Source organism: Mesorhizobium sp. L-8-3, assembly GCF_016756615.1.
Classification (GTDB): domain Bacteria; phylum Pseudomonadota; class Alphaproteobacteria; order Rhizobiales; family Rhizobiaceae.
On sequence record NZ_AP023262.1, the window covers coordinates 7,599,015 to 7,656,685 of the forward strand.

At 65.8% G+C, this 57,671-nt stretch carries 46 protein-coding genes, 1 tRNA gene and 1 other annotated feature (2 of these 48 cut by a window edge); of the genes, 30 read left to right on the forward strand and 17 right to left on the reverse strand.

Features of this window, described 5'->3' with window-relative positions; genetic code table 11:
- Positions 1-376 carry the final stretch of an ABC transporter substrate-binding protein gene (locus JN302_RS35120; protein ID WP_202330648.1) on the forward strand. It extends 1,124 nt beyond the left edge of the window, so the window shows 376 of its 1,500 coding nt (coding positions 1,125-1,500); the start codon falls outside the window, past its left edge; it ends in the stop codon at positions 374-376.
- Between the two features lie 56 nt (positions 377-432).
- On the opposite strand, the gene JN302_RS35125 is transcribed toward JN302_RS35120, so the two are convergent.
- On the reverse strand, positions 433-1,398 hold the full coding sequence (locus tag JN302_RS35125) for a LysR family transcriptional regulator (protein ID WP_244846101.1): 966 nt from the start codon (positions 1,396-1,398) through the stop codon (positions 433-435).
- Between the two features lie 102 nt (positions 1,399-1,500).
- Between JN302_RS35125 and JN302_RS35130 the strand changes: the two genes are divergently transcribed.
- The 5 genes from JN302_RS35130 to JN302_RS35150 all read left to right on the forward strand — a co-directional run bounded on the left by JN302_RS35130 (position 1,501) and on the right by JN302_RS35150 (position 9,523).
- Positions 1,501-2,442, forward strand: a complete 942-nt coding sequence (locus JN302_RS35130) for an ABC transporter permease (RefSeq protein WP_202330649.1) — start codon at positions 1,501-1,503, stop codon at positions 2,440-2,442.
- On the forward strand, positions 2,439-4,211 hold the full coding sequence (locus tag JN302_RS35135) for a dipeptide/oligopeptide/nickel ABC transporter permease/ATP-binding protein (RefSeq protein ID WP_202330650.1): 1,773 nt from the start codon (positions 2,439-2,441) through the stop codon (positions 4,209-4,211). Before JN302_RS35130 ends, JN302_RS35135 begins: the two co-directional genes overlap by 4 nt.
- On the forward strand, positions 4,208-5,023 hold the full coding sequence (locus JN302_RS35140; protein WP_202330651.1) for an ABC transporter ATP-binding protein: 816 nt from the start codon (positions 4,208-4,210) through the stop codon (positions 5,021-5,023). Before JN302_RS35135 ends, JN302_RS35140 begins: the two co-directional genes overlap by 4 nt.
- Complete coding sequence (locus tag JN302_RS35145; protein ID WP_244846102.1) at positions 5,024-6,784, forward strand: sulfatase; 1,761 nt, start codon at positions 5,024-5,026, stop codon at positions 6,782-6,784. It abuts the gene before it with no gap.
- A gap of 249 nt (positions 6,785-7,033) precedes the next feature.
- Positions 7,034-9,523: a beta-glucosidase H gene (locus JN302_RS35150; protein ID WP_446720698.1), complete on the forward strand. Its 2,490-nt coding sequence runs from the start codon at positions 7,034-7,036 to the stop codon at positions 9,521-9,523.
- A 259-nt stretch (positions 9,524-9,782) separates the two neighbouring features.
- Here the strand turns inward: JN302_RS35150 and JN302_RS35155 are convergent, their stop codons facing one another.
- Positions 9,783-10,466 (reverse strand): glutathione S-transferase family protein, encoded by a 684-nt coding sequence (locus tag JN302_RS35155; RefSeq protein ID WP_202308928.1) that lies wholly within the window; start codon positions 10,464-10,466, stop codon positions 9,783-9,785.
- 24 nt (positions 10,467-10,490) lie between these two features.
- Positions 10,491-10,901, reverse strand: coding sequence for a DoxX family protein (locus JN302_RS35160; protein ID WP_202308929.1), 411 nt, complete (start codon positions 10,899-10,901; stop codon positions 10,491-10,493).
- An 81-nt stretch (positions 10,902-10,982) separates the two neighbouring features.
- Between JN302_RS35160 and JN302_RS35165 the strand changes: the two genes are divergently transcribed.
- Positions 10,983-11,447 (forward strand): MarR family winged helix-turn-helix transcriptional regulator, encoded by a 465-nt coding sequence (locus tag JN302_RS35165; protein ID WP_202330652.1) that lies wholly within the window; start codon positions 10,983-10,985, stop codon positions 11,445-11,447.
- Between the two features lie 68 nt (positions 11,448-11,515).
- Positions 11,516-12,055: a tyrosine-type recombinase/integrase gene (locus tag JN302_RS39485; protein WP_244846103.1), complete on the forward strand. Its 540-nt coding sequence runs from the start codon at positions 11,516-11,518 to the stop codon at positions 12,053-12,055.
- A 366-nt stretch (positions 12,056-12,421) separates the two neighbouring features.
- Here JN302_RS39485 and JN302_RS35175 read toward each other — a convergent pair whose 3' ends face one another.
- Complete coding sequence (locus tag JN302_RS35175) at positions 12,422-14,152, reverse strand: IS1634 family transposase (protein WP_202330653.1); 1,731 nt, start codon at positions 14,150-14,152, stop codon at positions 12,422-12,424.
- Positions 14,153-14,313: 161 nt separating this feature from the next.
- On the opposite strand from JN302_RS35175, the gene JN302_RS35180 reads away from it, so the two are divergent.
- The 3 genes from JN302_RS35180 (at position 14,314) to JN302_RS35190 (ending at position 16,596) form a co-directional block, all read left to right on the forward strand.
- Positions 14,314-14,631, forward strand: coding sequence for a YdhR family protein (locus JN302_RS35180; protein WP_202330654.1), 318 nt, complete (start codon positions 14,314-14,316; stop codon positions 14,629-14,631).
- Positions 14,585-15,031 carry an ATP-binding protein gene (locus JN302_RS35185; protein ID WP_274609243.1) on the forward strand — a complete coding sequence of 149 codons (447 nt, stop codon included), beginning with the start codon at positions 14,585-14,587 and terminating at the stop codon, positions 15,029-15,031. Before JN302_RS35180 ends, JN302_RS35185 begins: the two co-directional genes overlap by 47 nt.
- A 236-nt stretch (positions 15,032-15,267) precedes the next feature.
- Positions 15,268-16,596: a winged helix-turn-helix domain-containing protein gene (locus JN302_RS35190; protein ID WP_202330656.1), complete on the forward strand. Its 1,329-nt coding sequence runs from the start codon at positions 15,268-15,270 to the stop codon at positions 16,594-16,596.
- Positions 16,597-16,874: 278 nt separating this feature from the next.
- Here the strand turns inward: JN302_RS35190 and JN302_RS35195 are convergent, their stop codons facing one another.
- Together JN302_RS35195 and JN302_RS35200 are read right to left on the reverse strand one after the other, a co-directional pair.
- Positions 16,875-17,888, reverse strand: a complete 1,014-nt coding sequence (locus tag JN302_RS35195; RefSeq protein WP_244846104.1) for a COG3904 family protein — start codon at positions 17,886-17,888, stop codon at positions 16,875-16,877.
- Between the two features lie 346 nt (positions 17,889-18,234).
- Positions 18,235-18,693, reverse strand: coding sequence for a MerR family transcriptional regulator (locus JN302_RS35200; RefSeq protein WP_202334557.1), 459 nt, complete (start codon positions 18,691-18,693; stop codon positions 18,235-18,237).
- Between the two features lie 858 nt (positions 18,694-19,551).
- Between JN302_RS35200 and JN302_RS35205 the strand changes: the two genes are divergently transcribed.
- The 3 genes from JN302_RS35205 (at position 19,552) to JN302_RS35215 (ending at position 25,420) form a co-directional block, all read left to right on the forward strand.
- A complete protein-coding gene (locus tag JN302_RS35205) occupies positions 19,552-23,400 on the forward strand; it encodes a peptidoglycan-binding protein (RefSeq protein ID WP_202330657.1) in 3,849 nt (1,282 codons plus the stop codon).
- Between the two features lie 271 nt (positions 23,401-23,671).
- Complete coding sequence (locus tag JN302_RS35210; RefSeq protein ID WP_202308933.1) at positions 23,672-24,595, forward strand: sulfite exporter TauE/SafE family protein; 924 nt, start codon at positions 23,672-23,674, stop codon at positions 24,593-24,595.
- A gap of 3 nt (positions 24,596-24,598) precedes the next feature.
- The gene (locus tag JN302_RS35215) at positions 24,599-25,420 is read left to right on the forward strand and encodes a TIGR02186 family protein (RefSeq protein ID WP_202308934.1); all 822 of its coding nucleotides are present in this window, start codon (positions 24,599-24,601) and stop codon (positions 25,418-25,420) included.
- A 198-nt stretch (positions 25,421-25,618) separates the two neighbouring features.
- On the opposite strand, the gene JN302_RS35220 is transcribed toward JN302_RS35215, so the two are convergent.
- The 6 genes from JN302_RS35220 to JN302_RS35245 form a co-directional block, all read right to left on the reverse strand.
- A complete protein-coding gene (locus JN302_RS35220; protein ID WP_202330658.1) occupies positions 25,619-27,031 on the reverse strand; it encodes an FAD-binding oxidoreductase in 1,413 nt (470 codons plus the stop codon).
- A 49-nt stretch (positions 27,032-27,080) separates the two neighbouring features.
- Positions 27,081-28,523 carry an NAD-dependent succinate-semialdehyde dehydrogenase gene (locus tag JN302_RS35225; protein WP_202330659.1) on the reverse strand — a complete coding sequence of 481 codons (1,443 nt, stop codon included), beginning with the start codon at positions 28,521-28,523 and terminating at the stop codon, positions 27,081-27,083.
- A gap of 50 nt (positions 28,524-28,573) precedes the next feature.
- Entirely contained in the window at positions 28,574-29,329 is a 756-nt protein-coding gene (locus tag JN302_RS35230; RefSeq protein WP_202308937.1) for an IclR family transcriptional regulator, read from the reverse strand.
- A 123-nt stretch (positions 29,330-29,452) separates the two neighbouring features.
- The gene (locus tag JN302_RS35235; RefSeq protein WP_202308938.1) at positions 29,453-30,544 is read right to left on the reverse strand and encodes an extracellular solute-binding protein; all 1,092 of its coding nucleotides are present in this window, start codon (positions 30,542-30,544) and stop codon (positions 29,453-29,455) included.
- A 32-nt stretch (positions 30,545-30,576) separates the two neighbouring features.
- Positions 30,577-32,367 carry an ABC transporter permease subunit gene (locus tag JN302_RS35240; RefSeq protein WP_202330660.1) on the reverse strand — a complete coding sequence of 597 codons (1,791 nt, stop codon included), beginning with the start codon at positions 32,365-32,367 and terminating at the stop codon, positions 30,577-30,579.
- Positions 32,364-33,518: an ABC transporter ATP-binding protein gene (locus tag JN302_RS35245; RefSeq protein WP_202330661.1), complete on the reverse strand. Its 1,155-nt coding sequence runs from the start codon at positions 33,516-33,518 to the stop codon at positions 32,364-32,366. Before JN302_RS35245 ends, JN302_RS35240 begins: the two co-directional genes overlap by 4 nt.
- A gap of 274 nt (positions 33,519-33,792) precedes the next feature.
- Between JN302_RS35245 and JN302_RS35250 the strand changes: the two genes are divergently transcribed.
- The 10 genes from JN302_RS35250 to JN302_RS35295 are packed head-to-tail and all read left to right on the forward strand — an operon-like array spanning position 33,793 to position 44,737.
- The gene (locus JN302_RS35250; RefSeq protein WP_202330662.1) at positions 33,793-34,602 is read left to right on the forward strand and encodes a CoA transferase subunit A; all 810 of its coding nucleotides are present in this window, start codon (positions 33,793-33,795) and stop codon (positions 34,600-34,602) included.
- Positions 34,599-35,360, forward strand: coding sequence for a CoA transferase (locus JN302_RS35255; RefSeq protein WP_202330663.1), 762 nt, complete (start codon positions 34,599-34,601; stop codon positions 35,358-35,360). Before JN302_RS35250 ends, JN302_RS35255 begins: the two co-directional genes overlap by 4 nt.
- Positions 35,361-35,387: 27 nt before the next feature.
- A complete protein-coding gene (locus tag JN302_RS35260) occupies positions 35,388-36,587 on the forward strand; it encodes a CaiB/BaiF CoA transferase family protein (RefSeq protein WP_202330664.1) in 1,200 nt (399 codons plus the stop codon).
- A gap of 7 nt (positions 36,588-36,594) precedes the next feature.
- A complete protein-coding gene (locus JN302_RS35265; protein WP_202330665.1) occupies positions 36,595-37,656 on the forward strand; it encodes a 2-hydroxyacid dehydrogenase in 1,062 nt (353 codons plus the stop codon).
- Positions 37,657-37,674: 18 nt separating this feature from the next.
- Positions 37,675-38,352, forward strand: coding sequence for an L-fuculose-phosphate aldolase (locus JN302_RS35270; RefSeq protein WP_202330666.1), 678 nt, complete (start codon positions 37,675-37,677; stop codon positions 38,350-38,352).
- A gap of 9 nt (positions 38,353-38,361) precedes the next feature.
- The gene (locus JN302_RS35275) at positions 38,362-39,876 is read left to right on the forward strand and encodes an FGGY family carbohydrate kinase (RefSeq protein ID WP_202330667.1); all 1,515 of its coding nucleotides are present in this window, start codon (positions 38,362-38,364) and stop codon (positions 39,874-39,876) included.
- Complete coding sequence (locus tag JN302_RS35280) at positions 39,873-41,423, forward strand: acetolactate synthase large subunit (RefSeq protein WP_202308947.1); 1,551 nt, start codon at positions 39,873-39,875, stop codon at positions 41,421-41,423. The genes JN302_RS35275 and JN302_RS35280 overlap by 4 nt, the downstream gene beginning before the upstream one ends.
- A gap of 19 nt (positions 41,424-41,442) precedes the next feature.
- Positions 41,443-43,755, forward strand: a complete 2,313-nt coding sequence (locus JN302_RS35285) for a molybdopterin guanine dinucleotide-containing S/N-oxide reductase (RefSeq protein ID WP_202330668.1) — start codon at positions 41,443-41,445, stop codon at positions 43,753-43,755.
- 13 nt (positions 43,756-43,768) lie between these two features.
- A complete protein-coding gene (locus tag JN302_RS35290; protein WP_202330669.1) occupies positions 43,769-44,338 on the forward strand; it encodes a peroxidase-related enzyme in 570 nt (189 codons plus the stop codon).
- Between the two features lie 3 nt (positions 44,339-44,341).
- Positions 44,342-44,737, forward strand: a complete 396-nt coding sequence (locus JN302_RS35295) for a rhodanese-like domain-containing protein (RefSeq protein WP_202308950.1) — start codon at positions 44,342-44,344, stop codon at positions 44,735-44,737.
- A 25-nt stretch (positions 44,738-44,762) separates the two neighbouring features.
- Here JN302_RS35295 and pdeM read toward each other — a convergent pair whose 3' ends face one another.
- The 3 genes from pdeM to JN302_RS35310 all read right to left on the reverse strand — a co-directional run bounded on the left by pdeM (position 44,763) and on the right by JN302_RS35310 (position 49,066).
- Positions 44,763-45,470: a ligase-associated DNA damage response endonuclease PdeM gene (gene pdeM / locus JN302_RS35300; protein ID WP_202330670.1), complete on the reverse strand. Its 708-nt coding sequence runs from the start codon at positions 45,468-45,470 to the stop codon at positions 44,763-44,765.
- A complete protein-coding gene (locus tag JN302_RS35305; protein ID WP_244846105.1) occupies positions 45,467-47,989 on the reverse strand; it encodes a ligase-associated DNA damage response DEXH box helicase in 2,523 nt (840 codons plus the stop codon). Before JN302_RS35305 ends, pdeM begins: the two co-directional genes overlap by 4 nt.
- 168 nt (positions 47,990-48,157) lie before the next feature.
- Positions 48,158-49,066, reverse strand: a complete 909-nt coding sequence (locus JN302_RS35310) for a class I SAM-dependent DNA methyltransferase (RefSeq protein ID WP_202330672.1) — start codon at positions 49,064-49,066, stop codon at positions 48,158-48,160.
- A 207-nt stretch (positions 49,067-49,273) separates the two neighbouring features.
- Between JN302_RS35310 and JN302_RS35315 the strand changes: the two genes are divergently transcribed.
- Positions 49,274-50,284 (forward strand): ligase-associated DNA damage response exonuclease, encoded by a 1,011-nt coding sequence (locus JN302_RS35315; protein ID WP_202315262.1) that lies wholly within the window; start codon positions 49,274-49,276, stop codon positions 50,282-50,284.
- Positions 50,284-51,885: a cisplatin damage response ATP-dependent DNA ligase gene (locus JN302_RS35320; protein WP_202330673.1), complete on the forward strand. Its 1,602-nt coding sequence runs from the start codon at positions 50,284-50,286 to the stop codon at positions 51,883-51,885. The genes JN302_RS35315 and JN302_RS35320 overlap by 1 nt, the downstream gene beginning before the upstream one ends.
- Positions 51,886-51,970: 85 nt before the next feature.
- Here JN302_RS35320 and JN302_RS35325 read toward each other — a convergent pair whose 3' ends face one another.
- Entirely contained in the window at positions 51,971-53,149 is a 1,179-nt protein-coding gene (locus JN302_RS35325; protein WP_244846755.1) for a hypothetical protein, read from the reverse strand.
- A gap of 407 nt (positions 53,150-53,556) precedes the next feature.
- Between JN302_RS35325 and JN302_RS35330 the strand changes: the two genes are divergently transcribed.
- From JN302_RS35330 to JN302_RS35340, 3 genes are all read left to right on the forward strand, one after another.
- Positions 53,557-54,507 carry an NAD(P)H-dependent flavin oxidoreductase gene (locus tag JN302_RS35330; protein WP_202330675.1) on the forward strand — a complete coding sequence of 317 codons (951 nt, stop codon included), beginning with the start codon at positions 53,557-53,559 and terminating at the stop codon, positions 54,505-54,507.
- A gap of 123 nt (positions 54,508-54,630) precedes the next feature.
- A tRNA-Thr gene (locus JN302_RS35335) sits at positions 54,631-54,706 on the forward strand.
- A gap of 209 nt (positions 54,707-54,915) precedes the next feature.
- Positions 54,916-55,440, forward strand: coding sequence for a hypothetical protein (locus JN302_RS35340; protein ID WP_202330676.1), 525 nt, complete (start codon positions 54,916-54,918; stop codon positions 55,438-55,440).
- 191 nt (positions 55,441-55,631) lie between these two features.
- Here the strand turns inward: JN302_RS35340 and JN302_RS35345 are convergent, their stop codons facing one another.
- A complete protein-coding gene (locus JN302_RS35345) occupies positions 55,632-57,116 on the reverse strand; it encodes a SulP family inorganic anion transporter (protein WP_202330677.1) in 1,485 nt (494 codons plus the stop codon).
- A gap of 64 nt (positions 57,117-57,180) precedes the next feature.
- Positions 57,181-57,236, reverse strand: a sequence feature (sul1 is cis-regulatory element that is thought to sense ions involved in sulfur or methionine metabolism; They are found in Alphaproteobacteria).
- A gap of 288 nt (positions 57,237-57,524) precedes the next feature.
- On the opposite strand from JN302_RS35345, the gene JN302_RS35350 reads away from it, so the two are divergent.
- Positions 57,525-57,671 carry the 5' end (the start) of a PQQ-dependent sugar dehydrogenase gene (locus JN302_RS35350; RefSeq protein WP_202330678.1) on the forward strand. The gene runs 2,223 nt beyond the window's last position, so only the first 147 of its 2,370 coding nucleotides appear in the window; its start codon is at positions 57,525-57,527; its stop codon lies off the right edge, out of view.

A 57,671-nucleotide genomic window follows, 5' to 3' on the forward strand; every position in this document is an offset into this window, starting at 1 on the left:
CGTCGAGTGGGTCAAGGTCGCACCCGACGCTCTCATCAGCGACATCACCGCCGGCAAGTTCGGCGTGTTCTTCTTCCGGCTCGGCAACCAGTCGGACTGGGGCGACCTGCTGAAGCTCGCCTTCCCGTCGTCCGCCTGGAATCCGCTGCGCCCGGAGGACGCCAAGATGGCGGCCCTGCTCGAGACAGCCAAACGCGCCAGTGCGAAGGATCAGCCGGCGGCATTCCAGGCCATCAACCGCTACATGGTCGAGAACGCCTGGTATGCGCCATGGTACCGCCCCGACGCGATCAACCTGACCAGTCAGGAAGTGATCGAGCAGCCCATCCCGGGCAATGTGGTGACGTTCCCGCAGTTCTATCGCCCGGCCGAATAGCCTCCCTTCGACCGGACGAGCGACGGCCCGCGCTCTCGGCGCGGGCCGTTGCCGTTTCACAGGTCACGCAGCCTTACGATCGCATCCGCGCAGGCAATTTCCAGCTCGCGCACGGGTTCGGAGGCCTCGAGTTCTTCGCGGACGATCATGCCGATGCTCACCTCGCGCGGCACCAGATCGACCGGCACCGGAACAAGCCGGGGCGAACTCGCCGCCTGCGTGATCGGTTCGGGCAGCAGCGACAGGTAGTCGCTGCGCTGGAGCGTGGCGAGCGTCGTGTTGAGGCTGTCGCAGACCAGCCCGATATCGGGCGAATGGCCGAGCCGCTCATGCACCGCGTGAATGGTCAGTTCCCGGTAGACCGAATACTCCGTATAGACCAGCCAGGGATACTCCAGCGCCGTCTCGGAGCGTATCCGTCCTTCGGCGTTGGTGCGCGCGAAGATCGGGTGGCCCTCGCGCGCCACGACGAGGTTGTTCACGACCCCCAGCGGTTTCTGGATCAGGCGCGGGTGCCGCGTTTCCTGACCCGTTCCAGACAGGATCACGTCCAGCCTTCCCTCGCTGAGATCCCGGTAGGAATCGGTCGGATGCGCACGGTGGATTTCGAACACCACATGCGGAAAGCGCTTTTGCATGTCCAGCATGACGACAGGCAGGATCACCGACCGCCAGACGGGCCCGGCTCCGATCCGCAGGTTGATCGTCGTCGCGTTCGCCTCTGTGCGGAGTTCCTGGTCGGTCAGCTCCCACTGTCGCATAAGGCGCAGGGACGCCGACAGGACCTTCTGCCCGAACAGCGTTGGCCGCACGCCTCTTGCGTGGCGCTCGACCAGCGATTGTCCGAAATACTGCTCGAGCTGGATCAGTGAGCGCGACAGGGCCGGCTGGGTCACGTGCAGCCGCTCGGCGGCGCGCCGCAGGCTGCCCTCCTCGATGATGGCTTGCAGGCGGAACAGGTGGGTGATCTGGTCGAGCATCGAGCGATAAGGCCAGCGTATTGCTGAAAGTTCTATTTGCATTATTCGCGCATGGCAACGTCGGCTAGATTGGGTTCGACGGGTGAGCGGGAGGAACGGTTGCCCGTACGATGGGAACGTCATGTTCCCGGCAGGAGGAGACCGATGCTTCGCTATCTGAGCCGCCGGATCGCATCAGGCGTGTTCCTGCTCTTCGCAATCTCGCTGCTGACCTTCGCGCTGATGTTCGGCTCGACCGACAACGTCGCCCGCAATCTGCTCGGCGAAAGCGCGACCGCCGAGCAGGTCGCCGCCCTCAACAGCGAACTCGGGCTCGACCGTCCGCTGTCGACCCAATATCTCGACTGGCTGCGCAACGCCGTACGCGGCGACCTCGGCAAGTCCTGGACGTCCAACTCCAGGGTGAGCGAGGAACTGCAGCGTCGGATGCCGGTGACGCTGTCGATCGTCTTCGTCACCGTGACTGTGATGGCCCTGCTTTCGGCGGTCCTGGGCATCACCGCCGCCGTGCGCGGCGGCTGGGCCGACCGCCTGATCCAGGTCGGCAGCGTCGTCGGTTTCGCGATGCCGAATTTCTGGCTGGCGCTGATCCTCGTCATCTTCTTCGCCATCAACCTGAGATGGCTGCCGGCGACCGGATACGTCTCCTTCAGTTCCTCGCCGGCGTCATGGGCGGCATCGCTGGTCCTGCCCGTTGCGGCGCTTGCCTTTTCCGGCATCGCCTCGTCGTCGCAGCAGGTGCGCGGCGCCGTGATCGACGCGCTCCGGCAGGATTACGTGCGCACCTTGCGCGCCCGCGGCGTCAGCGCCGGCTCGATCCTCTTCCGCCATGCTTTGAGAAACGCCATGCCGGCCGCGCTGACCGTGCTTTCGGTGCAGTTCATCGCCTTGCTCGGCGGCGCGGCGATCATCGAGCGCGTCTTCGCCATCCCGGGACTCGGCTCGCTGACGGTTGCCTCGGCCTTGGCTGGCGACGTGCCGGTGCTGATGGGGATCGTTGTCAACCTCATCGTCATGGTCATCATCGTCAACATCCTGATCGACGTCATCAACGCGTGGGTCAATCCGAAGGTGCGCATGTCATGACCGACGTCAACTCAGTCCAGGCGCCGGTCCTGGCCGCGCCGGTCCGCGAGCATTTCCTCCGCTCGGTGCTGAAGAACCCGCTCGGCCTGCTAGCTCTCGTTCTGCTGGCGATCGTCATCCTCGCCGCGACCTTCGCGCCGCTGATCGCGCCCAACGACCCCACGGCGGTGAAAATCTTCAAGGTCAACGCCCCGCCCGGCGACGGTTACCTGCTCGGCGGAGACGGCTCGGGCCGCGACATCTTCAGCCGCCTGATCTTCGGCGCCCGCAACACGCTGATCGGGGCTATCATCGCCGTTATCGTATCCTGCGCGATCGGCGTCACGACCGGGCTGTTCGCCGGATACTACGGCCGCCGCCTCGATCTCGTCGCGAGCTGGATCTTCGATGCGTTGATGGCACTGCCGGCCATCATCGTGCTGCTCGCCCTCTACCAGTCGCTCGGTTCTTCGATGCATCTGTCGATGGTCGTCTTCGGCGTGCTGCTTTCGCCCGGCTTCTTCCGCTTGACGCGCAACCTCGTGCAGGGCGTCAGGAACGAGCTCTACATCGATGCCGCGCGCGTTTCGGGATTGAGCGACCTCAGGATCATCGTCCGCCACATCCTGCTGGTGGTGCGGGCCCCGGTGATCATCCAGATTTCCATCGTCTCCGGCGTCGCCATCGTGATCCAGGCCGGCCTGGAGTTCCTTGGGCTCGGCGACCCTTCGGTGCCGACCTGGGGCGGCATGCTGCAGGATGCCTTCGCCAACATGTATCTGGCCCCGCTGTCGCTGATGTGGCCGGGCGTGGCGATCGGCGTGACCGTGGCGTCCTTCGTGCTGCTCGCCAACGCGATCCGCGATCGTCTTCAATCGGGCGGAACCACGCCCTCGCGCGCCCCGCGTCCCGATGGTCCTTCCGCCGCAGCGGACCGGGCAAGGCCGCCGACTGACGCCGACATCGTGCTCGACGTGCGCGACCTCGCTGTCGGCTATCCCGACGGCGGCGCCTGGCGCGAGGTCGTCAGCGGCGTCTCTCTCGAGGTCCGCAGGGGCGAGGTGCTCGGCCTCGTCGGCGAATCCGGCTCGGGCAAGACCCAGACCGCGTTCGCCATACTGGGCCTCTTGTCGGCCGGCGGCCGTATCCTGCGGGGATCCATCTTTTTCGACGGCAAGGACCTGGCCCGACTGCCCGAGTCGGAGCTGCGCATATTGCGCGGCCGCCGGATCGCCTACGTACCGCAGGAGCCGATGTCGAACCTCGATCCCTCGTTCCGGATCGGTTTCCAGCTCGTAGAGCCGATGATGACCGTGCTCGGCATTTCCCGCGCCGAAGCGAAGCGGCGGGCGCTCGACCTCCTGGCTCGCGTCGGCCTGCCCAACCCTCAGCGCACCTTCCGCTCCTACCCGCACGAGATTTCGGGCGGCATGGCGCAGCGCGTGCTGATCGCAGGCGCGATCTCGTGCAACCCGGACCTGCTGATCGCCGACGAACCGACCACCGCGCTCGACGTGACGGTCCAGGCCGAGGTGCTGGAGCTGCTGCGCAGCCTCAAGGACGAGTTCAACATGTCGATGATCCTGGTCACTCACAATTTCGGTGTCGTCGCCGACAGCTGCGACCGCGTCGCGGTGATGAAGGACGGCAAGGTGGTGGAAACCAACGACGTCCGCGACCTCTTCGCCAGCCCGAGGCACGACTACACCCGGATGCTGCTCGGTTCGGTGCTGGAGGACGGGACGACGCGCGTCTATCGCGAACCGGCCATGGAAGGGGTGCCGGCATGACCGGCCCGATCCTTGTCGACTGCCGTGGCGTGAACGTCCGCTTCGGCACCCATCATGTGCTCAAGGACGTCAACCTGACGGTACGCCACGGCGAGACGGTGGGGCTGGTGGGAGAGAGCGGCTCGGGGAAGACGACGCTGGGCCGCGCGATCCTCGGCATCGGCCCGGTCAGTTCGGGCAGCATCCGTTTTGCGGGCGAGGAGATCGCCGGCGTCGCGCCGCGTGACCGCAAGACGGCGGGGGCGCAGATCCAGGCCGTTTTCCAGGACCCCTATACCTCGCTCAATCCGGCCATGACGATCGAGGACATCCTGATCGAGCCGATCGTCGCCCGCGGACAGGCCTCCCGCGAGGAGGCGCGGCGACGGGTGCGCGGCCTGCTCGACCAGGTTGCGCTCCCGGCCGACGCAGCCCACCGCTTCCCGCGCGAATTCTCCGGCGGCCAGCGCCAGCGGGTGGCGATCGCCCGCGCGCTCGCGCTGTCGCCGCGCCTCATCGTCTGCGACGAGCCGGTCTCGGCGCTCGACCTGTCGACCCAGGCGCGGGTGATGCAGCTCTTCATCGAGATCCAGGAGCGCACCGGCGTCGCCTATCTGTTCGTCTCGCACGACCTCGCGGTCGTCCGCCACATCTCGCACCGCGTCGCGGTGATGCGGAACGGCGAAATCGTCGAGTTCGGCGAGTGCGACCAGGTCACCGCGCGGCCCGGCCACGACTACACGCGGCGTCTCCTGCTCGCGGCGCCCGTCGCCGACCCCGTCCGGCAGGCGGCTCGCCGCGCCGAATTCCTTGCACTGGCAGCAGAGGCCTGAATGATGCGCGCCATCGTCCTGATGTTCGACAGCCTTAACCGGCGAATGCTGCCGCCCTATGGCGACACGACGACCCATGCCCCCAATTTCGCCCGCCTCGCCGAGCGCACCGCCGTCTTCGACAACTGCTACGCCGGCTCGATGCCGTGCATGCCGGCGCGCCGCGAACTGCACACCGGCCGCTACAACTTCCTCCACCGCTCGTGGAGCCCGCTGGAGCCGTTCGACGACAGCGTGCCGGAAATGCTGCGCAAGGCCGGCGTCTATACGCATCTGGCGACGGACCACCAGCACTACTGGGAGGACGGCGGCGCGACCTACCACAACCGCTTCTCCTCCTACGAATTCTTCCGCGGCCAGGAGGGCGATCTCTGGAAGGGTGAGGTCGAGGGCGTCGACCGTCGCAATCTCGCCAACTTCGCCTACCGGATGCTCCATCAGGACGAAGTGAACCGGAAACACCTTTCCGACGAGGCCGATCACCCGCAGACCAGGACGTTCGACGCCGGGCTGGAATTCGTCTCGACCAATGCGGATCAGGACAAGTGGATGATCCAGATCGAGACCTTCGATCCGCACGAACCCTTCTTCAGCTACGCACGCTGGCACGCGCTCTATCCCGATACAGGCGAGGACTTCGACTGGCCGCCCTACGCCCGCGTCACCGAGGACGAGGCCAAGGTCGGACAGGCGCGCAACCGCTATCTGGCGCTCTTATCGATGTGCGACGCCAATCTCGGCCGGCTGCTCGACCTGATGGATGAGAAGGACATGTGGAAGGACACGATGCTGATCGTGTGCACCGACCACGGCTACATGCTGGGAGAGAAGGGCTGGTGGGCCAAATCGGTCATGCCCTGGTACGACGAGACGATCCACACGCCACTCTTCGTCTGGGATCCGCGCAGCAGGGTTCGGGGAAAGCGGCGCAAGGCGCTGGTCCAGACCATCGACATCGGCCCCACCTTGCTCGACCTGTTCGGCCTGTCTCCGACCCGGGACATGCAGGGCCGGCCGCTGGCCGGCACGGTGGCCGAAGACAGCCCGGTGCGCCAGGCGGGCATGTTCGGCATCTTCGGCAGCCATGTCAGCGTCACCGATGGCCGCTACGTCTATATGCGCGGTTCGGTTCGGCCCGACAACACGCCGCTGTTCGAACACACGCTGATGCCGGCGCACATGCGCGCGCTGTTCTCGCCGCTGGAATTGGCCCGCGCCGAACTCGCTCCGCCCTTCTCCTTCACCAAGGGAGCTCCGGTCCTGAAGATACCGGCATGGGCGATGGGCACGCCGTGGAGCTACGGCACCCTGCTCTATGACCTGGAGACCGATCCCGCGCAGGAGCGGCCGCTCAATGATCCCGAGCTCGAGCTGCGCATGGCCTCGATGCTGGTCGCACTGATGCGCGGCAACGACGCGCCGCCGGAACAATACGAGCGGCTCGGCCTGCCCGTCGACGGCGAGGTCGGCCGGGAGCATTTACTGATCGAGAGCCAGTGGGCGCAGGTGCAGGAGGGGCAGCGGCCGGCGCTGAGGGCGAGCGATTTTCCCGACGGCGCCCGCGTGGCGACCATGACCGTCGCCGAGCTGATGAAGACGCCGGTGCGCGAACTGGTCGAGGGCGCCCTGCCCCGGCCGGCGAATGACCTGTTCGCCTTCATGCTCGCCGGCAAGACGCTGGTCGAGATCGCTGCCAACCACCCGGACCTTACCAGGGAGCGCCTGGAGCAGATCGAGCGCGAACTTGCGGAGATCGAATGACAATGACGCAGACACGAGACCCAGTCGCAACCGACAGGACTGAACGCAAGGCACAACCCGATCCGTCCGGAAACCGGGTCGCGTCGATCGTCCGCCGTTTGCTTCAGCTTCCCGACCGGTATGATCCGGCCCGGCATTATATGCGCGGGCCCGGTCCCGCATCCCGACGAAAGAGCGACGCCGAACGGACTGTCGAGCGTCAGGCCGGCGCGCCTGCCGCCAACGCCGCGAAGAGAGCCCGAGAATATCATGAAGACTGAAGGACGGCCGCACGGCCGCGATGACATGCAGAAGAAACCGACCGAGGCCGAGAAACTCGTCAACCAACTGACGCTCGAGGAGCAGGTGTCGCTCCTGTCGGGCGAGGACTTCTGGTCGCTGCCGGCCATTCCGCGCCTCGGCGTCGGCAAGCTGCGGGTCACCGACGGGCCGAACGGAGCGCGCGGCGGCGGATCGCTGGTCGGGGGCGTCAAGTCGGCGGCCTTTCCGGTCGGCATCGCGTTGGGCGCGACATGGGACGCCGCGCTCGTCGAAGAGGTCGGCGCGTCGCTCGCCGAAGAGGTCAAGTCGAAGGGTGCGCACGTCCTGCTCGCACCGACGGTGAACATTCACCGTTCGGTGACCAACGGACGCAACTTCGAGTGCTATTCGGAGGATCCCGAACTCTCCGCAGCGCTGGCCGTCGCCTATATTCGCGGCCTGCAGGGCAAGGGCGTCGCGGCCACGATCAAGCACTTCGCCGGCAACGAGTCCGAGATCGAGCGGACCACCATGGACTCGGTCATCGACGAGCGTTCCCTGCGCGAGGTCTACCTGCGGCCGTTCGAGGCCGCCGTGAAGGAAGGCGGAACATGGGCGGTGATGTCGTCCTATAACCGGCTCAACGGCACCTACACCGCCGAGAACGGCTGGCTGCTGACCGACGTGTTGCGCGGCGACTGGGGCTTCGACGGCGCGGTGATGTCGGACTGGTTCGGCTCGCACTCGACCGCGCCGACGGTCAATGCCGGGCTCGACATCGAGATGCCGGGACCGCCCCGCGACCGGGGCGCGGCGCTGGTCGCCGCCGTCGAGGTGGGCGAGGTTGGTCGCGACACGGTGCGCAAACGGGCCCTGAACGTGCTGGGGCTGATGGAGCGGACCGGTGCCCTGCATGACCAGCGTCCACACCAGGAGCGCGCCGACGATCGGCCCGAGACGCGCGAACTGATCCGCCGCGCCGGCGCGGCCGGCATGGTGCTGCTCAAGAACGACGGCATGCTGCCGCTGTCCGAGCCCAGGGGCACCATCGCGGTCATTGGTCCCAATGCGCAGGTCGCGCAGATCATGGGCGGCGGCTCGGCGCAGCTCAATCCTCACTACGCCGTCAGCCCCTGGGACGGGCTGGTCGCGCGCCTCGGCGGCGAGCGGCTGGTCCACGAACAGGGATGCACCAACCACCGCTGGGAGCCGCTGTGGACGGGCGATCTCACCGTCGAGTTCTTCGCCGGCCGGGACTTCGGCGCTGCACCCGCGCATGTCGAACCGATGAATGCGGCGACCGCCTTCTGGATCCCTCCGATCGCCGGCGGCAAGGTGCAGGCCGACAGTTTCGCGGCGCGCATTTCCGGCGCCTACACGCCGGAACAGTCGGGCACCCACCGCTTCGGCGTGACGGCGGCCGGTTACGCGCGGCTCTACGTCGACGGCGGGCTCGTCGCGGATGCCTGGGAAGGCTGGACGAAGGGACGGACCTTCTTCGAGGAGGGTTGCGACGAGGTCGTGGGCGAGGCCGTGCTCGAAGCGGGCCGCCCGGTCGAAGTCGTGGTCGAGTTCGCCTCGAAGCGTGCGGACAACCTGCGCTTCTCGGCACTGCGCGTCGGCGTCGGCCGTCCGCTCGGCGACGCCGACATCGCGCGGGCGGCCGAGGCGGCGGCGCAGGCCGAGACCGCGCTGGTCTTCGTCGGCCGCTCCGGCGAATGGGACACCGAAGGCAGCGACCTGGAAGGCATCGCGCTGCCGGGCCGGCAGGACGAACTTGTCGCTGCGGTGCTGAAGGCCAATCCCCGCACGGTCGTGGTCCTCCAGACAGGCGGGCCTGTGGAACTGCCGTGGATGGTCGACGCGCCGGCGATCCTGCAGGCATGGTATCCGGGTCAGGAATGCGGCAACGCGATCGCCGACGTCCTGTTCGGCGATGCGGAGCCGGGCGGCCGCCTGCCGCAGACCTTCCCGAGGCGATGGAGCGACAATCCGACCTGGAGCCAGGATCCGGAAGTCTATCCCGGATCCGGCGGCAAGGTGCGGTACGAGGAAGGCGTCTTCATCGGCTACCGCCACTACGATCGGTTCGGTCTGGAGCCGTTGTTCCCCTTCGGCCACGGCCTCGGCTACACGAGCTTTGCCCTCTCGGACCTGGATGTCATCGAGCGCCGCGGCGGTGCGCGCGCGACGGTCAAGGTGATCAACACCGGCAAGAGGCGCGGCAGCACAGTCGTTCAGCTCTACGTCGGCGACCTCGAAGCTTCGGTGCCGCGGCCGATGAAAGAACTCAAGGCATTCGCGAAAATTGCGCTGGACCCGGGCGAGACACGAGAGTTGGCGTTCGATCTTCCGCCGCGCGCATTCGCCTTTTTCGACCAGGGGGCGGGCTGCTGGCGCATCGAGGAAGGCACGTTCGAACTGCACGCCGGCTTCTCGGCGACCGATTTGCGACAGTCCGTGGCGATTTCCAAGCCGCCGGATACGCTTCCACTTTAGCACGACGCTCCGTCGGCCTCGCGCTCGCCTGGCGGATCGAAGTTCAACTCCGGACCGAGGGATTTGCGGTCCGACGTTCCTTCGTGATCCGGGCGCGTTGCCGGATCAAAGGACCAGAGCGGATCGCGGCAGAATCCGAAGCGCAAACGGCCGGCGCCTTCACAGGGGCCGGCCGCCTTCCGGATGAACTCAAACGAAACGGTCAGGGCGCCGAGCGGGCCGGATGGCAGAAGGGCGATTCAGCCCCTCTCGGAAAGAGTCAGGCGGCGGTTTTAAGCAGCCATGCGTCATGGTTCTTGAGGAACGCCTTGAGCCGGTCGGCATAGTCATCAGTGACGGCCTCGCGCACGCTCTCGCGCGCAGCCAGAGTGTTTCGCCATGCAGTCACGCGCGGCAGTGCGTCGAACACGCCGGTCGGTGCGATGGTGTCGAACACGTCGAAATAGCGAAAGATCGGCGCGAAAACCGCATCGACCAGACTGAATGCAGCGCCGGCAAAGAAAGGGCCATTCCCTAGTTCGGCTTCGACGCGGCCAAACTTGTCCATGAACGCCTGGCGCTTTGCCTCATAGCCGGCGGCGTCCCTGGCTGTCTCAAATCCCCACAAGTCGGACAGGATCGAGGAGCCGAACTCGATCCAGCCGCGATGCCGGGCGCGCGCCAGCGGATCGGCCGGATGGAGGGGCGCGCCCGGCTGCGTTTCTTCGAGATATTCGCAGATGACGGCGCTCTCGAACAACACTGCATCCGTGCCATCGTCCTGTTTGACGATCAGCAGGGGCACCTTGCCGAGCGGGGATATGGCCAGAAACCAGTCCGGCTTCGCGGACAAATCGACATAGCGGCGCTCGAACAGAACGTCCTTCTCCGCCAGTGCGATCGCAGCCCGCTGGACGTAGGGGCAAAGGTGGTGGCTGATCAGGATCAGGCTTGCGTTGGACACGATATTACTTCCTGGTGCGGGATTTCAACGAAGGGCGATGGAGGGGCGGAGCGCATACCGGCCGTCGCCAAGCAGGAATTGCGCGACGGACAGGACGATGAGGTAGAGTGGATATTCCCAACCGCCGTTCGGCGCATTGAACACCCAGCCGTTGCCGCCGTGCGCCCAGATGATTGCGCCCAGAAGCGCCGGGATCAGCGCCACAGCCACCCAACGGGCATAAATGCCGAGAATGAGCATGACGCCGCCGCCGGCTTCGGCGGCAAAGGTGAGGTATGCCAGCCAGCCCGGCAGACCGATGGCTTCGAAATAGCCGGCCGTGCCGGCAAGGCCAAAAGTGAACAATTTGAGCACGATGCTATGGGCGAGGTACATCACGCCGAGGCTGACGCGCAGCAGCGTCACGGCGTAGGCGGCCAGGTGGTCTTGGGTCATGGGCGAAGCTCCGATTAAATAAATGCAATTGCATCTATATGGGCGCTTGCGTCGCCGGTCAATATAGATGTAATTGCATTTATGTCCGATTGTTCAGATGACCGCCCCCCGCACCCCTCGCCCTCCACCGTTCGCGCATGGGTGCGTCTTATGCGCGCCCAGCAAATCGTTCTCGCAGCGATCGAGCAGGACTTGAAGGCAGCCGGGCTTCCCCCTCTTGCATGGTATGACGTGCTGCTGGAACTGGTGCGGGCCGAAGGCGGCAGGCTTCGGCCCTATGAGATCGAACGGCGCACGCTGCTGGCGCAACATAACCTGTCTCGCCTTCTCGATCGGATGGAGAAGGCCGGCCTTGTTCTACGCGAGGTATTCTCAGAGGACGGCCGAGGCCGGTGGGTCATCATCACCGATGCCGGCCGGGCTATGCAGGCGCGCATGTGGAACGTCTATGCCCCAGCGATTCAGCGTCATCTAGGCGACAAGTTGGATGATGCGCAGGCCGATCATCTGGCCGCGCTACTGGCGGCATTGTCGCGAAATTCCTGATTTTGCCGAGGCGCGGCGACTGCCGCGCATCGAATCGCGCGAGATTGCCGATGCCGCCAGGATCGACAATGACCCCGGCTGGCTCGGCATCCGGTTGGCGTCGGCCAAGAAGCGCTTTCCTTGAAACCTGCGCGTGGCTGGCCGGCCGGATCGACATCGGCGCGGTTGGGCCCCTATGCCCCTGGTGGCGATGCAGCCTTCGAGGATCGTGCCTTCTTCAGCGATCATCGAAGACGGCCTTTCAGCTTGTCGCAAAAAGTCACCCGAAGCAGAAGTTCGTCGAGGGCGGCGCGCTGCTTCTCGGACTTTTCGAGGGTAAGGAGCAGGTGCTTGGTGTTGGTGCCGGTCGGATCATAAAGGTCGATCATCTGCTTCACGTCGCGGAGCCGGCCTTGCTGCCGAGCAGGATGAGCTTCATCGGACTCGACCCGAAGCGGTATGGGACGCATTCGATGCGACGCACGAAAGCTTCCCAGATCTACAAGAAGACCGGCAACATTCGCGCCGTGCAACTGCTACTCGGGCATACCAAGCTTGAAAGCACCGTCCGCTACCTCGGCATCGAAGTGGACGGCGCATTGACGATTTCTGAACAGGTCGAATTGTAACCCGACGCGGAGTGACGCCATATGTTGCGTCACTCCATGACCCGCAGCGAACATTCGGCGGATAGGCCGCGAGGGTCCGCCTTGCCGTGGCGAGCGAAAGTTTGGGCAGCCACCGTCTATGGTGGGATTGCGGGACGAAGCCGACCATCGATCACAGCAGTTCCTTCAGGAGCTGCAGATGTCCATCCATCATCAGCACCTCGCGGAACGAGGCAGAAGTTCTCATCAAGATTTCATGGCGCGCTCATGAACGGAGTGCTCCGCGCGAGTAGACTGGGTTCGTGACTAACCGGAACTTTACCTTGGTTTTTGACGCAAACCATTGATTCTGCTTGCTTTGTGGTGAGCAGAAGGGGTTGGTTCTGACTACAGGTCGGTGTTGGCCGAGAGGCCGAGAAGGGCGAAGGCACGGTGCTGGAGCGGACTTGGCGTGGCCAGCATGGTCAAGGTGTTGCCTTTGGCGAAGCGGACGGTGTTGCGGGTCAGTGTGGCGAGGTCGGCGATCAGCGAGCGGAAGCTGTGGACCGGCAGGCCGTCGTCGGTCGTCTTGGTGGCAGCCTTGCGCCGGGCGGCGGCGGACACCTGGGCCTTGGCGACCGGTGAGGTGCGCTTTGTTTCGGCGGCCGCGCGCTCGTGGTCATCAAAGAGAATGGGGGCGAGCGCGGCGCGCATGTGCCATTCGACATGGTAGGAAAGCATGCACAGAAGCACATGGGCGCGCACGCGATCCTCTGACCAGTGGAACACCGGCCGCACCTCGAGGTCGACCGTCTTGATCGACCGGAAGGCGCGTTCCACGCGGGCCAGGCTTTTGTAGGCCCGCACGGTGGCCGGCGCGTCGAGCGCGTCCGCCGGCAGGTTGGTGCGGATGACGTAGAGGCCGTCGAGCCGTTCCTCGCGCGCAATGGCCGCCTCATCGCGTTCGAAGGAGAAATCGGTGTCGGTGATGGTGCAGTGGAAATGCTTGCCGACCTTGCGGCGGCCAAGCACGGCGCCGACCGCCCGGCCGATGGTGGCGGCCCCTTTCAGCGGATGGCGGGCGCGGCGCACCCGATCCTTGATCCGTTGCAGATCCGCTTCGGTGGCTTCGATCAGCTCACGGCGCTTGCGGGCGCGTTCGCCGGCCAGCTGCGGATTGCGGCAGACGATGAGGCGCTCGCCCGGATAGTCGGGGCTTTCGATCTCGGCCAGGTCGCGCTCGTCGAACAGCGACAACTGCAGCGGCCCGTCATCGGCCGCAAGCGCCTGGATCTGCGGCGCCCGCAGCGCGGTGATCCAGTCGAGCCCGGCCGGCGCGCAATCCTCGCGAACCCGCGCCTGGGTGATCATGCCGCGATCGCCCACCAGCACGACACGGGAAAGCCCGAAGCGCCGCTTGAGCTTGTCGATCTGCGCCTTCAGCGTGCCCGGATCGGCGGCATTGCCGGCAAACACTTCGACCGCAACGGGACAGCCCTCCTGGCTGCACAGCAGCTCGAAGACGATCTGCAATCTGTCCGAACGGTGGTCGCGCGAGTAGCCGTGGCGGGCCAACGGACAACAGCGCCCCTCCAGATAGGTTGAGGTGAGGTCGTACAAGACCAGCGTGCCGTCCTTGAGATGGCGCCGGGCCAAGCCCTTCTCGATCTTGTCCTGCTGGGCAAGAAGCCAGTCGAGGGCGTCATAGACCTCGTTGGCGGCGACCCGGCCGAGCCCCGACACGGCGCCAAGCGAATGGCTCGCCGTCTCTTGGTCGAGCGCGCGCGCCGTGGCCAATTTGGAGGCGGGATCGACCAGCCGGGCGACGATCAACGCCAAAGCCAGGTCCCGCCGCCGCTTCGGACCCCGCGCCAGCAGCCGGTCCAGCCCGATCCGCTTGAGCGTCCCCAGAACCGCCACAACATGACCGTGCGGCATCGCCCGGACGATCTCCAGCCCCTCTCCGGCCGGCACCAGCCTGTCACCGCCCAAGACCGCGCGCAGGGCCTCGACCTTCTCCGCCGGCCAATGGCTGAGATTGGCAAGCGTGCGGTTCTTCACCTTGTCGCCGTCGCGATAGCTCTCGCGCAACAGCACGGCGGGGGGCGAATTGCGGTTGGGGACGGTGGTGACGTACATGAGAATCTTGAATCACCGACCCCGCCTCCTGTCAACCCGCAATATCCGGCAATACATGACTACACAACAACGCCCAGGATCGTCCGAAATCCAGCAATCTCGCGGCCTTCAGCCAAATCAAGTGGGTAAAGTTCGGACTAACCCACTGGAGGAAGCACGTCATGCATATCCAGATCGTCAATTTCAATCTTCGTGAGATGAGCCATGCGGACTACGAGGCATTCAGCGACGAGGTTGCGCCGAGGTTCGCTGGGGTCCCCGGTCTCTTGTCGAAGACCTGGCTGGCCGATGAGGCCAGCAACACCTACGGAGGCGTCTACTTCTGGGCTTCCAAAGCGGCTATGGAAGATTTCTTTCAGACCGATTTTTTCAAAGCCGTTGTCAACAACCCGAACCTTGCTAATCTAACGAGCAAGGACTTCGCCGTACTCGATGCCCCGGGACGTGCGACCAGAAGCCTCGGTGCCATGGCCGCCTGACCCGGCCTTGGGGACGAGGGGACGAAAGGTGCAAACCGACCATATCGGCGATCGGCTCCGGCGCCAGGCGACGAGGGTCTTTGTGGGGCGGGCGTCGGAATTGGCCCGGCTTCAGGAAGTTCTCGCTCCTGTCGGCCCCTGCGTTGTCCTCCTTCATGGCCTGAGCGGGATCGGCAAGACAAGCCTGTTGCGGCAGTTTGCCGGTTCCGCCCGCGACCGTGGAGCCACGGTCATAGAACTCGACGGTCGTCAGATCGAGCCTACCGAGCAGGGATTTCTCCGCGAACTTGGAACGGCCATCGGAACGCAATGCAATGCCGTCCAGAACGCTGCTCGGCGACTTGCCGAATTCGACGCTTCGGTGGTCATTGCTGTTGCTCATTCGAGGTCCTTCGCCTGATCGACTCGTGGCTGCGCCAGGTCTTCGTTCCGGCACTGCCCGAGAATGTAAGGGTCGTCCTGGCGGGCCGCGAGAGACCCGCGTCGGGCTGGATCACCGATCCTGGTTGGCAGGGTGCCTTCAAAGGCATTTCTCTTGGTGCGTTGAGCGAGGGCGAGGCTTTCGAACTCCTGGACCGGCTCGGAATCGAGCTCCCGACTGCCAGAAAATTGAATCGACTGGCACGTGGGCACCCCTTGGGCCTGACGCTAGGCGCAGGGGCGATTGATGCGCTCGAACTTGACCGGGCCGAGGATCGAGTCATTTCCGAACTTACGAGCGTCTATATTGGGAATATCCCTGACCTTGGCGTGCGTTCGTCCCTCGAAGCGGTCTCGGTCGTGCGGCGCGTTACCCACTCGACGCTTGCAGCCCTTGTCCCAAGCAAGGCACCCGAGGATACCTTCGCCCGGCTCAGCGAATTGCCATTTGTCGACTCGGCGCGCGATGGCCTGATCGTACACGATGCGGTACGTGAAGCGATTTCGACATCGTTGAAATCTGTCAATCCCGTTCGTTACCGTGAACTGCGCCAAAAGGCATGGAACCAGTTAATAGGAGAGTTGGAACGGGTAAGTGAGAGCGATCTTTGGCGTTTCACGGCCGACATGCTTTACCTAACGGAAAACCCAGTCGTGCGGGAAGCCTTTTTTCCAAGCGACTATCAACCACTGTCGGTCGAACCAGCCAAAGCCAGGGACATCGATGCCATTTTCGACATTGCACGGGTGCTTGAGGGCCCGGAAAGCGCCGCGCTCTACAGGGCATGGTGGGAGGCTTCACCAAGCTTTTTCAAGGTCACTCGTGACGGCAATGGCGAAGCGATCGGGTTCTACATCGGCATCCCTTCGGACAAGGCCCCGCAAGAACTGGTCAACGCCGATTCCGTCGTAGCGCAGATCTTCAGACATCTGCGAGACAACCCTTTGCCCACGAGCCAGAGCGCAATGATCTTCCGCAAGTGGCTAGGGCGCGAGAAGGGTGAAGCCCCGTCGTTGGTCCAGGCGGCCAGCTGGCTCGACATCAAACGGACCTACGTGGAGATGCGTCGCTCGTTGCGGCGCGTCTACACCTCTGCCTGGGACGTTGGTCACTACGAACAGATATTGCCCGTGCTTGGTTTCCGGTTTTTGCCGGAGACTGCAATCCTGGACAATCGCCCCCAGAAATCGGCGGTGCTGGATTTTGGCCCCAGACTTGTACACGGCTGGATGGCCGGAATTGTGGGTGCCGAACTCGGGGTCAGGCCAGAGCGGATACTGGACCAAAGGGCGCGTGAGCTACTAGTCGGCAACGAACGAAAAACACTGACGATACTTGAGTTCGACGTGATGCGCTACTTGTCGGAGCGGGAGGGTCAAGTCGCCTCTCGCGAGTCTCTACTCGAGGACGTCTGGGGAATTACCTACGATGGCGCCAGCAACGTCGTCGATGCCGTCATCCGCTCGCTGAGAAAGAAGCTGGGACCACTCTCCGCATCGATCGAGACCGTGCGTGGTGTCGGCTACAGATTTCACAGGCCCTAGAATGTTAAGCCGAGCGCATCCATTGGCTCCCAAGTCACTGCAGATGACTAACGAAAGGGCGGCTGCACCGGAGTGACATGGGGGCTTTGGGCTCAATCAAGCCGTTCATCGCGTGGTCGCCAATCACGGGAACGGGGTCGATACCTGCCCCTTCTCGCCGTGGCGACCATGTCCCGAGATGGCGCAACGTGCTTGTTCGCGGACCGGGAGTTTTGACCCTTTCGAGACCTCTGACGCGGGTGTTTGTGCTGTTGCCACCGGCTCTCAAACCACCCACCTCATTTGCTAGCGCCAGAAGCGAATACAGACCGCAATATGTCCTCACCGCCGTCCGTGTTCATGGCGGAAATTCCTAGAAACAATTCTGCTTCTCGGCCATACCTCACTTGAACGCCAAAGCTCTTCGAATATGCGAGCATCCGGGCCTCATCCTCGGTGAGAGAAACCGAAATATTCACATATATTCCATTTACCTTCCGCTCACATCTACTTGTAATATCAATCCGTATATCTTCCCCGTTGACAACGATCTCCACTAAACCAAAGCTCATTAATTCGCGCTCTCTCCCCTGCGCCTCGATAACGGCAATAGATGCGAACCCGAGATTGCGCTCATAGACAAGCATGACTTTGTGATGCCCAAACAGACTATCTCGCTCGCCACGCGCGTATATTCCGCCGTCGCGAGCTTGAACTGTCCATTCGGGATTTGTCTCGCCCCCGGTAACCACCCCAAGGCGTTCAAGTTCTCCTTTCGACACCAGTTCTATGCGTTCGCTCTCAACTGAAGCCGACAGTTCTAAAAACTCTGGATTAATCCCCATATCCACAATGTAGCGCGCGATTTTTGCGGACAGCATTTGCGACTTCGACAAGCTTTCAGGCGCGGGGTTCTTGAATGAAAACTGATGTACGCCAAATTTCGCGTCGTCGTCCAGGAATCGCAATCTTCCGCCTAGATAGACTAAAGTGGCCGCGCTCAAGCATTTGCCGGGCAACATCTTCCTGGGAACCATGAGTGAGAAACTAGGATCAGGGTCCAGAATGTACTGCCCAACGCTAGTTCCAAGCCAGCCACCGCGAATGGTACGGCCTATTTCCATCGCTTCCTCAACGTTACCGCCCGTGGAATGGATGTAGACGTCGGTGCGCGGGGGCACCCTCGACGCCTCGATAAACCGCTTAAAGCGGTTTGCGTCACCCGCCTCGATCGTACCGAATGCGTTGACGCAGAACCGGCCGCCTATGAATTCTTCAACCTCTGTCTGCGGAGAGGTGTAGACAAATTCCATGTCAAAGCCTTACCTATTGGCCGACGCTTAATCAACTGTCGACACGGAACACCTCGCCGTTCGCCCTCTGCAAATCAATTCTTCGCAGTTTCAACCGAAATTGTGCCCTTGGCGAACGTCGCGAAAGTCCGCACTCGCGTCGTCGATAAGATTCGACTCAGGAACCCTCTGCCTGTCAATAGTTGAACCTATTGATTCTAATTGATTCTAAAGAGGTTATACTTGAGGTCAGCTGCAAAATACCGTGGCAATCGACATTGCCCCGCTGCAGAGCCTCAAGCGCAATAAAAACGGCCGGCGCCTTTGCAGGAGCCGGCCGTTTGCGGATAAATCCAAACCAAAATGGTCAGGCGCCTGCGGCCCTGGCCGGCTGGCGCTCGGCCAGCCGGGAACGGACCGCGGCCATCGCTTCGGTCAGGTCGCCGATCGCCTCGTCGAGGGCGGCGCGCTGCTTCTGCAGGCGGCTGAGCTGCTTCTCGGACTTTTCGAGGGTCAGGCGCAGCTGCTTGATGTTGGTGCCGGTGGGGTCATAGAGGTCGATCATCTGCTTCACGTCGCGAAGCGAGAAGCCGACCTTGCGGCCGAGCAGGATGAGCTTCAGGCGAACCCTGTCGCGGCGCGTGTAGAGCCTGGTCGACCCTTCCCGCCTGGGGCTGAGCAGCCCCCTGTCCTCGTAGAAGCGCAAGGTGCGCAGCGTGACGCCGAAGGTCTTGGCCATCTCGCCGATGCGATAATAGCCTTCCGCGCCTTCGGCGGAAACATCATTGGAGTTGGCGGCAGCTTCGCCGGCCGGCATCATATCCATCATCTTTTCGCTTTTCTCGCTCGCGGCGGCCGGCAATGTGCCTCGGCGCGCCTCATCGGAAGCGTGAGCTTCGCAGTTCCGATCGTGGTTTCAAGGAATGCCCGAAGAGACGCGGTGGGCACGCCTCTTACGTTTACGTCAATCATATATTGACGGCGAATTTATGTTGCAAGTGCGAAAAGGACGCAGGTCTTTGTCATTAGCCTCAGTCGCCGGCGCGGCCCATCCGGGCCGCTTGGCTTTCGCGCCAACGGGCGCGGCGCGCGGTCGCGCGCTCCAACGGTCGCCATTGGCGACCGTTGGCAGGGGCCTCAGTCGCCGGCGCGGTGTGTTTCTCTGGCCTGAGTCGCCGGCGCGGCCCATCCGGGCCGCTTGGCTTTCGCGCCAACGGGCGCGGCGCGCGGTCGCGCGCTCCAACGGTCGCCATTGGCGACCGTTGGCAGGGGCCTCAGTCGCCGGCGCGGTGTCTTTCTCTGGCCTCAGTCGCCGGCGCGGCCCATCCGGGCCGCTTGGCTTTCGCGCCAACGGGCGCGGCGCGCAGTCGCGCGCTCCAACGGTCGACATTGTCGACCGTTGGCAGGGGCCTCAGTCGCCGGCGCTGTTCCTCGGGCCGCCCGGCTTTCCAATCGCCCCTCTGGTAAGACAAGTTAACGCGTTGTTTACCACGTCTGGTGAAAGGTGGGCGCGTCGGTATCCCGTGAATATCCCGTATCGCTTTGCTCACGGCGTCTCGAAGCGGGGGCGACAGCCCTGGGGAAGCCTGGCTTCCCGCCGCGGCCGGACGGCCACGGCCGCATCGTTCTCCGACATCTACGGAAGCCGGCACGGGGCCGGCAAGGTTGGCTGGCGGACGTCTCGATGAACAGCAAGCGGTCCTATCTCGACTCCCTGAACGCCGGGCGCCCGCGCAAGGCCCATGCCTCGCTCGAAGAGCTCAACCGCTCGCTCGAAGCGATCGGCAACCGGCTGGAGCGCGGCCATGAAACACCGCTCGGCCGAGCCGACGATTTCAGCCGCCCCGGGCAATGGGCAAGCGATGCGCGCACGCGCAGCGGCACCGACCACGGCAGTCGCGCCGAATGGTCCCGCCGGAACGACTTCTACCAGTCGATCGCGCACGACATCGATCGCGTGCGCGGACAGGAGGAAGGCGTCGCCTCGGTCGGCCGCATCGCCGGCGAACTGAAGGGCCTGCGCGAGGAACTGCGCCACCAGATGACGTCGGGGCTGCGGCGCGAGTTCGACATGCTTCGCAGCGACATCGAGCGCGCCTATGCGGCTTCGCCCGCGGCAAGGGACGGCGCGCAGCTCGGCCTCGAATTCGAGCGCCTGTCGGATGTGATCCATTCGCTTGCCGAACGCAACGACGACCGCGGCGTCAACCTGCTGCGGCTCGAACTGGAACAGGTCAGAAGCGCGATCGATTCGCTGGCCCGCGAGGAGACCGTGCGCGCCGCCGACCGCCGCTGGGAGGATTTCGACAAGCGCTGGTCGCGCGTCGAGGATCGTCTCTCCGTCCAGGACCGCGACGACGACCCGGCCATCGCAGCGCTCAACCAGCGGCTCGAGCAGATCGTCGAGGCCGTCCACAACCTGCCGGAATCGCTGTCGCTTCGCTCGCTCGAGGAGAAGGTGCGCATCCTCGCCGGAGCCGTCGAACATTTCGCCAGCCAGCAGGATCGCCGCGGCCACGAGACCTTCGTGCTGATCGAGGAGCGGCTCGACGAGATCTCGCGGGCGATCGTGGCCTCGACCGCCACGCTGTCGGCGCCGCAATTCGATCCCGCCCCGTTCGAGCGCGTCGAGGCGCGCATCTCCTCGCTCGCCCGGCAGGTCGAGGAACTGATCGAGGAGCGGCCTTCCGGCGAGGTGATCGACCGCCTCGATTTCCTTTCGCAACGCGTCGACGAGATCGCCGCCCGCGGCGCGCTTCCTGAAAAGTCGATGGAACGGCTGACGCGGCAGGTCATGGCGATCGCCGAGAAGCTCGACGGCGCACCGGCGGCGCCCGACACCGACGACATATTGCGCGGCATCGAGGACCGCTTCGTCATGCTGTCCGATCTGCTCGACCGCCGGCAGGGCGACGCGATCGAGCATGGCCAGGCACTGTTCCGCGATCTCGAGCGGCGCCTCGAAGACGTGGTCATGCGCCTCGACGAGCGCAACGCCGCCTCGGCCGCGGACGACCGCGGCATCATGGATGCGATCGACCAGCGCTTCGCCGATCTTTCCCGCCGTCTCGACCAGGACCGGCAGGGCGCGAGCGAGGACGCGATGCGCTACATGGAAGCGCGGCTGGAGGACATTTCCGCCAGGCTGGAATCGTCGGCCGCCCAGGTCGCCGCCATCGATCCGGATCTCATCCGCAACCTCGAAGCCCAGGTCGCCGGGCTCTCGGCGCATCTTTCGCAGCCGAGCGCGCCCCTGCCCGATTTCGACGATATCGGCCCGCGCCTCGACGAGATCGAGCAGTCGATCGCCGGCAATCGCGAAGCGATCCTGGAAACGGCGCGCCAGGCGGCCGAGAACGCCGTCCGCTCCTTCGCCGGATCGCCCGCCGAGGCGGCGGCGGTGGCCGGGCTCGCCGAGGACCTGAAGTCGCTGGAAACGCTGACCCGGCGCTCCGACGAGCGCAACACGCGCACCTTCGAGGCGATCCACGACACCTTGCTGAAGATCGTCGATCGGCTCGGCACGCTGGAGCAGCGCGAGCCCGAGGCGATCGAGCCCCTCGAACGGTTCGGCAAACGGGAACGCCAGCCTGAAGAGCTGACGGCCGTCGACAGACCCGACGCGCAGGGCGAGCCCGGGCCCGCCGTGGAGACGCCGGCGGACCTGCTTTCGAAACTGGCCACCGGCGCCGCCCCCTCGCTCGACCGGGACGAGGAACCGGCCGCAAGCACCCTGGCCTTCGATACGATGCATCCGAGCGATGCAGAACCCCAGACGAGGCGATCGCCGGCCGAAGCAGCCGCCGCGGCCGCGGTTGCCGCCATTGGCGCCGATGCCCGTGCGCGCACCGAACCCGAAGGGCGGGTGCGCTCCATGCTTGGCGGCCTGACGCGGGCCTTCTCCGCAAAGCGGGAGAAGCCGGAGCCGGTGTCGGCCGAACCCGCCATGGCCCCGACGCCCGAGGCGCCGAGCCTCGATCTCGACGAGCCGCTCGATCCCAAGATCGCCAACCGGCCGCTGGAACCGGGCTCGGGCACGCCCGACCTCAACGCCATCATGCGCCGCGTGCGCGAGGAGCGCGGCCAGCCGGCGCGTGCGAACGAAACCGAAGCGGCGAAGTCCGACTTCATCGCCGCCGCGCGGCGCGCCGCGCAGGCCGCCGCCGCCGAAGCCGGCACGATGAAGCGCCAGGCCGACGGGACCGGCCTGCCCAAGAGCTTCGGCATCGGGGAATTCCTGCGCGGCAAGCGCAAGCCGATCCTGATGGGCGCAGTCGCCGTGATGCTGGCGCTCGCCGGTCTCCAGCTCGGCAAGGCGTTCCTTGCCGGGGACGAGCAGGTGGCTCAGGACGCGCCGATGAGCGCTCCAGCGGCTTCCCTCGCCCCCGAGCCGTCGGCGCCCGTGCCTGCAGTAAGCGCAGATACTGCCGCGCCGAGTGCCGTCGGCGCCGGCGAGCAGAGCGGCACGATCCAGGAAGACGACGCCATCCCGGCCGACGACGCCTCGCTCGAGCCCGAGATCGACGCGCCCGCCGCCGACAGCGCCGCGCATGAGGTGGAGACGGGCATGCCGACCGCGGCTATACCGCACACTGCCGAGGCGCCCGCCATCGCCGAGCCGCCCGCAGAGACCGCACCGGCACCCGAGGCGAATGCCGCACCCATGCAGCAGCCGGCCTTCGAGCCCGCGCCGGTCGAGGCCGGACCCGTAGCGCTGCGCGAAGCCGCCGACACCGGCGACCCCAAGGCGGTGTTCGAGATCGGCGCGCGCTACGCGGACGGGCGCGGCATCAAGACCGACATGGCCGCGGCCGCCAAATGGTACGAGCGTTCGGCCGAACTGGGCTTCGCGCCGGCGCAGTACCGCATCGGCAACTTCTACGAAAAGGGCCTGGGCGTGACCCGCGACGTCGCCAAGGCCAAGACCTGGTACCAGATGGCGGCCGAACAGGGCAACGCCAGCGCCATGCACAATCTGGCGGTGCTTTTCGCGATGGGGGCCGACGGCGTGACGGACAATGATTCGGCCGCCCGATGGTTCGGCCGCGCCGCCGAACTCGGCGTGAAGGACAGCCAGTTCAACCTCGGCATCCTCGCCGCCAAGGGCGTCGGCATGCAGCAGAACCTGGAAGAGTCCTACAAGTGGTTCGCACTGGTCGCCAAGACGGGCGACCGCGACGCCGTGACCAAGCGCGACGAGATCGCCAATGCGCTGCGCCCGGAGCAACTGGAGCGGGCGCGCGCCGCGGCCGAGTTGTGGAAGCCGAAGCCGGTCGACGCCGAGGCCAACACGCTCGACATCCCCGAGGCCTGGCAGACGACGACCGCCACCACCGCCAGCATCGACGTGAAGAAGGCGGTCGCCAGCATCCAGATGATCCTGAACAAGAACGGCTATGACGCCGGCGGCGCCGACGGCGTGATGGGCGAGCGGACCAAGAGCGCGATCGTCGCCTTCCAGAAGGACAATGGCCTGGAGCCGACCGGCCAGGTCGACGAGAAGCTGGTCGAGACACTGCTGGAGAAGAAGTGACGCGGGAGCCTCAGCCGCTCCGGAGCGGCAAACAGAGCGAGTAGCGAACAGGGGCCGCAAAACGTTCTTCCCCTGTTCGTTACCGGCTTTTCGCCACTCACTCCATTGCATGAGACAAGACGCCGCGGAGGGAAGCCGCAGTGTCTTAACCTCATGGCCGAATGTCGTTTGACTTCAAGGTCTCGTCGGCCCAAGAACAGCCAGAATTTCACGGCAAGTGCCTCATTGGGAACGGGATTCCGGGGCAGCAGACAAAAGTCGAGTAAGACGGGTGGGCATCTATCTCCCGATCGCGGAAATGTCGGTCAACGTCTTCGTGCTGCTCGCCATGGGCGCCGCGGTGGGGTTCCTGTCCGGCATGTTCGGCGTGGGCGGCGGCTTTCTGATCACGCCGCTCCTCATCTTCTACAACATCCCGCCCGCCATCGCGGTCGCGACCGGCGCGAACCAGGTGATCGCCTCATCCTTCTCCGGTGCGCTCGCGCATTTCAAACGAGGCACGCTCGACATCAAGCTCGGCACGGTGCTGCTCGCCGGCGGCATCGTCGGCTCGACGTTCGGCGCCATGGTCTTCGCGTTCCTGCGCAGCCTCGGCCAGCTCGACCTGTTCATCTCGATCTTCTATGTCGCCTTCCTCGGCATCGTCGGGGGCCTGATGCTGGTCGAAAGCGTCAATGCATTGCGCCGCGTGCGCAGCGGGGCGCTTCCGACCCTGAAGAAATCAGGGCAGCACAACTGGATCCACCGCCTGCCGCTGAAGATGCGCTTCCGCACCTCGAAGCTCTTCGTCAGCGTCATACCCGTGCTCGGCATCGGTGCAGGCATCGGCTTCCTGGCCGCGATCATGGGCGTGGGCGGCGGCTTCATCATGGTGCCGGCGCTGATCTACCTGCTCAAGGTGCCGACCAATGTCGTCGTCGGGACCTCGCTGTTCCAGATCATCTTCGTGGCGGCCTACACCACCATCGTGCATTCCACCGCCAACCAGACCGTCGACGTGATCCTCGCTTTCGTGCTGATGGTCGGCGGCGTCGCCGGCGCGCAATACGGCGCGCGTGCCGGGCAGCGGCTGCGGGGCGAGCAGCTTCGCGCGCTGCTGGCGCTGCTGGTGCTCGCGGTCGCCCTGAGGCTCGCCTTCGACCTCTTCGTGCGGCCGGCCAGCCTCTATTCGCTCGCCAGCCTGGGCGAGGGCTGAGGCATGGCCGCGACCCCGCAGCACAAGCGCACCGACGCTGCAGCATTTCGGCGGGTGATCGCGGTCGCCGCCCTCCTTGCCTTCGCGCCCCCGACCGCCGCGGCGCAGGACGCCAATCCCGAAAACATCGAAATCGGGCTTTCAACCGACAGGATATCGATCACGGCCGACTTCGCTGGGGCCGACCTCACCATCTTCGGCGCGCTCGACAATGCCGACCCGCTGATCAGCCGGCAGGGCCGCTACGATGTGATCGTCGTGCTTGAGGGCCCCGCGCGCCCGGTGGTAGTGCGCCGCAAGGACCGGATCCTCGGCATGTGGATCAACGCGGAATCGGAGACCTTCGTCAACGTGCCGGTCTCCTATTCGGTCGCGACGACACGGCAGCTCCAGGACATCACCGAACCAAAGACCTACAGGCAACTCGCGCTCGGCGCCAACAATCTCTATATCGAGCCGCTCGACCCGACGGACAATCCGGCCACCATCCAAGAGTTCACCAAGGCGCTGCGCGAGCGCAAGAAGGCGACCGGCCTCTTCAGCGAACGTGTCGGCGGCGTGCAGTTCCTGTCGCAGAACCTGTTCCGCGCGACACTGGCGCTGGCGCCGAACGTGCCGGTCGGCACGCACCGGGCGCGCGCCTTCCTGTTCCGCAACGGCGCCTTCATCAGGGAAACTTCGGCGCATCTGGCCATCGTGAAATCGGGCTTCGAGCAATCGCTGTTCCGCGCCGCCAACGACTACGGCTTCCTCTACGGCCTGTTCGCCGTGGCCCTCGCCATTGTCACGGGATGGCTCGGCCGCATCATGTTCAAGAAGGACTGATGCCAGCAGCACTCCATCGCGTGCGGCACACTTTCGGGGGACATGCTTGAGGCCGCTTCGACCTGCCTGCCGGGGATGACCAGCCAGGGCGCCGGCCGCCGAGAAAGCGTCATTCTCCCATACGAAGATTCCGATTCCGGAGGAATGCTGCTCGCATAGCGGCAATCATCTCCGTTATCCGGCGCTACGCGTCGCCGCTCAGAGGCGCCCACTGTCGAAGATTCGGCCGCGATTCAGGATGGCATTCGGGTCCAGCGCGGCCTTGAGACGGCGCATCGTTTCGAGCTCGGCCTCGCTTCGCGAAAGATGAAGCCACGGCTTCTTGTCCACGCCAATGCCATGCTCGGCGGATATCGAGCCGCCATGCGCGGCAACCATGCCATAGATGGCGTCGGCCACGGGACTGCGCATCTGGGTGCGCACCACATAGTGAAGATTGCCGTCGCCAAGATGCCCGAAGACGATGAAATCGATTGAGGGATCGATCGCGCGAAGTGCCGACCGGCTTGCGCCGAGAAACGATTCCATCCGATGCAGGGGGACGCTGATGTCGCATCCGAGAATATGGTCGAGCGTCCGCACGTAGTCGGCGCAGGAATCGCGCATGGTCCAAAGTGACTGGAACTCGCGCGGCGATTGCGAAACGACCGCGTCGATGGCCAGCTTGCCTTCAAGCGCCTCCATCAGGCATGCGGCGAAGCTGTCAACAATCCCGTCGTCCAAAGCCGACTGCACCTCGGCAAGGACGTAAAAAGGAGCATTCGCGCCAACAGGGCGCGGCATGCCGAGATAGGCGACGACACCGTCGAACGCCCGCGGCAGCATCAGTTCGAAGGCCGACAGGGCCGATCCCATCCGCCGCCGCAGCAAGCCGAGAAGTTCCACCGCAGCGGGGAAGGTCGGCACCGCCAGAAGCGCGTTCGCTTCGGCCGTGGGCTTAGGATGCAGCCGCAGGAGCGCCCGGGAAACGACGCCAAGCGTGCCTTCGCTGCCGACGAATAGCTGGTTCAGATCATAGCCGGCATTGTCCTTGTCCAGCCCGCGCATCGAGGAAACGACCGTGCCGTCGGCCAGCACGGTTTCGAGCCCTGCCACCTGGGCCCGGAACATGCCGTAGCGCAAAACGCGGATGCCGCCTGCGTTGGTCGCGACGTTGCCGCCGACCGTGGCTGTCCCCCGGGAGCCGATGTCGACGCCGAAGAGATAGCCGGCCATGTCCGCTGCTTCCTGAACGGCCTGCAGCGGCGTTCCGGCCGAGGCCACCACGGTCGCGCTCTCGCGCCGGATCTCGTCGAGCGCTGTCATCCTTTCCGTCGACAGGACCGCTTCGCCTTCGACAATGCGGTGAGCGCCGGAAAGGCCGGTTCGCCCCCCGTGCACGACAAGCGGCTGCGCAAAGGAATTGCAGGCGGAAAGGCATGTCGCCAGCTCTTCCGTGGAGCCGGGACGCAGGACGAAGCGGGGCCGTGCCGAGAACCTGCCGCGCCGGTCCTCCTGGTAGCGCGGATCAATGGCGTCGCCCACCTGCAGCCCATTTCGCGGCAACGCTCCGGACAGCCGGTCCAGAAGAGCCGGGTTGGCGCCGGCTGAGGGCTGGGCATCGACGTCCATTTGCGCGGGCCTCATGACATGGCGAACGAAGGCATTCCGTCGATGGCGGCTATGCCGCCATCTCCGTCACATATTTGGTGACGAGATAGGCTTCGATCGCTTCCGACCCGCCTTCGGTGCCGTAGCCCGAATCCCGGACGCCGCCAAACGGCACTTCCGGCAGCGCAAGACCGTTGTGATTGATCGAGGTCATGCCGGCATCGATCCGCAGGCCGAGCGCTCGGATCGTCTCTGCCGAGCGGCTGAAGGCGTAGGACGCGAGGCCGAAGGGCAGCCGGTTCGCTTCCTCGATCACCTCGTCCAGGGTCGAGAAGCGGTTGACGATCGCCACCGGCCCGAACGGCTCCTCGTTCATGATCCGCGAGCCGGTCGGTGCATGCGCGACGACGGTCGGCTCGAAGAAGTTTCCGACATTGCCGATCCGCCGACTGCCCGCGGTCACCCTGGCGCCGTGCGCCACCGCGTCGTTGACCAGTTCCTCCAGCGCGGGAATGCGGCGCTCGTTGGCGAGCGGCCCCATCTGGGTCTCCGGGTCGAGGCCGTTGCCGACCTTGATCGCCTTGGCGGCGCGTGTGATCCCGTCGAGGAATTCTTCATAGACGCGGTCCTGGATGAGGAAACGCGTCGGCGCGATGCAGATCTGCCCGGCATTGCGGAACTTGCTGCCCGAGAGGACCTTGACCGCCTTGCCGATGTCGGCATCGTCGAACACGATCGCCGGCGCATGGCCGCCGAGTTCCATCGTCACCCGCTTCATGTGCCTGCCGGCGAGCGCGGCGAGATGCTTGCCCACCGGTGTCGAGCCGGTGAACGAGATCTTGCGGATGACCGGATGCGGGATCAGATATTCGGAGATCTCGGCCGGCACGCCGTAGATGAGGTTGACCGTGCCGGCGGGCACTCCGGCGTCGACGAAGGCGCGGATGAGTTCGGCCGGCGAGGCCGGCGTTTCCTCGGGCGCCTTGACGATGATCGAGCAGCCGGCGGCCAGCGCGGCGGAGAGCTTGCGCACGACCTGGTTGATCGGGAAATTCCAGGGGGTGAACGCGGCGACCGGCCCGACCGGGAGCTTGATGGCGATCTGCATGACGCCGCCGACGCGCGCCGGGATCACCTGGCCGTAGGCGCGGCGCGCTTCCTCCGCGAACCAGTCGATGATGTCGGCGCCGCTCATCACCTCCGAGCGCGCCTCGGCAACCGGCTTGCCCTGCTCGAGGGTCATGATCGCCGCGATCGCGTCCGCGCGTGAGCGCAGCAGATCGGCCGCCCTGCGCATCAGCTTGTAGCGGTCGAACGCTCCCGTGGCGCTCCACGTCGCGAAGCCCTTTTCCGCCGCCGCGAGCGCCTGGTCGAGATCGCCGCGACCGGCGTGGGCGACCTTGCCGATCACGTTTCCCGTCGCGGGATCGGTGACGTCGATCGTGCGGCCGTCGACGCTGTCGCGCCATGCGCCGTCGATATGAAGTCGTGTGTCCGGATAGGCAATCGTCATCTCGGTCTTCCTGGTGGGTGGAGCGTTACGGAGGAAATCCGCCGGGAGCGTCAATCGCGCCTGGTGTAGCCGAGGGCCATGGCAATAGTCCTGGCGGCTTCCATCACATGCACGGAATATTCCTTGATCTGCTTGCGCTTGATGCGCGAATCCGGTCCCGACATGCCGATCGCGCCGGCCAGTTCGCCGGACCTGCCGAGTATGGCGCAGGCGCAGGCGGCGATGCCTTCGCGCCACTCGCCGTGGAGCACCGAGGCGTAGCCCTGCCCGCGCGCCTGCTCGATGTCCTCCCGCAACTCCTCGATCGTGGTGCGCGTGGTGTCGGTGTAGCGCTCCAGAAGGGGGCGGAACCTTTCGAGATAGGTGTCGGGCAGTTGCGCCAGCATGGCCTTGCCCGTGGCGACCGTGTAGGCCGGGGCGCGGGCTCCGACGCTGGTATGGGCGCGGATGTGATGCGCGCCCTCGATCTTGTCGACATAGATGACGTCGGTGTCGTCCAGCACAGACAGATGGATGGTCTCGCCGGTGATTTCGGCAAGCTTCGTCATGGCCGGACGCGCCACGTTGATGAGATCGACCCGGCGCATCACATGGCTGCCGAGTTCCCACATCCTGGTGGTCAGCTCATAGGTGCTGTTCTGCGGGAGCTGCCGCACATAGCCTTGGGATTGGAGCGTCGTCAGCAACCGGTGCACGTTGCTCTTGGTGAATTTCAGCTCGGCGGCGAGGTCGGTGATCCCGCGCGGCTGTTCGCTCAGTGCGAGCGTCTCGATGAGACGAAGTCCTTTGATGAAAGCCTTGTCCATTGCACCATCTGACTGAAAATCGCCCCTTAGCATGACAGCCGGGAAAGCCATAGTCCGCGAAGGCCGGGAAGAGAGACGGCCGCGAGCCCCTCGGAGACGCGGCCGCCGGACTGACGGATCCGGCTACTGCGCCAGCAGCGCGTTCAGCTTCTCCTGGCCGAATTCCTCGTTCGTCGAGTTGCCGGCGGGCGACGGCCCGCCCCAATAGTCCGGGCTCCATTCGATGGCGCGCGACACGTTCTTGGGATTGTTGGCCCAGTAGATGCTGATCTCCGGATCGGCCGCCTCGAACACGACCGGCGACGGCAAGGCGACAGGGAAGGTCGAGGTGAGCTCGGCGGCGCGCTGCGGATCAAGCCGCCAGGAAAGCAGCTTCAGCGCGTTGTCGTAATGCGGCGCGCCTTTCGGGACCGAGAAGAAATCATAGTAGACGAAGCCCTGGTTCCACTCCAGCTCGACCGGCGCTCCTTCGAGCGCCAGCTTGCTCATGGAGCCGGTGTAGGCCATGCACATGTCAGCCTCGCCATCGAGCATGAGCTGCGGCGGCTGGGCCGAGGTCGTCCACCACTTGGCGACGTGCGGCTTGATTTCCGCGACCTTCTTCAGCGCTCTTTCCATGTCGATCGGATAGAGCTTGTCCTTCTCCACCCCGTCGGCCATCAGGGCCGCCTCGAAGACGAAGCGCGGCCAGGCAGGGAGGCAGCGGCGGCCGGGGAACTTCTCCACGTTCCAGAAGTCCGCCCAGCTCTTCGGCACGTTCTCGCCGGTGAATTTCTCCTTGTTGTAGACAAGGCCCACGCCGATCACCTGCAGGGCGACGCCCTTCTTGCGCTTGAGGTTGTCCGGCATCGCGGCCAGCGTCTTCTGCGCCGGCTCCGAAAGCTTCGAATAGTCGATGTCCTCGAGGCAGCAATCTCCCAGCAGCTTCGTTTCCTGGTCGAAGATGAAGGTCAGGTCCCACTCCGCCTTGCCGGCCTCCGCCTGGACCTTGATCTTGGGGCCGCTGCGGGCCTCCTGAACGGTGACGACCTTGATGCCGGTCTCCTTCTCGAACGGGTCGTACATGACCTTGCGCAGCGCCTCGCCATAGCCGCCGCCCGGATCCTGCATGATGACGACGTCCTCCTGCGCGGCCGCGACGCCGACGCCGGCCGCCACAACGATGGCCGAGACCAGAAGGGATGCGGAATTTCGAAGTCTTGTCATGCCCAGCATGTCATTCTCCTCCACTTGGGTTGACCTAAATCTCAGACACCCGCGCGCGATCGGGCCAACACCGGCCGCGCAAGGGCTATTCCTCCCACCACCAGCAGCACCTCGAGCGTCGAGACCACCGCCAGCACCGGATTGAGCTGATAGTTGATGTCCGCCCACAGCATGAGCGGGAGGGTCTTCAGTTGCGCACTCGACAGGAAGAGCGAAAGAACCAGTTCGTCGAAGGAGTGCAGGAAGGCGAAGAAACTCGCGGCCGCCAGGCCCGGGACGATCGCCGGCAGCGTTACCGTGCGGAACACCGTCAAGGGCGACGCGCCGTGCACCCCCGCCGCCTGCTCGAGCTTCGGATCGACGGCTTGCAGGGCCGCGGACAGGATCACCACGACGATCGGCAGACCGCCGATCGCGTGCGCGGCCGCAAGTCCCGCCACGGTGCCGGTCAGGTCGAAGCGCAGGAACAGGCTGTAGAGCGACAGGCCGAGCACGACCGGCGGCACGATGACGGGGCTGACGACAAGCAGCATGATCGCGGACTTGCCGCGGATGCTGCTGCGCACGATTCCCATCGCGGCGGAGGTGCCGAGCGCGACGGCGATGCAGGCCGACAGCGCGGCGACCTGGAGCGAGTTCCAGAACGCAGCCATCCAGTTGGAGTCGGAGAAGAACTTCTCGTACCAGCGCAGCGAAATGCCGGGGGGAGGAAAGGTCAGATAGCTCGCGCTGCTGAACGAGATGACCATGACGACGACGAGCGGCAGGATGAGGACGGCGATCACGAGGCCGCCCATGAGCCACACCGTCCAGGTGCCGAAGCCGGCCGGCAGCCGGCCGAACAGTCTCAGCAGCGGCCAGCCGATCGCATCCGCGAGCAGCGTGGCGAGCGTACGCCCGCGGCCATCGGCGCCGCCGGCCCGCGACACGGTTTTGGCGGAAGCCTTGTTGGCCAGCTTGCCTCCGCCCCAGATGAACTCGAAACCCAGGAAATGTCCCGCGACGCCGACCACGACCAGCGTGATCACCAGCAGCACGACGCCGAGCGCCTGGAGAAAGCCTTCCGACGTGACGGAATCGGCCTGCTGCGAGATGTGCATGGCGAACATCTGGTCGCCGGGTCCGCCGAGCAGGGTCGGCGTGATGAAGAAGCCGAGCGCGGCGACGAAGACCAGCAGGAACCCGGCGCCGATGCCGGGGAGCGTGAGCGGCAGGAGCACGCGCCAGAACACGGCGATCGGTCCTGCGCCGCTCGCGAGTGCGGCGCGGGTCAGGCTCTGGTCGAGGCGGGCGACGCTGGAATAGATGGTGAGCACCATCAGCGGCAGAAGCACGGCCGTCATGCCGAGGAACACCGTGCCGCGGCTGAAGAGAAGTTGCGCCGGCTCGCTCAGGATGCCGAGCCCGACGAGCAGCTTGTTGACCGGGCCGTTGCGCCCGAGCAGCACCATCCATGCATAAGTGCGGATGAGAATGGCGATGAAATAGGGCAATACGACCGCGGTCGCGATGAGGAGCTGCGCAATGCCGCGGGTCCGGTGGATGAGCAGCGCAGTCGGGTAGCCGAACAGCAGGCACAGGCAGGCGACGGTGACCGAGATCTGCATCGTGCGCAAGAGGGAGTCCCAGTAGAGCGGCACGGCGAAGACCCGCTCGAAGAAAGCGGACCAGGTCGGGCCGCTGACGCTGATGCGGGTGAGATCGATGAGCGGAAGCACATAGAAGAAGGCGAGGAAGGCCGCCGCTGGAATGAGCAGTATCGCCGGGTCTCTCAGCCGCCCTGCAAGCGCGCCGCCGCGCGCCGGTTCCATGCCGATCGAAGCGGCTGTCATGACAGCACCCAGCAGTCGTCGGCGCCCCAGCTCACATGGAGCGTGTCGCCGACGGCCGGCAGTGACCGCTGGGCGGTGTCGGAGCAGCGGATCAACAACGTTTCCCCGCCCTCCATCCGCGCCTCGATGCGCAGGACTTCGCCGAGGAACAGGGCCGACGTGACGGTCACCGGGGCAGAGCCGGCATTGGCTTCGTCCGAGATCGCGATGCGTTCCGGCCGCACCAGCACCGTCGCGCGCCCCACGTCGATCGCGTCGCGGCTCTCCGCGTTGAAGACGTAACCCGCCCGGTTCCTGAGCGTCATCGTCGTGCCGCGCTTCTGCACGATGTCGGCTTCGATCAGGTTGCTCTCGCCGACGAAGGAGGCCACGAAGCGGTTCACCGGATGGCGGTAGATCTCCGCCGGGCGGCCGATCTGCACGATCTTGCCCGCGTCCAGCACGGCGATGCGGTCGCTCATGGTGAGCGCCTCGCCCTGGTCGTGCGTGACGAAGAGGATCGTGCTGCCGATCGTCTGATGCAGGTCGCGGATCTCGATCTGGATCGATTCGCGCAGCCGTCTGTCGAGAGCGCTGAGCGGCTCGTCCATCAGGACCACTCGCGGCCGCATGACGATGGCGCGGGCGATCGCGACCCGCTGCTGCTGGCCGCCCGACATCTGCGAAGGCATCTTCCGGGCATGGTCGGACAGACGCATGATCTCCAGCGTCTCGGCAACGCGGCGCTCGGTCGTGGCGCGGTCGACGCCGGCCATGCGCAGCGGGAAGGCGACGTTCTGTGTCACCGTCATGTTGGGGAACAAGGCGTAGCTCTGGAACACCATGCCGAAGCCGCGCCTGTGGGTGGGCACGTTGTGGATCGGCCGGTCGTCGACCAGGATCTCGCCGCTATCCAGCGCCTGAAATCCCGCGAGCAGGTTGAGCAGCGTGGTCTTTCCGCTTCCCGACGGCCCGAGCAAGGTGATGAACTCACCCGGCTCGATGTCGAGGCTGATGCGATCGACGGCGTGAAAACCACCGAAGCTCTTCGCGGCCTCGCGTATCGCGATCCTCGACCCGATCACGCTGCGGGCGGAAGCGTCCGCGACCTGGGATGACCGTGCAGACGCGCCTGCGCTCCGACCGGCGCGGATGGCCACCGTTTCACCCATCTGTTTCCTCCCTTGTGTTCTACAATATAGAACAGCATTCCATAATCCTTGAACCGATGCGCCGACTTGTCAAGTGCCTGGCTGCGCCGAACGTCGATCCCTTTCGTGGTCCAATCCATTCGGACCGCCGTCAGCACAGCACGAGCGAAATCGCATTGACAGGATCGCCATGCTCCGACTACCCTGATTTTCAGAAAGCTGTTCTGTATTATAGAACACGCGGGGCGCGCCGGGAAACTCTTATGTGCCGGCGGCGTGACACGGGAGGAGCAGGGTGTCGAGCGACCTTCGCAAACTGGCGAAGCACATCGAGCCGGGCATGCGCATTGCGCTGCCGGTCGACTATGCCGGCGTTTCCATGGCGATGACGCAGCCCATCATCGAGCATGGCGCGGGCGACCTGGATCTCGTCTGCGTGCCGACCGGCGGGCTGCAGGTCGACCAGCTCGTCGGCGCGGGCCTCGTCAGGTCGGTCGAGACCAGCGCGGTGTCGCTTGGCGAGGCCGGCGGCGCTCCCCGCTTCAACCAGGCGGTGAAAGACGGCGCCATCCGGCTCAGGGACGCGACGTGCCCGGCGATCCATGCCGGCCTGATGGCGGCGCAGAAGGGCAGTCCCTTCGTCCCGCTCCGGGGCCTGATCGGCACCGACGTGCTGCGCTACAGGGACGACTGGCGCGTGATCGACAACCCCTTCGCCGGAGCCCCGGACCCGATCGTGCTGATCCCCGCGATCACGCCTGATGTCGCGGTGTTCCATGCGCCGATGGCCGACCGCCACGGCAATGTCTGGATCGGACGGCGGCGCGAGCTCGCGGCAATGGCCTACGCCTCGCGGACAACCCTCGTCACAGTCGAACGCCTGGTCGAGGGCAGCCTTCTCGGCAACGAGACGACCGCCGCCGGCACCCTGCCCGCCCTCTATGTGACGGAGGTCGCGGTCGCGCAGAAGGGCGCATGGCCGTATGGTTTGTGGGGCGAATACCAGACCGACACCGGCGAGATCCTGCGCTACGCGAAGGCGGCCAGAACGGCGGAAGGTTTCGCCGACTATATGGCGCGGGCACAGACGGAGCCCGCGAAATGAAGGAAGTTCTCCCCCGCGAGGTGCTGATCTGCACCATCGCGCGACTGCTCGACGGAGTCCGCCATGTTGCGGTCGGCGCATCCTCCCCCATGCCGGCCGCGGGCGCGATGCTTCTTCGCGCCCTGAAGGAAAAGATGGGCGCCCCCGCGGTGCGTATCTCCGTCCTCGGCTCCGTCGAGCACAACTTCTTCACCAACGGCTCGACAGAGCTGTTCGATTGCGCCGGCCAGGGGCGAATCGACGCCTTCTTTCTCGGCGGCGGTCAGATCGACGGCCGCGGCAACGTCAATCTCGTAGGCGCCGGCGACTATCCCCGCTCGAGCGTGCGCTGGCCGGGTTCCTTCGGCGCGGCCTATCTCTACTTCGTGGTTCAGCGCGTCATCCTGTTCCGCGAGGAGCACACGCCTCGGGTCTTCGTCGACAAGGTCGATTTCGTCAGCGCGCCGGGCGTGAGCGACGATGGCGTCTATCGTACCGGCGGTCCCTACGCGCTCTTGACCGGAAAGGCGCTGTTCCGATTCGACCGGACGCGGCCGGGCTTCGCCCTGGAAAGCGTTCACCCCGGGCACGACTTCGCCGAAGTGAGGCAGGCGACCGGCTTCGAGTTCGCGCATGGCGAACGGCCGCCGCAGACGGAGCTGCCCGACGCGTCGACGCTTGCCCTGCTGCGCGGCCGCGTGCTGGACGAACTGTCCGAGACCTATCCGGAATTCGCCGCACAGATGCGCCAGGATCTGGGCCGCGCGCGTCCCGCATAAGCAACCCGATCAGCTCGAGACGATTTGATGACTTCCAATGCAGGTTCCCTTGCCAGCCTCAAGGTGATCGACGCCAGCCGCGTGCTGGGCGGCCCCTATGCCGGGCAGGTTCTCGCCGACCATGGCGCTGACGTGATCAAGATCGAGCCGCCGGCCGGCGACGAGACGCGCGGCTGGGGACCGCCTTTCCTCAACGGAACAGCGAGCTACTTCCTCGGCCTCAACCGCAACAAGCGCGGCATGGCGCTCGACCTGGCTCGGCCGGCCGGCCAGGAACTGCTGCTCGCCCTGCTGGAGACCGCGGACGTCTTCATCGAGAATTTCAAGACCGGGACGCTCGAGCGCTGGGGACTGACGCGCGAGGAACTGACCCGGCGCTTCCCCCGGCTGGTTCATTGCCGCGTCTCGGGTTTCGGCGCCGACGGTCCGCTGGGCGGCCTGCCCGGCTACGACGCGGCGATCCAGGCGTCGGCCGGCATCATGAGCGTCAATGGCGAGCTCGGCGGGCAACCCTTGCGTGTCGGTCTTCCGGTCGTCGACATGGTGACCGGGCTCAACGCCGTGGTCGGCATCCTGATGGCACTCAACGAGCGGGCGAGCAGCGGCAAGGGGCAGTTCGTCGAGACGACGCTCTATGATTGCGGCGTTTCGCTGCTGCATCCGCATCTTCCGAACTATTACCTCTCCGGCAAGGTCGCGCAGCCGTCGGGCAACGCGCATCCGAACATCTGTCCCTACGACACGTTCGAGACCGGCACCGACCCGATCTTCCTCGCCGTCGGCAACAACCGCCAGTTCGCGACGCTCTGCGAGATCATCGGGCGCCCGGATCTGCCCAAGGATCCGCGCTTCGCCTCGAATGGCGAGCGCAATCTCAGCCGGGACGTCCTGAAGAGCGAATTGGAGTCGGCGTTGCGCGCATTCGAATGCGGGCCGCTCGCGGACAGGCTCATCAAGTCGGGCGTACCATGCGGGGCCGTGCGCACCATCGACCAGGTCGTGGCCGAACCGCATACGCGGCATCGCGAGATGGTGGTCGACATCGGCGCCTATCGCGGCACCGGAAGCCCGATCAAGATGTCCCGAACGCCGGCTTCCTACAGGCTGGCCCCTCCGGGCTTCGCCGAGCATACGGACGAGATCCTCGAAGAGCTGGCGATTGACGGCGAGCGTTACCGCGAGGTCCTGCCGGGCCTCGATCCGGAAACGAAAACGAAGAGGGCGTGAGACGACCATGAACGCGATCACCCATGCCGGCACACTGACGATCGGCATCATCGGCGACGGCTTCATGCAACCGGCCTTCTTCGAGCAGGCCCTGTGCAAGGGGCTGGCCGGCCGCGCGGTCCGATACAAGCACATGCAACTCGACTGGCCGCTCAAGGTCCAGTCGACGAAATTCGATCCGTCGCTGCCGGTGGCGGAATTCGTCGGCCGGCCGGAGCATTATTTCGACTTCATCGCCGACCTCGACATCCTGGTCACCCATCTCGCGCCGATCACGGCGGAGAGCCTGAAACGCGCACCCAAGCTGAAGATCATCGCCGTGTCGCGCGGCGGGCCCGTCAACGTCGAAATGGCGGCGGCCCGCGACCGCGGCATCACCGTGGTCAACACGCCGGGACGCAACGCCTCGGCGGTGGCGGAGTTCACCGTCGCCTCGTTGCTGGCGGAAACGCGCAACATCATCCGCGGGCACCTGACCGTCGCGGCCGGCGAATTCCGCCGCGAGTTCTATCATTTCGACCACGCCGGACCGGAACTGTGCGAGCTGACCGTGGGAATCGTCGGCTACGGCGACATCGGCACGCGCGTCGCGCGGCTGCTGAGGCCCTTCGGCTGCCGGATCGTCGTCGCCGATCCCTTCAAGCAGCTCACGGCGGAAGATCTGGCCGCGGGGATACGGAAGGTCGAACTCGACGAACTCCTGCGCCAGGCCGACGTCGTGACCCTGCACCCGCGCGTGACGCCACAGACAAAAGGCATGATCGGGCGCGCACAGATCGAATCCATGAAGCCCGGCGCCTATATCGTCAACACGACCAGGGGCCAGGTTCTCGACTATGCTGCGCTCTACGACGCGCTCGCCTCGGGCCATCTCAAAGGCGCGGCGCTCGACACTTTCGATCCAGAGCCGCCGCCGGCGAACTGGCCGCTGCTCAGGCTGCCCAACGTCACGCTGTCGCCGCACATCGCCGGCGCCTCCCGCTATTCGGTGACGAAGGCGGCAGACATGATCGCGACGGATATCGGCTTGATCCTGAACGGCAGGCCGCCTCTCTACCCGACGAAATGAACAAGGACCGGACCCGCCATGACGAGCGAAGAACTGGCTCTCCGCACGGAACTGATCGAAGCCTGCCGCAGCATGAACCGGCTGGGGATCAACAGGGGCACCGCCGGCAACATCAGCGCCCGTTACGGCGACGGATTCCTGATCTCGCCTACCGGCATTCCCTATGAGAAGCTCGAGCCAGAGCATGTGGTGGCGATGAACTGGGACGCGACCTTTTCGGGCGACGTCCTGCCGTCGAGCGAATGGCGCTTCCACCGCGACATCCTCAGGGCGAGGCCGGACCTCAACGCCGTGGTTCACACCCATTCGACGCACGCGACCGCGGTGTCGATCCTGCAGAAGGACATCCCCGCCATTCACTATTCGATCGCCGCGGCCGGCGGCCCGACCATCCGATGCGCGCCCTACGAGATCTTCGGATCGCAGGCGCTCGCGGACAGGGTCGTCAAGGCGCTGGAAGGAAGACGTGCCTGCCTGATGGCGCATCACGGCGTCATCGCCGCTCACGTGTCGATCGCGCGCGCCCTGGCGCTTGCGGTGACCGTGGAGCAGCTTGCGCAGCAATATATGCTGTGCCTTCCCCTCGGCGAGCCTCCGATCCTTTCGGACAGCGAGATCGCCGACGTGCTGGAGAAGTTCAAGACCTACGGGCAGCAGGGCACCGCCGCGCTCGAGGGATTGCGCCAGGCCTCCTGATCCGCCGCCATGGACTCCATCCTGCTCTGCCTCGACTCAGGCACCACTGCCGTGAAGGCCGCAGCCTTCGACCGGCATGGGCGGTTGCTGGGCACGGTCGAACGTGAGAACCGGGCCCTTCGCCGGGACGGGCCGAATGTCGAACAGGACATGGAGATCACGCGCGACGACGCGCTTGCGGTCCTGCGCGCATGCGCCGTTCAAGCCGGCGGAACGGTCGGCGGCATTGTGGTGGCGGGCCAGGGCGACGGGCTCTGGCCGGTCGACGTCGCAGGACAGCCGGTCGGCCGCGCCTTCACCTGGCTCGACGGACGCTCGCGCCCGATCATCGCGGAACTGGACGGCGCGGGCGCGCTCGAGCGCATCCGCGCCATCACGGGCTCGCGTCCCACCGCCGCCTCGCAGAGCGTTCAGCTTCTCTGGCTGGCCCGAAACGACCCGAGCCGGCTGGATCGGATCGCCCACGCGCTGCGTCTCAAGGAGTGGCTGTTCCTGTCGCTGACCGGAAGCCTCCTTGGCGAACCGGGCGCGGCGCTGCCGGTCTGGGGCGACTGGCGGACCGGAACCGTGCGCGACGACGTCGCAGGGCTCCTGAACCTGCCGCGCGGCTCGGAACTCCTGCCAGATTTTCTCCCCGTGGGAGAATGCCGGGCCGCGCTTTCCGGGCGCGCGGCCGAGGCCACCGGACTCTTGTCCGGGACGCCGGTCCTGCTCGGGCCCGGCGACGTGCAGGCGACGCTCATCGGCCTGGGATTGGGCATTCGCGCGAGCGTGACGCGCGCGTCGATCTTCGGCACCAGCGCCATCCATGCGTGCCATACGCGCGACCCATCCGCCCTGCCGGAACAGCCAGGCGGCGCCATGATCCAGCAGTTCGTGCTCGGAGATGGCTATCTCTGTTTTCATCCGAGCTTCAACGGCGCTTCGTTTCTCCAGCATGTCAGACGCATGTTCGCCGGCGTGCCGGAAACGGTCGAGCCGAGCTATTCGTCGCTGTTGTTCCACCCCTTCTTCGAAGCGGGCGGCGAGCGGGCGCCGTTCACGGATCCCGACGCGGCCGGCGCCGCGGTCGGGCTGACCGCCGTGACCAGACCCGAACAGATCGCATGGGCCGCGCGCGAGGCGCTGGCGTTCGTCGCGCGCAAGAGCCACGACATGATGAACGCGCCCGCCGGCGCGCTTTCGATGGGCGGCGGACTGGCGGCCGACACGAACTTCGCGCGCTTCCTCGCCACCGTGACCCGATCGCCGGTGAAGCGCCCGCCGAGCGGGCACGCCGGGCTGCGCGGACTGGCCGCGATCGGCGCGAAATTCTTTTACGGGGAAAGCGACGCGGCCCTCGCCGAACGCTGGATCGGCGCTGCCGCCGAGGTGGTTCAACCGCAGAGCGGAGAGGTGGCGGATTATGCCGACGGCAAGTTCGCCCTGTTTTCGCAACTCGCCGATTCGGTATCGCCTGCCTGGGCGGACATGTCGCGCATCCGCGACAGCGCGGAAGGATTGATGGGAAGTCGAGGAACATGAACGGCGCGGACCTGCTGTGCGAGACGCTTCTCGCCAACGACATCGACATATGCTTCGCCAATCCAGGCACGTCGGAAATGCACTTCGTCGCCGCGCTCGATCGCCAGCCGAGGATGCGTTGCGTGCTGGGCCTGTTCGAAGGCGTCGTGACGGGCGCCGCCGACGGCTATGCGCGGATGGCGGACAAGCCCGCCGCGACGCTGTTGCATCTGGGCCCCGGCCTCGCCAACGGTCTGGCCAATCTCCACAATGCGCGCCGGGCGCACTCGCCGATGGTGAACATCGTCGGCGAGCACGCGCTCGACCACCTCCGATACGACGCGCCCCTCACGACCGACATCGACGCCCTGGCCTGGCCGATGTCGAACTGGGTGGGCCGGGTGGAGACCGCCGAAACCGTCGGCGCGAGAACCGAGGATGCGATCCGTGCCGCCCGGACCGCGCCGGGCGGGATCGCGACGCTGATCCTCCACGCCGACGCAGCCTGGAACCCGACATCGGCCGCCCCACCCGCCAGGGTCACCCTCCCGGCGCCCGTCGCCCCGGACGACCGGCGTGTGAGGGCGGCCGCGGACGCCCTGCGCAACGGACGCCGCACGACGCTCATCGCGACCGGCCTGGCCTTGCGCGCGCCGCAGCTCGAACTGCTCGACCGTATCGCAGCCAGGACCGGTGCGCGCCTTCTCGCCCAGCAATCCAACAGCCGCATGCAGCGCGGCGCGGGACGCGTCGCGGTCGACCGGGTGCCGTATGTCGTCGACAAGGCGGTCGCCGCCCTTGCCGATACGGAGCAGGCGGTGCTGGTCGGCGCGAAGGCGCCGGTCGGCTTCTTCGCCTATCCGGGCAAGCCGGGCAGCATGCTGCCCGAGGAATGCCGCATCCTCGAACTCGTCGAACCGGGCGAAGACATCGTCGCGGCGGTCGAGCTCCTGGCGGATATGTCGGGCGCGACGGCCGGCCCGGCGCCGAGGCTCGCGCCGCGCATGCGACCGGAACCCGTGACGGGCCGGCTCACGCCCGACGCGATCGCGATCGCGCTGGCGCACCATATGCCGGCCGATGCGATCATCTGCGACGAATCGGTCTCCTCGGGCCGCGACTTCTTCGGCAAGACCTATGGCGCGGAGCCGCATGATTTCCTGCAGCTCACCGGCGGCGCGATCGGCATCGGCATGCCGCTGGCGGCCGGCGCCGCGATCGCTTGCCCCGACCGGAAAGTCATCACGCTGCAAGCGGACGGCAGCGGCATGTACACGCTGCAGGCGCTGTGGACGCACGCCCGCGAAGCGCTCGACGTCGTGACCATCATTTTCGCCAACAGACGCTACCAGATCCTGCATGGCGAGTTGAAGAATGTCGGGGCGGGCGAACCCGGACGAAACGCGCGCCGCATGCTCGACCTCGACAATCCAGAGCTCGATTGGGTACGGCTCGCGGCAGGCATGGGCGTCGAGGGCGCATCGACGGACACGGCGGAAGGATTTGCCGAGCTTCTCAGGACCGCCTGCACGCGCAAGGGGCCATTTCTGATCGAGGCGCGCATCTGAAGGCGGACGGAGACGGAGCATGGGCACGATCAGACGAGTACCGCATTGCAGCCATTGGGGCGCCTACACGATCCTCGTCGACGGCGGTGAGATCGTCGGCGTCGAGCCGTTCGAGCACGATCCCGCTCCCTCGCCGATCATCGGGTCGATCCGTGAATGGGCGAAACCGGAGCGTCGCGTGCTTCGGCCGATGGTTCGTTCCGGCTGGCTGGAGAAGCGAGGGCGAAGCGACCGCCGCGGGCGCGGGCGCGAGAAGTTCGTCCCGGTGGGATGGGACGAAGCGACCACTCTGGTCGCCGACGAGATCCGGCGCGTGTCGGGCACGTTCGGCAACGAGTCTATTTTCGCGGGATCGTATGGCTGGACGAGTTGCGGCCGGTTTCATCACGCCTCGTCGCTCCTGAAGCGCATGCTCAATCTGGCGGGCGGCTACACCGGACATGTCGACACCTATTCGATCGCGGCCGGGCCGGTGATCCTGCGCCACACACTCGGCGACGACAGGGCCTGCGGCGGGCAGGCCAACACGCTGGACACGATCGCCGAACATACCGACACGCTGGTGGTGTTCGGCGCCCTGTCGCCGCGCACGGCGCAGACCGAGGCCGGCGGCATCGGAAGCCATTCGCTCGAAACCCACCTGAAGCGGATCGCGGCGCGGGGCACCAAAGTGGTCCTGGTCTCGCCGCTCAGGGACGACGTACCGGACTGGGTCGACGCGGAATGGTGGCCGATCCGCCCCAACACGGACACCGCGCTGATGCTCGGCCTGGCCGGCGAGATCGTCAAGGCCGGCCGGCATGACAAGGCATTCCTCGAACGGTGCACCAGCGGCTCCGACCGTTTCCTGCGCTACCTCGACGGCAGCAAGGACGGTCAACAAAAGGATGCGGCCTGGGCGGCCGACATCACCGGGCTCGACCGCGACGCCATCGTGGACCTTGCCCGGAGTCTCATCGACACCCGCAGCATGCTGACGGTGAGTTGGAGCCTGCAACGCGCCCACCACGGCGAGCAGCCTTTCTGGGCAGCACTCGGCCTTGCTTCCATCGTCGGCCAGATCGGGCTGCCGGGCGGCGGCGTCGGCTACGGATACGCCTCGCTCGGCGGCGTCGGCGCGCCGATCAATCTCGGCAGGTCGCCCGCGATCTCGCAGCTTGCAAAGCCGATCAACAGCTTCATCCCGGTCGCACGCATCAGCGACATGCTTCTCAATCCCGGCGGCCGGTACACCTATGAGGGCGAGGCCAGGACCTATCCCGACATCCGCCTCGTCTACTGGGCCGGCGGCAATCCATATCATCACCACCAGGATCTCAATCGCCTGGAAGACGCCTGGACGAAGCCCGAGACGATTATCGTCCAGGACCCGATGTTCACCGCGACGGCGCAACGCGCCGACATCGTCCTGCCGGCGACGACCTCCATCGAGCGCAACGACCTCGCGGGCAACAAGCGCTCGGACTTCATCCTCGCGATGCGCAATGCGATAGAACCGGTCGGGCAATCACGCAGCGACTTCGACATCTTCAATGCGATCGCCATGAAGCTCGGAGTGGGCGAGCGCTTCAGCGAGGGACGCGACGAGATGGGCTGGCTGCGCCATCTGTACGAGGTGAGCCGCAGCGACGCGGCGAACCGGCTCGGCTTCGATATGCCCGATTTCGACGCCTTCTGGGAAGCCGGCTACGCGCGCTGCCCGACCAAGGCCGAACACACCTACCTGGCCGAGTTTCGTGAACATCCCGAGGAATTCGCGCTCGACACCGAAAGCGGCAGGATCGTGCTCGGCAGCGAGTTGCTGGCCAGGCTGGACTATGCCGACTGCCGGCCGCACCCGGCATGGATCGAGCCGGCGGAATGGCTGGGCAACGCCGGCGATCCGCACCGGCTCCATCTGATCTCGCACCAGCCCGCCGGACGGCTGCACAGCCAGCTCGAGACCGGCGAATCGAGCGTCGCCATGAAGCGCAACGGCCGCGAACAGGCGCGCATCAATCCGCGGGACGCCGCCGTTCTGGATATCGAGGACGGCGCGACGATCCGCGTCTGGAACGACCGCGGCGCGAGCCTCGCGACGGCCTGGGTTACGGACACCGTGCGCCCGGGCGTCCTCGTCCTGCCGACCGGGGCCTGGTTCACGCCGTCCGGCAACAGCGGGCTGGAGATGGCCGGCAACCCCAACGTGCTCACGCTCGATGTCGGCACGTCGCAGTTCGGCCAGGGCTGCTCGGCCCATACCTGCCTCGTCCATGTCGAGCCCTATGCGGGCGACGCCAGCGACGCGTTCGAGACATATCACGAGAAACTGGTCGCGCTTGCGGCCGTCTGACAGGAGGAATGAGATGACCCTGCCCGCAATCAGCCGCTTCCCGGTTCCCGAGATCAAGGATCTTCCCGAGGACATCCGTACACGCATACTCGCAGTCCAGGAGAAATCCGGCTTCGTGCCCAACGTCTTCCTGACGCTTGCCTATCGCCCCGACGAGTTCCGCGCCTTCTTCGCCTATCACGACGCGCTGATGGACAAGCCCGGACCGATCACCAAGGCCGAACGGGAAATGATCGTGGTGGCGACGAGCAACGCCAACCAGTGCCAGTACTGCGTCGTCGCCCACGGCGCGATCCTGCGCATCCGCGCCAAGAACCCGCTTGTCGCCGACCAGGTCGCGATCAACTACAGGAAGGCCGACATCACGCCGCGCCAGAAGGCAATGCTCGACTTCGCCATGAAGGTTTCGGCGCGCGCGCAGGAGGTCGGCGACGACGACATGGACACGCTGCGGTCGCACGGCTTCACCGACGACGACATCTGGGACATCGCGGCGATCGCCGCCTTTTTCGGCATGTCCAATCGGCTGGCCAACGTCACCAGCATGCGCCCGAACGACGAATTCTATGCGATGGGGCGCTGAGCGATGGCCAAGGGCTACAAGGACATGCTGGCCGAAGCCGACGCGGTCGTCCGCTCGGTCAGCGTCGACGATATCGCCGCGGACGCCGGCAATGCCGACATCGTCATGGTCGACATCCGAGATCCGCGCGAACTGGAGCGGGACGGCATGATCCCCGGCGCGTTCCACGCGCCGCGCGGCATGCTGGAGTTCTGGATCGACCCGGAAAGCCCCTACCACAAGCCGAAATTCGCGGAAGCCAAGACATTCGTCTTCTATTGCGCGTCCGGCTGGCGCTCGCTGCTTGCGGCCAAGGTCGCGCAGGAGATGGGGCTGGAGGCACGCAGCATGCGGGGCGGCTTCTCGGAGTGGCGCAAGACCGGCCATCCGGTCGCCGAGAAGGCGAAGCACGGTCATTGAGGCGCCGGTTACCTGCTGACAGCGCTCAACCCGGCCTGAGCATCGAGCCGGCAATGGCATAGATGCGGACCGTGCCGAGCATGTAAGCCATCAGCGTCTCGCGCAGGAACAGGCCGGCATAGGCCCGGTCGAGCACATTGAGAGAGCCGGTGAACGAACCGAAGGCCGGCATGATCATGCGCCTGCCGTCGCTGGCGAAACAGCGGCGGCGCACCGAACGGCCGCGCTGGACGATGCGCGCGCAGGGATGGAGGTGACCGGCCACCTCGCCCTCGACCGTCGAAGCGGAGGGTTCGTGGCGGAAGACGAGCCCGCCAATGGCTACCTCGTCCACCGTTTCGCCGGGCAGGCCGCGCGGCGCCACCGGATCGTGATTGCCCGTGATCCAGAACCAGTCGCGCCCCGCCGCCATCGCGGCAAGCCGGTCGCGAAACGGGTCGGGCAACCGGCCGGAGCCCTCCGGGTCATGGAAGCTGTCGCCCAGGCTGATGACGATGCGCGGCGCATAAGCCTCGACGACCGCTCCGAGGCGTTCGAGCGTCGCGGCGGTGTCGTAGGGTGGCAGCAGCACGCCGCGGCGGGCGAAGGAAGACCCCTTCTCCAGATGCAGGTCGGAAACGGCGAGCAATTCGAGCGCAGGAAAATAAAGCACTCCGCGCGGATCGCAGATCGCGCGTTCGCCAGCGATCTCGATGCAGCCGGCCACCATCTCGCCTTTCGACCGTCCCTTCATCCTCTTCCCAGCGCTTCCTCGACCAGGTCGGCCGCTTCCATGAGCAGCGTCTCGTTGGCCTCGCCCCGCACGGATTCCTTGCCGATCTCCAGCATGATCGGCACGGCCAGCGGCGAGATGTGTTCGAGATCCTTATGCACGATTCGCCCCTGTGTGCGGGAGAGCATGTCGGCCACTCTCCTGACATCGAGCAGCCCGCTGGCGGCGTCGGCACGCGTGGCCTGGAGCAGGATGTGGTCGGGCTCGTGCGTCCTCAGGACGTCGTAGATCAGGTCGGCCGAGACCGTGATCTGCCGGCCGGTCTTTTCCCTGCCGGGATGACGCTGCTCGATGAGGCCGGAGATGACCGCACAGGTGCGGAAGGTGCGCTTCAGGAGGTAGCTGTCGGCCAGCCAGGCATCGAGGTCGTCGCCCAGCATGTCCTCGTCGAAGAGCCGGGCAAGCGAGGGAGCCTTGCGCCGGAACATCGCACCCATGTCGTCCAGGCCCCAGACCGCGATCGAATAGTCGGTGGCGACGAAGCCCAGCGGCCGGCCGCCGGCGCGATCGAGCCGCCGCGTCAAGAGCATGCCGAGCGTCTGATGCGCCAGCCGGCCCTCGAAGGGATAGGCGACCAGATAGAAGCGGTTGCCGCGCGGAAAGGTCTCGACCAGGAGATCGCCGCGCTTCGGCAGGACGGATTTCTCCTTCTGGATGCGCAGCCAGTCGGACACCTGCTCCGGCAGGCGCTGCCAGCGGTCGGGATCGGCCAGCATGGCGCGGACCTGATCGGCCAGATAGGTCGAGAGCGGGAACTTGCCGCCGGCATAGACGGGAACCTTGGGATCGCCGCCGGCGGCGTTGGAAACGAAACAGTCGCTCTCCCGCATTCCCTCGAAACGCAGCACCTTGCCGGCGAAGAGGAAGGTATCGCCCGGCGAAAGCGTCTCGATGAAGTACTCCTCGATCTTGCCGAGCACCGGCCCGCCGCGTGCGGCCATGCCGCGTCCGCCGCGCACATAGCGGATGTTCAGCATCGGCGATTCCACGATGGTGCCGATGTTCAGCCGGTACTGCTGGGCGACCTGAGGGTTGGACACCCGCCAGCGGCCGTCCTTGGTCGGCCTTATGCGGGCGTAACGCTCATAGCCGCGCAGGGCATAGCCGCCGGTGGCGACGAAATCGACGACCCGGTCGAACTGCTCGCGCGGCAGGGCGGCGTAGGGCGCTGCCCCGACGATCTCGGCATAGAGTTCATCCGGCGAGAAAGGCGCTCCGCAGGCGCTGCCCAGCACGTGCTGGGCGAGCACGTCGAGCGCGCCCGCCACCAGCGGCGGCGTGTCCTGCGCGCCGAGATAGTTGGCGTCGAGCGCTGCCTGGCATTCCAGCACCTCGAAGCGGTTGGCCGGTATCAGGATCGCCTTGGACGGCTCGTCCATACGGTGATTGGCGCGGCCGATGCGCTGGGCGAGACGGCTCGCCCCTTTCGGCGCGCCGACATGGACGACGAGATCGACATCGCCCCAGTCGATGCCGAGATCGAGCGTCGAGGTGGCAACGATGGCGCGCAGGCTGTTCGTCTCCATCGCCTTTTCGACGCGGCGGCGCTGCCCGACATCCAGCGAACCGTGGTGCAGCGCGATCGGCAGGTTGTCGTCATTGGCACGCCAGAGCTCCTGGAACAGCAACTCGGCCTGGCTCCGCGTATTGACGAAGAGCAGCGTCGTCCGGTGCCTGCGGATCGCCTCGTAGATCTCGGGGATGGCGTAGCGGGCCGAATGGCCGGCCCAGGGCACGCGTTCCTCCGAATCCAGGATCGAGATCTCCGGCCTGGCGCCGCCGGCCACGGTGATCACCTCGGCCATGGCGCCTGATGGCTTCTGGCCGACCAGCCAGCGCCGCAACGCGTCCGGCTCCGCGACCGTCGCGGAAAGGCCGATCGCCTGCAGGCGCGGCACGAAGCGCCGCAGCCTGGCGAGGCCCAGCGACAGGAGATGGCCGCGCTTGGAGGTGACGAGCGAGTGGAGTTCGTCGAGCACCACATAGCGGAGGCCGGCGAAGAAGCGCTCCGCATCGGCCGAGGCGATGAGAAGCGCGAGCTGCTCCGGCGTCGTCAGCAATATGTCCGGCGGCACCAGCTTCTGGCGCTGCCGCTTGTGGGCCGGCGTGTCGCCGGTGCGGGTCTCGATCGTGATCGGCAGCGCCATCTCGCCGACCGGCTTGCCGAGATTGCGCTCGATATCGACGGCCAGCGCCTTGAGCGGCGAAATGTAGAGCGTGTGGATGCCGCGCCGCGCTTCGCCTGGCCGGCGCTTGGGCCGCGTGGCGAGATCGGTGAGCGCCGGCAGGAAACCGGCGAGCGTCTTGCCCGCGCCGGTCGGCGCGATCAGCAGCACGGAGCGCCCCGCCTGCGCCGCAGCCAGCAGGTCGATCTGATGGGCGCGCGGCGACCAGCCGCGCTTCCCGAACCATTTGACAAAGGGTTCGGGAAGAAGGCCTGCCGCGCCTTGAGGTTCGAGGTCGTGGGCCGATCGGTTCACGGACGCCGGTGCGCTTCCGCTTTCCTCCGGATCGCGGAAGCGCTCTAGCTCTTTGTCTTTACGCAATTCCGGACGCACAACCGCTGTCCACATTTGCTGGAATTGCTTCAGAACTAAAACAGAACATGCGCGCCGGGAAGGCCGGCCGCGCAAAAAGAGGTACGACGCTCAGCGCGCCTCGGCCAGCACGAGCAGCCCGGCGATGGGCTCGCCGCGATCCATGCGGATCGGCTGGGCGTCGAGCCAAAGGACGGTGAGGCCGGATTGATCCAGCAGCCGCTGCAGATACGCCTGCGAATGCGCATAGCGGCGCGAGGGTCGCAGCACCAAATCCTCGGGTCCGTCATGCTTCTCCACCGAAAAGGCGAAGAGGCCGCCTGGCCGCAGGGCCGCGGCGGTGCGGGAGACCACGCCGTCGATCATCCCGACATAGATGAAGACGTCGGCGGCCACGACGAGATCGGCGCTCGCCGCGGGCAAGGCCAGCGACTGCAGATCGGACTTGGCCAGACGATCATAGATCTTCCTGGCCTCAGCCTTCTTCAGCATCGCGGCGGAGATGTCGTGGCCTTCGAGGAAACCGGCCATCGGTCGCAACTTTTCGCCCATCAGCCCCGTGCCGCAACCGAGATCGACGACCGTCTCGAAGCGGCGCTCACCCGCCGCGCGGATCGCCTCGATCAGGAGTTCCGGCACGCGATAGCCGAGTTTTCCTACAAGCGATTGATCGAATGAGGCGGCATATTGGTCGAACAATGCTTCGACGAACGCGCCCGGCGGCGCAGATGAGACAGGGGCGGCGCCCACCAGCTCCAGCTTCAGCGCCGCACCGGGGCGGTCGTCGGGATCGAGCTTCAGGGCCATGCGCCAGGCTTGCGCCGCCTCGCCGAGCGCGCCGGCCGCCTCCCGCATCTCGCCCAGCCGGAACCAGCCCATCGCCCAGCCGGGCGCGAGTTCGAGCGCGCCCAGCATCAGCTCCGCCGCTGCGGCATGATCGGCCGCCGCAAACAGCATTTCGGCATAGTCGGCACGGCGGTCGGCCAGAAGGTCGCCGGAAGAACGCGGCAGCGATTTCATGTTTTGCTGAGGACCTGGAAGGGTTGGACGCGGCGCTATAGCGCGTGTCAGGAGCCGAATGCAACCGGCTTCCACATCCCGCGCAAATGCCTACAGCGCTTCGCGTGAAGAAGGCTTCACGCGAAGCGCTGTATGTTCTTGATTTGACGCATGTCTTTTTCCCGAAACCGCTGCACACTTTCGGGAGACATGCTTTATGTTTGCACCATGCGCGCCAGCGAGCTTCTCCACCCGAGGCCGGAAGGGCTCTATTGCCCGCCTGGCGACTTCTTCATCGATCCGGTCCGTCCGGTCGGGCGCGCCCTGGTCACGCACGGCCATTCCGATCATGCCCGATCGGGCCACGGCGCTGTGCTCGCCACGCGAGAGACGCTCGACATCATGCGGCTGCGCTACGGCGACCCCTTCGCCGGAGGCACGCAGGCTGCAGCGTTGCGCGAAACCATCGAGGTCAACGGGGTCAAGGTGACGTTCCATCCGGCCGGCCACGTGCTCGGCTCCGCCCAGATCGCGGTCGAGCATGGAGGGCTCAGGATCGTCGCATCGGGCGACTACAAGCGCCAGGCGGATGCGACCTGCGTCCCCTTCGAGCCGGTTCCTTGCGACGTCTTCATCACCGAGGCGACTTTCGGGCTGCCGGTCTTCCGCCACCCTCCCGACCGGGAGGAGACGGCGCGCCTGCTGCGCTCGGTGGCCCAGTTCCCTGAGCGCGCCCATGTCGTCGGCGCCTATGCGCTCGGCAAGGCGCAGCGCGTGATCCGCCTCTTGCGCGACTGCGGTTACGAAAAGCCGATCTACATCCACGGCGCGCTGGAGACGCTCAGCGCCTATTATCAGAGCCAGGGCATCGATCTGGGCGAACTGCGGCCGGCGACGGTCGACAAGGCCGACCGGGACGAGTTCGCCGGTGCGATCATCGTCGGCCCGCCGACCGCGTTTGCCGATCGCTGGGCGCGGCGTTTTCCCGACCCGATCTCCTGCTTCGCCTCCGGCTGGATGCGCATCCGCCAGCGCGCCAGGCAGGGCGGTGTGGAACTGCCGCTGATCCTGTCCGACCATGCCGACTGGGACGAGCTGACCGGCACGATCCGGGAGACGGGCGCGGGCGAGATCTGGGTCACGCATGGCCGCGAGGAGGCGCTTGTGCGCTGGTGCGAGCTGGCGGGGATCGCGGCGCGGCCGCTGCATCTGGTCGGCTACGAGGACGAGGGCGACTGATGGACCGCTTCGCCGAGCTGCTCGACCGCCTGGTGCTGACCCCGTCGCGCAATGGCAAGCTGACCCTGCTCGTCGACTATTTCCGGGCCGTACCCGATCCCGACCGGGGGCTGGCGCTCGCGGCCATGACCGGCGACCTGTCGATCGCGGCGGTGAAACCTGCAATGCTCAGGACACTGGTGACCGAGCGCATGGACCCGGTCCTGTTCGGCTACTCCTACGATTATGTCGGCGACCTCGCCGAAACCGTGTCGCTGGTCTGGCCGGATCCGCAAGACGGGCCCACCATCGACCATTCGCCGACGCTTGGCGAGGTCGTGGCCAGGCTGCAGGCCGCGAGCCGCTCTGACGGCCCGCGCGTGCTCGCGACCCTGCTCGACTGCGTCGGCATCGCGGCGCGCTTCGCCATAATCAAGCTGGTCACCGGCGGACTGCGGATCGGCGTTTCGGCCCGGCTGGCCAAACAGGCGCTGGCGGATTTCGGCGGCGTCGACGTCGCCGAGATCGAGGAGTTGTGGCACGGCCTGTCGCCTCCCTACGAAGCGCTGTTCGCCTGGTTGGAGGGCAAGGCCCCCAAGCCGGAGAAGGCGGCCAAGGCCCTGTTCCGGCCGGTGATGCTGTCGAATGCCGTCGACGACGGCGACCTCGAGAAACTCGATCCGGCGGATTACGCAGCGGAATGGAAATGGGACGGCATCCGCGTCCAGGTCGTGTGCGAAGGCGGGCTGCGCCGGCTCTATTCGCGCACCGGCGACGATATCTCGGGCGCCTTTCCCGACCTGGTGGAGGCCATGACGTTCGACGGCGCGCTCGACGGCGAATTGCTTGTCGGCCGGCCGCCGGAGTGGACCGGCACCTTCTCCGACCTGCAGCAGCGTCTCAACCGCAAGAGCGTGTCGCAGAAGATGCGCGATAGCTACCCGGCCTTCGTGCGCTGCTACGACCTCATGCAGGCGGGGGCCGAGGACATCCGCCCCCTGCCCTTCACCGAGCGGCGCGCACGGCTCGAAGCCTTCGTGGCCGGCATCGATCCGCAGCGTTTCGACCTGTCGCCGATGATCGACTTCGACGACTGGCCGACGCTGGAGGCGCTGCGCAAGGCGCCGCCCCACCCCATCATCGAGGGTGTGATGCTCAAGCAGCGCGTCTCTGTCTATGTCGCCGGACGCCCCAAGGGTCCCTGGTTCAAGTGGAAGCGCGACCCCCATACGATCGACGCCGTTCTGATGTATGCCCAGCGCGGCCACGGCAAGCGGTCGAGCTTCTTTTCCGACTACACTTTCGGCGTCTGGTCGGGGCCCGAGGACCGGCCGGAGCTCGTGCCGGTCGGCAAGGCCTATTTCGGCTTCACCGACGAGGAGCTCAGGCAGATCGACAAATATGTGCGCGACAACACCGTCGAGCGCTTCGGCCCGGTACGCTCGGTGCGCGCCGACCGCGAGAGCGGCCTGGTGCTGGAGGTGGCCTTCGAAGGCCTCAACCGTTCGCAGCGCCACCGATCGGGTGTGGCCATGCGCTTTCCCCGCATATCGCGCCTGCGCTGGGACAAGCCCGCAAGCGAGGCCGACCGGATCGAGACGCTGCAGGCGCTGCTGGATTGACTGACCCGTTTTGCGCGCCCCTCCCCGCCATCCGGGCTGGACTTCGGGCAGCAGCGGCGTGCGGGCCTCGGAGAGCCCTTGACGTCTACTGCGCCACCGAGGCCTTGATCTCGTACACGTCGATCGCCTTGCCGCCATTGGCGATGTCGGAATTGATGGCGATGGTGCCTTCGGCGCCCGGGCTCTTGTCCGGCAACTCGATCTCGAACAGGAACTCGCCCTTCTCGTAGCCGACGGCGTAGCGCTTGCGGCCGCAATCGCCGAGCTCGCCGAAATTGCAGTCGACCGAGATCTGGGTCTCCTTGCCCTCCTCGGCGCGCGCCACGATGTCGAAGACGGCGCGCCTGCCGGCGAGTTGCTCGAGTACGCCCTGGCCGACGTCGAAGGTGATGGCCGAACCCGAAGCACCGGAACGGATCCGGATGAAATCGCCCGTGTCGTCCTCCATCACCTCGGCCCTGGTGTCGCCCGGCGCATTGACCAGCGACGGATCCGACGGCGTAAAGACCGTGATCCAGCTGCGCTGCGTATCTGTCTGGCCGGGCTTGGCCGGAGCGCCGATCGGCTCTTCGTCGGGATCGAAGTCCTCCGAGCCCGTGACGGCCGGCGGCTTGGGAACGCTCGTGTCGATTTCTTCCGGCGTCTTGAAGAGGCCGGTCTGAAAGCCCCACCAGGCGCCGATCGCGCCGAGCGACAGGAGCGTCACGATGAAGAAGATCGCGGCATAGGGGCGGCGGCGCTCGGCATCGACCACCCGCTCGGTCTGGGCAGGCACTTCGGCCTCGGCGATGGTGTCCGTCGCACGCCCCGGCGCATCGCCCGCCGCGTCGAGCCGCGGCTCCACCCGGCCGCTCCCGGCGGGCGCGGCCTTGCGCGCCGTCGCGGCGCGCACTGGCTCGATGGCCGGCGCGGGGGCCCGCCGCGGCGCGTCCGCGGCAGGCTCCTGTCGCCCAAGGTTGACTTCGGGAACCGGCGCCGCCCCACGGGGAGACCCGGCGCCGATTTCGAGCCTGTCCAGCACCCGCTCGGCGCTCCCCACATCAGGTGCCACGGTCGGAACCGCGGCAATGAACTCAGACTCGATCTCGGCGATCTTCGCCTGCAGGCTCTTCCTGCGATTGATCGCCGCCTCGACCGTGATGTTGGGATTGGCCTTCAGCGCCCGATCCAGCGCAGCGAACACCGAACGATAGACCTTCTCGCGGAACGCGCGGTCGCTGGCGTCTCCCTTCCCGAAGGCATTGCGGATCGCGGTTTCGATCACGTCCAAGCAGTGTTCCCCACGTTCTTCCGGATCACCTCGTCCGGATCGCTCCGAAACCTTTCGAAAACCCGCTGGTCAGGCCGGCTCAGGCCACGCCGGCGCGAATTCACAAAAGGTCTCTAACGCCTGCGGCGGGTCCGATCAACGGATTCGCCGCTTCCACTATGCCTTCGCCCGCTTGAAAGGTCGATTCCCGCCGTTCGGGGCGGCGATGCCCATGCCGGCAGGCCCGGACAACGCCCATCCGGGCGCCGCCCGGCCTTCGCGTCAACGGCCGCGACGCGCCGTCGCGCGCTCCAGCGGGCAGTCCCGTCGGGGCGTTGGAGCCGCCGGATTCCCCGTTGCGGCATCGTACCGATCTGCTAGAAGCAGTGACGTTTACGCAAACGTCAATTGATGGAGGCCCCATGGCCCTGCCCGACATTCTCAAGAAGAATCTGCGTCTGCCGGTCGTGGGCTCGCCGCTGTTCATCATCTCGCATCCGCCGCTTGTTCTGGCGCAATGTAAGGCCGGCATCGTCGGCTCTTTCCCGGCGCTCAATGCCCGCCCCGAGGCACAACTCGACGAATGGCTGGCCGAGATCACCGAGGACCTCGCCAGCCACGACGCCGCCAATCCGAACAGGCCGGCAGCGCCCTTCGCGGTCAACCAGATCGTTCACAAGTCCAATCCGCGGCTGGAGCACGATCTTTCCCTGTGCGTGAAATACAAGGTTCCGGTCGTCATCTCCTCGCTCGGCGCGGTCGAGGAAGTGAACCAGGCCGTCCATTCCTATGGCGGCATCGTGCTGCACGACATCATCCATGACCGCCATGCACGCAAGGCGATCGAGAAGGGCGCCGACGGGCTGATCGCGGTGGCGGCCGGGGCCGGCGGCCATGCAGGAACGCTGTCGCCCTTCGCGCTCATCCAGGAGATCCGCCAGTGGTTCGGCGGGCCGCTGCTGCTGTCGGGCGCCATCGCCAATGGCGGGGCGGTGCTCGCCGCCCGGGCCATGGGCGCCGACATGGCCTATGTCGGCTCGCCCTTCATCGCCACGGCGGAAGCCCGCGCCGACGCCGACTACAAGCAGATGATCGTCGATTCCAAGGCCGCCGACATCGTCTATTCCAATCTCTTCACCGGAGTGCACGGAAACTACCTCAAGGGCTCGATCCGCGCCCAGGGCATGGACCCGGACAATCTGCCGGTATCGGATCCGTCCAAGATGAACTTCGGCGCGGCCAAGGCCTGGAAGAACATCTGGGGCTGCGGCCAGGGCATCGGAGCCGTGACGGAAGTGGTGCCGGCGGCGGTGCTGATCGACCGCCTCGCAGCCGAATACGAGGCGGCGCGCGCCGCCGTTGCCGCTGCGTGAGACGGGACGGCGCGGCTATTTTCAGGAAGCCCGGCAATTCCCGCCACGGGCGGCTTGAAATCCCCGCGCAATGAAGCTATCACCCGCTCCACATCCGCACCGGGCTCCGCCCGGCATCGGAATGCCGCTTTAGCTCAGTTGGTAGAGCACATCATTCGTAATGATGGGGTCGCGTGTTCGAGTCACGCAAGCGGCACCACTTCCGTTCATTCTCATCAGAATTTTCGGCAACCGGATGCTGGGAATACACGGCGGCCGAAGCCCGGGTCGATGCCGGGTTGCTCCGGCTGGCGCTACCGACTTGCAGTTCTCATCGCGGACCTCATTCAGTCGCGGCAATCTGTTCGAATTGACCGGGCGGTGATAGGGGTTGGGGCAACTTTGAGACGGCGGTCAAAGTAGGGAGCAATGCCCGAAGCCAATCCTCCGACGCCCAATTCAAAAGCGCCAGTCAGGGAAGCCCTGAAATCAAGGGAGCCCCGCTACGTCGACGGTGCCAGGGCATCCGGATGGATTGCGAAGCTGATCGCCTCCGTGCTGGGGCTCGCTACCCTGGTCGGGGCTGTCTTTACGATATTCGGCATGGGAGACCCCGAACTGAAGATCGAGGGGCTGGACGTATTGCCTTGGGTGCAGACCGATCACGCGACCGGCCGCAGCAACTGGAACCTGCGCACTTCACTCACCGTGCAGAAGAAATGGGGCGTATCCCTGACAAATTGCCGCGTTCTCGTGAACGGCCACGAGCTTCTTGTTGTGCCCAGCCTGCCAAGGTTCAGCGCTGGCCAGACAGTCGGCTTTGATATCTTGCCATCATACTATTCGCCGCGAGGTCGCAACACTGCCGAAATGCGCTGCGAAAGCGACGTTTCAAATCTGATCGAGTTTCGGATCAACGATGTCAGCCCCACGGTCGAACGACAGGAATTCTGACCCCGATCGGGATGCGGAGGTCACAACAGAGCGGGTTCCGCCGACATCGCGATTGTGAGCCGCGCGCTTCCACCCGGTCGGGCTATCCCGCCAACAGGCGGCGGATGCGAAAGGTCGGCGGATGGCATCCGGAAAACCTGACCACGTGGCAGTTTCCCGAAACCTGCTCGGCGCACCGACCCTGGATCGGGTCAGTGGCCAAACGCACGCTCCAATGCATGCTGATCGTTGTGAACGGCAAGCTTGTCCATGATCGTGGCGCTTGCCTCGTTCATGCCGACCACCTCGACGTCGACACCTTCCTTCCGGAATTTCAGAACCGCCCGGTCGATCGCACCGACCCCCGTCAGATCCCAGATGTGGGCGTGGGAGACGTCGATGCGGACGCGCTCCAGCTTTTCACGAAAGTCGAAGGAATCGAGGAAGTCGTCGGCCGTCGCAAAGAAGAGCTGACCCAGGACGGTGTAAATCCGAGTCCCGCCGTCCGCCGAGAGCTCCGAGCCGACGCGGAAGATCTGGGCGACTTTCCACGCGAAGAAGATGCCGGAGAGCAGCACGCCGACACCGACCCCAAGCGCGAGATTGTGCGTGCCGACCACGGTGAACACGGTTGCCAGCATCACGATGCTGGAGCGGCGCGGATGCTTGCGCAGATCATTGAGGGAGGACCATGAGAACGTGCCGATCGACACCATGATCATGATGGCCACGAGGGCGGGCATGGGAATGATGCGCACCCAATCGTCGAGCAGCAGGAGCAGCACCAGGAGGAAGGCGCCCGCGACGAAGGCGGAAAGCCTTCCGCGTCCCCCTGACTTCACATTGATCACCGACTGGCCGATCATGGCGCAGCCTGCCATTCCGCCCAGAAAACCGGTGCAGAAATTGGCGATGCCCTGGCCCACGCATTCGCGGTTCTTGTCGCTCCTGGTGTCGGTCATCTGATCCACGATGGATGCCGTGAGCAGGCTTTCCAGCAACCCGACGGCTGCGACGCCGACCGAATAGGGAAATATGATCCGGAGCGTCTCGAGTGTGTACGGCACGTCCGGGATAAGGAAGGTGGGCAGGCTCGACGGCAATTCGCCGAGATCGCCGACGGTGCGCACGTCGATGCCCAGCGCCAGGGAAGCGGCGGTCAGTGCCACGATGCAGATCAGCGGGGAAGGCACGACGGTGGTGAGCCGCGGGAAAAGGTAGATGATCGCCAGGCCCGCCGCGATCATGGCGTAGGTCTGCCAGGACACCCCGATCAGCTCGGGGAGCTGGGCCATGAAGATCAGGACGGCGAGCGCATTGACGAAACCCGTCAGCACCGAGCGCGAAACGAACCGCATCACATATCCCAACCGGGCAAAGCCGGCGAGGACCTGCAGCACGCCGGCAAGGATCGTGGCGGCCAGCAGGTATTGCAGGCCATGATCGCGCACGAGCGAAACCATCAGCACGGCAGTCGCCGCCGTGGCCGCGGAGATCATGCCCGGACGACCGCCTGTAATCGAAATGATCACGGCGATGGAAAAGGAGGCGTAGAGACCCACTTTGGGGTCGACGCCGGCGATGACGGAAAAGCCGATCGCCTCGGGGATCAGCGCCAAAGCGACAACGATACCGGCCAGTATGTCGCCACGTATGTTGGAAAGCCATTCACGGCGGAAAGCGTCAAATGAAAACATGAGGGTCCGAAATGCACGGCAAAACCCCGTCGCGAAACAGGCGAGCAAATGTCAGGGCTTGGTAGATTGTCCGGCGGATTGGCGGCCGGAAGAGCCACCCGGGATTGCACCGGGTCCGATCGACTGATGCTTCTATAGCAGAGGATTGCTGCGATGCAACATGAGCGGTGTCCGCAATCGTGGGGGACGCGGCAGGCGGGGCGCCGCACCACGGCTTCCTCCAATCTCGCGCTTACCAAAACCGATTTCATGGTAATCTGACGATCCTTTGCCGGACGATCACGTCGGCAGGCCGACATGGCGGCCGCTCGTCTTCTTGCCGGCCCGGGTCGGCGGAGCACCACCCTGGCGACAATCCGTGCTAAGGTTGCCCCGTCGAAAGCAACCGCGACAGCGGATGGCCCTGACATGGCAAACCGGACGGGAACGAACGCGACCGAAACGCTCGGCGGAACGGGCGATGCCGATACGATCAACGGCCTGGGCGGCAGCGATCGTATCAGCGGCGGCGGCGGCACGGACACGATCTCGGGCGGCGACGGCGCAGACCAGGTC

Bases quoted from the DNA above. Each gene is read 5' to 3' on its own strand.
- JN302_RS35185 (WP_274609243.1), top strand. From the start codon at position 14,585: ATGCCCCGGGACGTGCGACCAGAAGCCTCGGTGCCATGGCCGCCTGAC.
- JN302_RS35275 (WP_202330667.1), top strand. From the start codon at position 38,362: ATGGACTCCATCCTGCTCTGCCTCGACTCAGGCACCACTGCCGTGAAG.
- JN302_RS35260 (WP_202330664.1), top strand. From the start codon at position 35,388: ATGACTTCCAATGCAGGTTCCCTTGCCAGCCTCAAGGTGATCGACGCC.
- JN302_RS35200 (WP_202334557.1), bottom strand. From the start codon at position 18,693: ATGGATATGATGCCGGCCGGCGAAGCTGCCGCCAACTCCAATGATGTT.
- JN302_RS35270 (WP_202330666.1), top strand. From the start codon at position 37,675: ATGACGAGCGAAGAACTGGCTCTCCGCACGGAACTGATCGAAGCCTGC.
- JN302_RS35135 (WP_202330650.1), top strand. From the start codon at position 2,439: ATGACCGACGTCAACTCAGTCCAGGCGCCGGTCCTGGCCGCGCCGGTC.
- JN302_RS35150 (WP_446720698.1), top strand. From the start codon at position 7,034: ATGAAGACTGAAGGACGGCCGCACGGCCGCGATGACATGCAGAAGAAA.
- JN302_RS35230 (WP_202308937.1), bottom strand. From the start codon at position 29,329: ATGGACAAGGCTTTCATCAAAGGACTTCGTCTCATCGAGACGCTCGCA.
- JN302_RS35280 (WP_202308947.1), top strand. From the start codon at position 39,873: ATGAACGGCGCGGACCTGCTGTGCGAGACGCTTCTCGCCAACGACATC.
- JN302_RS35175 (WP_202330653.1), bottom strand. From the start codon at position 14,152: ATGTACGTCACCACCGTCCCCAACCGCAATTCGCCCCCCGCCGTGCTG.
- JN302_RS35225 (WP_202330659.1), bottom strand. From the start codon at position 28,523: ATGACGATTGCCTATCCGGACACACGACTTCATATCGACGGCGCATGG.
- JN302_RS35290 (WP_202330669.1), top strand. From the start codon at position 43,769: ATGACCCTGCCCGCAATCAGCCGCTTCCCGGTTCCCGAGATCAAGGAT.
- JN302_RS35340 (WP_202330676.1), top strand. From the start codon at position 54,916: ATGCCCGAAGCCAATCCTCCGACGCCCAATTCAAAAGCGCCAGTCAGG.
- JN302_RS35165 (WP_202330652.1), top strand. From the start codon at position 10,983: ATGTCCGATTGTTCAGATGACCGCCCCCCGCACCCCTCGCCCTCCACC.
- pdeM (WP_202330670.1), bottom strand. From the start codon at position 45,470: ATGAAGGGACGGTCGAAAGGCGAGATGGTGGCCGGCTGCATCGAGATC.
- JN302_RS35315 (WP_202315262.1), top strand. From the start codon at position 49,274: ATGCGCGCCAGCGAGCTTCTCCACCCGAGGCCGGAAGGGCTCTATTGC.
- JN302_RS35130 (WP_202330649.1), top strand. From the start codon at position 1,501: ATGCTTCGCTATCTGAGCCGCCGGATCGCATCAGGCGTGTTCCTGCTC.
- JN302_RS35295 (WP_202308950.1), top strand. From the start codon at position 44,342: ATGGCCAAGGGCTACAAGGACATGCTGGCCGAAGCCGACGCGGTCGTC.
- JN302_RS35235 (WP_202308938.1), bottom strand. From the start codon at position 30,544: ATGCTGGGCATGACAAGACTTCGAAATTCCGCATCCCTTCTGGTCTCG.
- JN302_RS35195 (WP_244846104.1), bottom strand. From the start codon at position 17,888: ATGGAATTTGTCTACACCTCTCCGCAGACAGAGGTTGAAGAATTCATA.
- JN302_RS35285 (WP_202330668.1), top strand. From the start codon at position 41,443: ATGGGCACGATCAGACGAGTACCGCATTGCAGCCATTGGGGCGCCTAC.
- JN302_RS35180 (WP_202330654.1), top strand. From the start codon at position 14,314: ATGCATATCCAGATCGTCAATTTCAATCTTCGTGAGATGAGCCATGCG.
- JN302_RS35310 (WP_202330672.1), bottom strand. From the start codon at position 49,066: ATGAAATCGCTGCCGCGTTCTTCCGGCGACCTTCTGGCCGACCGCCGT.
- JN302_RS35145 (WP_244846102.1), top strand. From the start codon at position 5,024: ATGATGCGCGCCATCGTCCTGATGTTCGACAGCCTTAACCGGCGAATG.
- JN302_RS35220 (WP_202330658.1), bottom strand. From the start codon at position 27,031: ATGGACGTCGATGCCCAGCCCTCAGCCGGCGCCAACCCGGCTCTTCTG.
- JN302_RS35265 (WP_202330665.1), top strand. From the start codon at position 36,595: ATGAACGCGATCACCCATGCCGGCACACTGACGATCGGCATCATCGGC.
- JN302_RS35345 (WP_202330677.1), bottom strand. From the start codon at position 57,116: ATGTTTTCATTTGACGCTTTCCGCCGTGAATGGCTTTCCAACATACGT.
- JN302_RS35215 (WP_202308934.1), top strand. From the start codon at position 24,599: ATGGCCGCGACCCCGCAGCACAAGCGCACCGACGCTGCAGCATTTCGG.
- JN302_RS39485 (WP_244846103.1), top strand. From the start codon at position 11,516: ATGACCCCGGCTGGCTCGGCATCCGGTTGGCGTCGGCCAAGAAGCGCT.
- JN302_RS35160 (WP_202308929.1), bottom strand. From the start codon at position 10,901: ATGACCCAAGACCACCTGGCCGCCTACGCCGTGACGCTGCTGCGCGTC.
- JN302_RS35140 (WP_202330651.1), top strand. From the start codon at position 4,208: ATGACCGGCCCGATCCTTGTCGACTGCCGTGGCGTGAACGTCCGCTTC.
- JN302_RS35330 (WP_202330675.1), top strand. From the start codon at position 53,557: ATGGCCCTGCCCGACATTCTCAAGAAGAATCTGCGTCTGCCGGTCGTG.
- JN302_RS35205 (WP_202330657.1), top strand. From the start codon at position 19,552: ATGAACAGCAAGCGGTCCTATCTCGACTCCCTGAACGCCGGGCGCCCG.
- JN302_RS35320 (WP_202330673.1), top strand. From the start codon at position 50,284: ATGGACCGCTTCGCCGAGCTGCTCGACCGCCTGGTGCTGACCCCGTCG.
- JN302_RS35125 (WP_244846101.1), bottom strand. From the start codon at position 1,398: ATGCAAATAGAACTTTCAGCAATACGCTGGCCTTATCGCTCGATGCTC.
- JN302_RS35255 (WP_202330663.1), top strand. From the start codon at position 34,599: ATGAAGGAAGTTCTCCCCCGCGAGGTGCTGATCTGCACCATCGCGCGA.
- JN302_RS35245 (WP_202330661.1), bottom strand. From the start codon at position 33,518: ATGGGTGAAACGGTGGCCATCCGCGCCGGTCGGAGCGCAGGCGCGTCT.
- JN302_RS35240 (WP_202330660.1), bottom strand. From the start codon at position 32,367: ATGACAGCCGCTTCGATCGGCATGGAACCGGCGCGCGGCGGCGCGCTT.